The sequence below is a fragment of the Caballeronia grimmiae genome, assembly GCF_000698555.1.
Classification (GTDB): domain Bacteria; phylum Pseudomonadota; class Gammaproteobacteria; order Burkholderiales; family Burkholderiaceae; genus Caballeronia; species Caballeronia grimmiae.
In genome coordinates, this window is the sequence record NZ_JFHE01000001.1 from 341,475 (window position 1) to 399,145 (window position 57,671).

At 63.2% G+C, this 57,671-nt stretch carries 46 protein-coding genes, 1 other RNA gene and 1 pseudogene (1 of these 48 only partly in view); 29 read left to right on the forward strand and 19 right to left on the reverse strand.

What is annotated here, in order from left to right:
- The first annotated feature begins 434 nt into the window (after positions 1–434).
- The 5 genes from ompA (at position 435) to BG57_RS01675 (ending at position 6,180) form a co-directional block, all read left to right on the forward strand.
- The gene (gene ompA, locus BG57_RS01660) at positions 435–1,100 is read left to right on the forward strand and encodes an outer membrane protein OmpA (protein ID WP_035959690.1); all 666 of its coding nucleotides are present in this window, start codon (positions 435–437) and stop codon (positions 1,098–1,100) included.
- A 183-nt stretch (positions 1,101–1,283) separates the two neighbouring features.
- Positions 1,284–1,982, forward strand: coding sequence for a bifunctional 2-polyprenyl-6-hydroxyphenol methylase/3-demethylubiquinol 3-O-methyltransferase UbiG (gene ubiG / locus BG57_RS01665; protein ID WP_035959691.1), 699 nt, complete (start codon positions 1,284–1,286; stop codon positions 1,980–1,982).
- Between the two features lie 4 nt (positions 1,983–1,986).
- Positions 1,987–2,751 (forward strand): phosphoglycolate phosphatase, encoded by a 765-nt coding sequence (gene gph / locus BG57_RS01670; RefSeq protein WP_052005554.1) that lies wholly within the window; start codon positions 1,987–1,989, stop codon positions 2,749–2,751.
- A gap of 77 nt (positions 2,752–2,828) precedes the next feature.
- Positions 2,829–3,186: a transfer-messenger RNA gene (gene ssrA, locus BG57_RS31355) on the forward strand.
- Between the two features lie 651 nt (positions 3,187–3,837).
- The gene (locus BG57_RS01675) at positions 3,838–6,180 is read left to right on the forward strand and encodes an FG-GAP-like repeat-containing protein (protein ID WP_052005555.1); all 2,343 of its coding nucleotides are present in this window, start codon (positions 3,838–3,840) and stop codon (positions 6,178–6,180) included.
- 52 nt (positions 6,181–6,232) lie between these two features.
- On the opposite strand, the gene BG57_RS01680 is transcribed toward BG57_RS01675, so the two are convergent.
- The 3 genes from BG57_RS01680 to BG57_RS01690 all read right to left on the reverse strand — a co-directional run bounded on the left by BG57_RS01680 (position 6,233) and on the right by BG57_RS01690 (position 9,163).
- Positions 6,233–7,309, reverse strand: a complete 1,077-nt coding sequence (locus tag BG57_RS01680) for a glycosyltransferase family 4 protein (RefSeq protein WP_035959692.1) — start codon at positions 7,307–7,309, stop codon at positions 6,233–6,235.
- 387 nt (positions 7,310–7,696) lie between these two features.
- Positions 7,697–7,966: a hypothetical protein gene (locus BG57_RS01685; RefSeq protein WP_035959694.1), complete on the reverse strand. Its 270-nt coding sequence runs from the start codon at positions 7,964–7,966 to the stop codon at positions 7,697–7,699.
- A gap of 126 nt (positions 7,967–8,092) precedes the next feature.
- Positions 8,093–9,163, reverse strand: a complete 1,071-nt coding sequence (locus BG57_RS01690) for a substrate-binding domain-containing protein (RefSeq protein WP_035959695.1) — start codon at positions 9,161–9,163, stop codon at positions 8,093–8,095.
- 126 nt (positions 9,164–9,289) lie between these two features.
- On the opposite strand from BG57_RS01690, the gene BG57_RS01695 reads away from it, so the two are divergent.
- The 4 genes from BG57_RS01695 to BG57_RS01710 are packed head-to-tail and all read left to right on the forward strand — an operon-like array spanning position 9,290 to position 14,512.
- Positions 9,290–9,772 (forward strand): NAD(P)H-dependent oxidoreductase subunit E, encoded by a 483-nt coding sequence (locus BG57_RS01695; protein ID WP_035959696.1) that lies wholly within the window; start codon positions 9,290–9,292, stop codon positions 9,770–9,772.
- The gene (locus BG57_RS01700; RefSeq protein WP_035959697.1) at positions 9,769–11,325 is read left to right on the forward strand and encodes a formate dehydrogenase beta subunit; all 1,557 of its coding nucleotides are present in this window, start codon (positions 9,769–9,771) and stop codon (positions 11,323–11,325) included. Before BG57_RS01695 ends, BG57_RS01700 begins: the two co-directional genes overlap by 4 nt.
- A gap of 10 nt (positions 11,326–11,335) precedes the next feature.
- Positions 11,336–14,263 (forward strand): formate dehydrogenase subunit alpha, encoded by a 2,928-nt coding sequence (gene fdhF, locus BG57_RS01705; protein WP_035959698.1) that lies wholly within the window; start codon positions 11,336–11,338, stop codon positions 14,261–14,263.
- A 3-nt stretch (positions 14,264–14,266) separates the two neighbouring features.
- On the forward strand, positions 14,267–14,512 hold the full coding sequence (locus BG57_RS01710; protein WP_035959700.1) for a formate dehydrogenase subunit delta: 246 nt from the start codon (positions 14,267–14,269) through the stop codon (positions 14,510–14,512).
- Between the two features lie 11 nt (positions 14,513–14,523).
- Here BG57_RS01710 and BG57_RS01715 read toward each other — a convergent pair whose 3' ends face one another.
- The 3 genes from BG57_RS01715 to BG57_RS01725 all read right to left on the reverse strand — a co-directional run bounded on the left by BG57_RS01715 (position 14,524) and on the right by BG57_RS01725 (position 18,563).
- A complete protein-coding gene (locus BG57_RS01715; protein ID WP_052005556.1) occupies positions 14,524–16,257 on the reverse strand; it encodes an FAD-dependent monooxygenase in 1,734 nt (577 codons plus the stop codon).
- 926 nt (positions 16,258–17,183) lie between these two features.
- Positions 17,184–18,188: a cation diffusion facilitator family transporter gene (locus BG57_RS01720; protein ID WP_035959701.1), complete on the reverse strand. Its 1,005-nt coding sequence runs from the start codon at positions 18,186–18,188 to the stop codon at positions 17,184–17,186.
- Positions 18,189–18,203: 15 nt separating this feature from the next.
- Complete coding sequence (locus BG57_RS01725) at positions 18,204–18,563, reverse strand: ArsR/SmtB family transcription factor (RefSeq protein WP_229753904.1); 360 nt, start codon at positions 18,561–18,563, stop codon at positions 18,204–18,206.
- 116 nt (positions 18,564–18,679) lie between these two features.
- Between BG57_RS01725 and BG57_RS01730 the strand changes: the two genes are divergently transcribed.
- A complete protein-coding gene (locus tag BG57_RS01730) occupies positions 18,680–20,530 on the forward strand; it encodes a tetratricopeptide repeat protein (protein WP_035959703.1) in 1,851 nt (616 codons plus the stop codon).
- A gap of 91 nt (positions 20,531–20,621) precedes the next feature.
- On the opposite strand, the gene tcuC is transcribed toward BG57_RS01730, so the two are convergent.
- Positions 20,622–21,917, reverse strand: a complete 1,296-nt coding sequence (tcuC, locus tag BG57_RS01735; RefSeq protein ID WP_035959704.1) for an MFS transporter — start codon at positions 21,915–21,917, stop codon at positions 20,622–20,624.
- Positions 21,918–22,437: 520 nt separating this feature from the next.
- On the opposite strand from tcuC, the gene BG57_RS01740 reads away from it, so the two are divergent.
- Together BG57_RS01740 and BG57_RS01745 are read left to right on the forward strand one after the other, a co-directional pair.
- Positions 22,438–23,607, forward strand: coding sequence for a hypothetical protein (locus tag BG57_RS01740; RefSeq protein WP_035959705.1), 1,170 nt, complete (start codon positions 22,438–22,440; stop codon positions 23,605–23,607).
- 75 nt (positions 23,608–23,682) lie between these two features.
- Positions 23,683–24,375, forward strand: coding sequence for a DUF2968 domain-containing protein (locus BG57_RS01745; RefSeq protein ID WP_052005557.1), 693 nt, complete (start codon positions 23,683–23,685; stop codon positions 24,373–24,375).
- Positions 24,376–24,458: 83 nt separating this feature from the next.
- On the opposite strand, the gene BG57_RS01750 is transcribed toward BG57_RS01745, so the two are convergent.
- The 5 genes from BG57_RS01750 to BG57_RS01770 form a co-directional block, all read right to left on the reverse strand.
- Complete coding sequence (locus BG57_RS01750; RefSeq protein WP_035959870.1) at positions 24,459–25,904, reverse strand: gamma-glutamyl-gamma-aminobutyrate hydrolase family protein; 1,446 nt, start codon at positions 25,902–25,904, stop codon at positions 24,459–24,461.
- A gap of 117 nt (positions 25,905–26,021) precedes the next feature.
- On the reverse strand, positions 26,022–27,779 hold the full coding sequence (locus BG57_RS01755; protein WP_035959706.1) for a cation:proton antiporter: 1,758 nt from the start codon (positions 27,777–27,779) through the stop codon (positions 26,022–26,024).
- 180 nt (positions 27,780–27,959) lie between these two features.
- Positions 27,960–28,298, reverse strand: a complete 339-nt coding sequence (gene glnK / locus BG57_RS01760) for a P-II family nitrogen regulator (protein ID WP_008342452.1) — start codon at positions 28,296–28,298, stop codon at positions 27,960–27,962.
- A 117-nt stretch (positions 28,299–28,415) separates the two neighbouring features.
- Positions 28,416–30,470: an NAD(+) synthase gene (locus BG57_RS01765; protein WP_035959871.1), complete on the reverse strand. Its 2,055-nt coding sequence runs from the start codon at positions 30,468–30,470 to the stop codon at positions 28,416–28,418.
- Between the two features lie 69 nt (positions 30,471–30,539).
- Entirely contained in the window at positions 30,540–31,682 is a 1,143-nt protein-coding gene (locus tag BG57_RS01770; protein WP_035959872.1) for a GNAT family N-acetyltransferase, read from the reverse strand.
- 146 nt (positions 31,683–31,828) lie between these two features.
- On the opposite strand from BG57_RS01770, the gene BG57_RS01775 reads away from it, so the two are divergent.
- A complete protein-coding gene (locus tag BG57_RS01775) occupies positions 31,829–32,128 on the forward strand; it encodes a GIY-YIG nuclease family protein (protein WP_035959708.1) in 300 nt (99 codons plus the stop codon).
- A gap of 51 nt (positions 32,129–32,179) precedes the next feature.
- Here BG57_RS01775 and ppa read toward each other — a convergent pair whose 3' ends face one another.
- Complete coding sequence (gene ppa / locus BG57_RS01780) at positions 32,180–32,707, reverse strand: inorganic diphosphatase (protein WP_035959709.1); 528 nt, start codon at positions 32,705–32,707, stop codon at positions 32,180–32,182.
- Positions 32,708–33,119: 412 nt separating this feature from the next.
- Between ppa and BG57_RS01785 the strand changes: the two genes are divergently transcribed.
- The 16 genes from BG57_RS01785 (at position 33,120) to BG57_RS01860 (ending at position 51,019) form a co-directional block, all read left to right on the forward strand.
- Positions 33,120–34,559 carry an aldehyde dehydrogenase family protein gene (locus BG57_RS01785; protein ID WP_035959873.1) on the forward strand — a complete coding sequence of 480 codons (1,440 nt, stop codon included), beginning with the start codon at positions 33,120–33,122 and terminating at the stop codon, positions 34,557–34,559.
- 25 nt (positions 34,560–34,584) lie between these two features.
- Positions 34,585–35,361 (forward strand): SDR family oxidoreductase, encoded by a 777-nt coding sequence (locus tag BG57_RS01790; protein WP_035959710.1) that lies wholly within the window; start codon positions 34,585–34,587, stop codon positions 35,359–35,361.
- A gap of 138 nt (positions 35,362–35,499) precedes the next feature.
- Positions 35,500–36,816 carry an MFS transporter gene (locus BG57_RS01795; protein WP_035959712.1) on the forward strand — a complete coding sequence of 439 codons (1,317 nt, stop codon included), beginning with the start codon at positions 35,500–35,502 and terminating at the stop codon, positions 36,814–36,816.
- A gap of 1,253 nt (positions 36,817–38,069) precedes the next feature.
- A complete protein-coding gene (gene urtA / locus BG57_RS01800) occupies positions 38,070–39,380 on the forward strand; it encodes an urea ABC transporter substrate-binding protein (RefSeq protein WP_035959713.1) in 1,311 nt (436 codons plus the stop codon).
- 100 nt (positions 39,381–39,480) lie between these two features.
- Complete coding sequence (gene urtB, locus BG57_RS01805; RefSeq protein ID WP_035959874.1) at positions 39,481–41,097, forward strand: urea ABC transporter permease subunit UrtB; 1,617 nt, start codon at positions 39,481–39,483, stop codon at positions 41,095–41,097.
- A gap of 3 nt (positions 41,098–41,100) precedes the next feature.
- Positions 41,101–42,294: an urea ABC transporter permease subunit UrtC gene (gene urtC, locus BG57_RS01810; protein WP_035959715.1), complete on the forward strand. Its 1,194-nt coding sequence runs from the start codon at positions 41,101–41,103 to the stop codon at positions 42,292–42,294.
- Positions 42,291–43,160 carry an urea ABC transporter ATP-binding protein UrtD gene (urtD, locus tag BG57_RS01815; protein ID WP_035959719.1) on the forward strand — a complete coding sequence of 290 codons (870 nt, stop codon included), beginning with the start codon at positions 42,291–42,293 and terminating at the stop codon, positions 43,158–43,160. The genes urtC and urtD overlap by 4 nt, the downstream gene beginning before the upstream one ends.
- 625 nt (positions 43,161–43,785) lie before the next feature.
- The gene (gene urtE, locus BG57_RS01820) at positions 43,786–44,478 is read left to right on the forward strand and encodes an urea ABC transporter ATP-binding subunit UrtE (RefSeq protein WP_035959720.1); all 693 of its coding nucleotides are present in this window, start codon (positions 43,786–43,788) and stop codon (positions 44,476–44,478) included.
- Positions 44,479–44,508: 30 nt separating this feature from the next.
- A complete protein-coding gene (locus tag BG57_RS01825; RefSeq protein ID WP_035959721.1) occupies positions 44,509–45,369 on the forward strand; it encodes an urease accessory protein UreD in 861 nt (286 codons plus the stop codon).
- Positions 45,370–45,539: 170 nt separating this feature from the next.
- Positions 45,540–45,842, forward strand: a complete 303-nt coding sequence (locus tag BG57_RS01830) for an urease subunit gamma (RefSeq protein ID WP_008342482.1) — start codon at positions 45,540–45,542, stop codon at positions 45,840–45,842.
- Positions 45,843–45,850: 8 nt separating this feature from the next.
- A complete protein-coding gene (locus tag BG57_RS01835) occupies positions 45,851–46,156 on the forward strand; it encodes an urease subunit beta (RefSeq protein ID WP_035959722.1) in 306 nt (101 codons plus the stop codon).
- Between the two features lie 15 nt (positions 46,157–46,171).
- Positions 46,172–47,878 carry an urease subunit alpha gene (gene ureC / locus BG57_RS01840; protein ID WP_035959723.1) on the forward strand — a complete coding sequence of 569 codons (1,707 nt, stop codon included), beginning with the start codon at positions 46,172–46,174 and terminating at the stop codon, positions 47,876–47,878.
- 6 nt (positions 47,879–47,884) lie between these two features.
- Entirely contained in the window at positions 47,885–48,472 is a 588-nt protein-coding gene (gene ureE, locus BG57_RS01845) for an urease accessory protein UreE (protein WP_035959724.1), read from the forward strand.
- The gene (locus tag BG57_RS01850) at positions 48,459–49,139 is read left to right on the forward strand and encodes an urease accessory protein UreF (RefSeq protein ID WP_035959725.1); all 681 of its coding nucleotides are present in this window, start codon (positions 48,459–48,461) and stop codon (positions 49,137–49,139) included. The genes ureE and BG57_RS01850 overlap by 14 nt, the downstream gene beginning before the upstream one ends.
- A 28-nt stretch (positions 49,140–49,167) precedes the next feature.
- Positions 49,168–49,818: an urease accessory protein UreG gene (ureG, locus tag BG57_RS01855; RefSeq protein WP_035959726.1), complete on the forward strand. Its 651-nt coding sequence runs from the start codon at positions 49,168–49,170 to the stop codon at positions 49,816–49,818.
- A 175-nt stretch (positions 49,819–49,993) separates the two neighbouring features.
- The gene (locus BG57_RS01860; protein ID WP_152562476.1) at positions 49,994–51,019 is read left to right on the forward strand and encodes a class I SAM-dependent methyltransferase; all 1,026 of its coding nucleotides are present in this window, start codon (positions 49,994–49,996) and stop codon (positions 51,017–51,019) included.
- A gap of 41 nt (positions 51,020–51,060) precedes the next feature.
- Here BG57_RS01860 and BG57_RS01865 read toward each other — a convergent pair.
- From BG57_RS01865 to BG57_RS01890, 6 genes and pseudogenes are all read right to left on the reverse strand, one after another.
- Positions 51,061–51,431 (reverse strand): annotated as a pseudogene (locus BG57_RS01865) (cardiolipin synthase B); the annotation flags it as partial.
- Positions 51,432–51,516: 85 nt separating this feature from the next.
- Positions 51,517–52,830 carry a lipid IV(A) 3-deoxy-D-manno-octulosonic acid transferase gene (gene waaA / locus BG57_RS01870; protein WP_035959875.1) on the reverse strand — a complete coding sequence of 438 codons (1,314 nt, stop codon included), beginning with the start codon at positions 52,828–52,830 and terminating at the stop codon, positions 51,517–51,519.
- Between the two features lie 41 nt (positions 52,831–52,871).
- Positions 52,872–53,756 (reverse strand): Kdo hydroxylase KdoO, encoded by an 885-nt coding sequence (locus BG57_RS01875; RefSeq protein ID WP_035959731.1) that lies wholly within the window; start codon positions 53,754–53,756, stop codon positions 52,872–52,874.
- Between the two features lie 49 nt (positions 53,757–53,805).
- Positions 53,806–54,840: a lipopolysaccharide heptosyltransferase I gene (gene waaC / locus BG57_RS01880; protein ID WP_308743627.1), complete on the reverse strand. Its 1,035-nt coding sequence runs from the start codon at positions 54,838–54,840 to the stop codon at positions 53,806–53,808.
- Between the two features lie 249 nt (positions 54,841–55,089).
- The gene (locus BG57_RS01885) at positions 55,090–56,172 is read right to left on the reverse strand and encodes a fimbrial protein (protein WP_152562477.1); all 1,083 of its coding nucleotides are present in this window, start codon (positions 56,170–56,172) and stop codon (positions 55,090–55,092) included.
- A protein-coding gene (locus BG57_RS01890) for a fimbria/pilus outer membrane usher protein (RefSeq protein WP_052005558.1) crosses the window boundary here: on the reverse strand, positions 56,169–57,671 show its 3' portion. Its footprint extends 1,227 nt past the window's final position; only the last 1,503 of its 2,730 coding nucleotides appear in the window; its start codon lies beyond the right edge, outside the window; the stop codon is at positions 56,169–56,171. The genes BG57_RS01885 and BG57_RS01890 overlap by 4 nt, the downstream gene beginning before the upstream one ends.

Below are 57,671 nucleotides of genomic sequence, written 5' to 3' on the forward strand. Positions count from 1 at the left end.
AAAGGTGCGCCGCTTCGTACCAATTACTTACAAAAACCGCGGAACGTTTTCAGGCATTTCGTCACGCGCGCGGGCTATCATGCCGCCTCAACTGTTTCTGCCTGCAGAGTCAGCCGCAACGACGGGGATGGAAAACGCGTTTCGGGCACGCCGAATGCGCAACCGCAGCGCCTTGTCCGATGGCTGCAGCTTCCTGTCCCTTTCTTGTTGCGGAGGCACCACATAAGGTTGCGAGCGGGCTGGGTGCGGGGATATTTTTATCGTTGCAAGGGAACGATATGGCAAAATGCCAACGCACAAAGTTAGACACTGCTCGAAGTCTACACACAGCGTTTGGCTCCGCGGGGAATGTTATACTTCGAGCAATGTATGACTTGTCTTTGTCTACAGGCTCGCAGTAAACCTGCGGTAATCTCAATTTCGAGAGGAGAAATATGAATAAACTTTCAAAGCTCGCGTTCATTGCAGCTACCGCAGTTATGGCTGCATCGGCCTCGGCACAGTCGGTGCCGGCCTCGCGACAAGCCGTCAATGACAACTGGGTGAATGGCACGGGCGAGTATGTGTGGATGAACGGCACGAACGAGCTGTGCTGGCGCGATGCGTTCTGGACGCCGGCAACGGCTAACGCAAAGTGCGACGGTGCACTGGTCGCGCAAGCGCCGGCTCCGGCAGTCGCTCCGCCGGTCGCACCGGCTCCGCAAATCACGACGCAGAAGGTCACGTATCAGGCCGACGCTCTGTTCGACTTCGACAAGGCAGTTCTGAAGCCGGCTGGCAAGACCGCGCTGGACGATCTCGCATCGAAGATCGGCGCGCTGAACCTGGAAGTCGTGGTCGCTACCGGCTACACCGACCGCATCGGTTCGGACAAGTACAACGATCGTCTGTCGCTGCGCCGTGCGCAAGCTGTGAAGGCTTACCTGGTCAGCAAGGGCATCGAAGCCAACCGTATCTACACGGAAGGCAAGGGCAAGCGCGACCCGGTCACGAAGGGTTCGTGCAACCAGAAGAATCGCAAGCAACTCATCGCCTGCCTCGCACCGGATCGTCGCGTGGAAGTCGAAGTTGTTGGCACGACGCGTCAGCCGCAGCAGTAAGCTGTCGGATTGCCGCAGATCGAACCCCCGCCTCGGCGGGGGTTTTTTTATGCCTGAATCGCCCGGATCGACCGAATTTCGTGCCAAATGCCGGTCGCATCGCCCGTTGCGCCTTTTGCCCGCCTCAATGAGCGCCTATATACTCGGTCTAACTGATTCACGACTTAGCAAAGGTTTTCTCTCATGACCAATGTCGATCCCCACGAACTACAGAAATTCAGCGAGTTGGCGCATCGCTGGTGGGACCCGAACGCGGAGTTCAAACCGCTGCACGAACTCAACCCGGTGCGGCTCGCGTGGATCGACGATCACGCGCACCTCATGGGCAAGCGTGTCCTGGACATCGGTTGCGGGGGCGGCATCCTGTCGGAGTCGATGGCCACGCGCGGCGCGACGGTAAAGGGCATCGATCTGTCGTCGAACGCATTGGGCGTCGCGGATTTGCATAGTCTGGAGAGCGGCGTCGAAGTCGCCTACGAAGAGATTTCCGCCGAAGCGCTGGCGGCGCGCGAGCCGGCCTCGTATGACGTCGTGACCTGCACGGAAATGCTCGAGCACGTACCGAATCCGGCGGGCACCGTTGCCGCGTGCGCGGCGCTCGTGAAGCCGGGCGGCTGGGTGTTTTTCTCCACCCTCAACCGCAACGCGAAGGCGTATCTGTTCGCGGTAATCGGCGCGGAATACATCGCGCGGATGCTGCCGCGCGGCACGCACGATTACGCGCGCTTCATCAAGCCGTCCGAACTGGCGTCGTACGCGCGCATGGCTTCGCTCTTGCCCGTCGACATCAAGGGCATCACCTACCGGCCGATCTCGAGGCACTTTGGCCTGTCCAACGACACGAGCATCAACTACATGATGGCTTGCCGCCGGGAAGCGTGACACGATGAATCAAGAAGACCAGGACGAAACGGGCGTCGTGCAGACGAAGCCCTTGCCCGACGATCCGACTCCCCTGCCCCAGCGGGCCGCCGAAGGCAACTCGCTCGGTCTTTGCCAGGCGGTGCTGTTCGACCTCGACGGCACCATCGCCGATACCGCGCCCGACCTCGTGGCGGCGGTCAACAAGATGCGGCACGACCGCGGACTGGAAATGCGTCCGCTGGAAATGCTGCGGCCGTATGCGTCGGCGGGCGCGCGCGGGCTGCTTGGCGGCGCGTTTGATATCGGGCCGGAACATCACGAGTTTCCATCGATGCGCGAGGAGTTTCTCGCCAACTACGAAGCCGATCTGTGCATCGAAACGACGCTGTTTCCGGGCATCGCGGAATTGCTGGATCAGCTCGACGCGCGCGGGGTGCGCTGGGGCATCGTGACGAACAAGGTGACGCGGCTCGCGGCGCCGCTCGTCGCGCTGCTGGGTCTCGACACGCGGGCAGCCTGCCTCGTCTGCGGGGACACGACGCCCCATTCGAAGCCGCATCCCGCGCCGCTGCTGCATGCGGCCGAGCTGCTCGATGTCGCGCCGGAACGCATCGTCTATGTAGGCGATGACCTGCGCGACGTACAGGCGGGGTTCGCGGCGGGAATGATCACGGTGGCGGCCGCCTACGGCTATTGCGGCGACGATATCCCGCCGCGCCGGTGGCACGCGAACCATGTCGTCGATACCCCTGCGGAGTTGCAGCATCTGCTGCGCGACATCGCGTAACGCAGGCACGGCCGCCTCTTGAAAACGGGGCCGTTCGCCTCATATGGCTTTTCGTGGGATAATGAAAGTTCCGCTTTGGGGGCGACCTGGTTTCGACAGGGGTTGTGAAGCGGTCAGGGCATACCGAGGACCCGTCACCTCGTTAATCAATGGGAAAATCGTAACTGCAAACGACGATACGTTCGCACTGGCAGCCTAAGGGCCGCCGTCCTCTCACTAGTTCACTGACGGGCTAGGGTAGCAATACCGCGAGAGGTCATATACGTCAGTTAAGCTTTGGTGGCGTCACGACGCCAAAGTCGAAAATTTAGTGAATCGCCGTAACGCAGCGTGTTCGTCCGCGTCGTTGCGGCTAAATCAAAAGACAGAACTAAGTATGTAGAACTGGTCGTAGATCGCTTCTGGACGCGGGTTCGATTCCCGCCGCCTCCACCACCCCGTTTCAAAACCCGCGACAGCGCAAGCGTCGCGGGTTTTTTCTTTTTGTCGTCCTGCACTGCTGTGGGCCGGACGTTTGCAAGGCGCGAAAAAAAGCCCCGCACGGGGCGGGGCAAACATCCTTTAGAGACATAGTCACGGCAGAGACGACGTGAACTACGGCGAGAGAATAGAGGCTCCGGCGCGTCGCTCGAATCGGACCGATCCGATAATTGCCTTCCGCCAACTATCTGCTCTTGCGTTCGGTCAAGCGGACGCCAACATTTCTTTGTTGACCGCAGTCAACCATTTCTGGCTGGAAACCGGTTTCTCGGATGCGTCCTACATCCGCGCTCCGGCATCCCGCCTACCCTTCCCTCGCTGTTCGTCCGCTGAGCGGCTAACCCTTTGACCTTCTGCGGACGAAGAGTCATTCCAAGTACTTGGCCTCGCCTTCGGGCGAGGCTTTTTTTCGCCCGTCGCGCCCCCCGTCGATCGAGCCTCCCGCGCATCCTTCATACATGTTCGCTCGGGCACCGACCCGATCGGCCAACGCGCGGCAATCTTCTGCTTTATCGTTCGAATCAGCTTGCGCGGTCGCGCAAACACGGGGAAAGCATGCGCAGAGGCATCAGGACTACATGGTTAGAATCGGCGTGCTTGTTGTTGATGTGCGCCTTCTTCAGCCTCTTCGTTCCTGTGCAGGCCCACGCCGCAGCGGCATCGCCGGATTGCCACGCCGGCACGCTCATCACCGTGGTCGCGCATCTCGACGACGACCTCCTCTTCGTGGACCCCGGCATCAGCGACAAGCTCGACGCCGGCTGGTGCATCACGACGGTTCACATCGTCGGCGGCGCGAATGGCGCGAAGTTCGACTACGTGCTGCTGCGCGAGACCGGCACCAAACTGGCCTATGCGCGCATGGCCGGCGTTCCCGACGAATGGCGCGAATCGACGGTCACGTTTGCCGGCAAGCCCGTGCATCAACTCGTGCTTGCACAGCAACCGCGCGTCAAGCTGCTCGAATTGCGCCTGCCCGGCGGCGGCGTGCGCGGCGGCAAGGTGCCGCTCGGCCTGCTATGGGATCGCGGCCAGACGCTCACCACCTACCCGCTGAACGCGGACGGCACCGCCCCGACCAGCTACGATCGCGCATCGCTCATCGCGACGCTGCGCGCGATCCTCGCCGACGCCACGGAGATCTACACGCTGAATCCCGACACCGTCGCGTTCATGGAGCATCCGGACCACATCTACGCCGCGCGCATGACCCGCACGGCGGCACAGGGCCTCAAGCGCAGCCTGCCGATCGGCTACCACGTGACCTATCCGACCGGCGGCCTGCCGAAGAACCTCGACGCCGCCGACACGCTGCGCAAGCGCGATGTCGTCGGCAGCTATTTCGCGGTCGATGGCAACGACGCGGGCCACGTCTTCGGTGAATACATGTGGGACGGCAACTGGGTCGCGCGCCGCTACTGGAGCGCCGCCCGCACCAGCGACGCAGGCCCCGACTTCCAGTTGCGCCCGTTCCAGCTCGTCAACGAGTATTCCAGCCGATGCCTCGCGTCCGGCGGCGCGGGCAACGCGCCGCGCCTTGGCGCATGTTCGGGCGATGCATCGCAGAACTGGTTCTGGAAGCAATTGCCCGCGACGCCCGGCGAGAAGAACGATGCGCTGCTCGTCAACGCATCGACGCGAGCGTGCATCGCCGAGCGCGACTCGGGGCTTGTCGAAGAAGCATGCGACGCAAAAAGCGCAGCGCAACGATGGACGCCGTGGGACTTCGGCTTCGTCTACACGCCGCTCAACCATTGCCTTGGCGAGAAGAACGGCACGCTCACCGCGGGCCGATGCTCGCTCCTGACCGCCGAATACCGCTGGTCGCCGTCGCCGCAGACCGTGTGGACCGATACGCGCCAGGAAGGCGCGCTTTATGGCGACGTGCGCGGCGCGGGCCGCGACAGCACCGTCTACGTCCAGCGCCGCAAGGACGGCCCCGGCTTCAATGTTTGGGTCGCGGAGATGTCGCGCATCGATCAGGCCGCGCCCTGGTATCTGAATGCCGTGCCGTTCGATCCCAAAGCGACCGCGCCCACGTGCCAGGGCGATACGCTGTGCTTCGACAGCGCCCGCTTCCTGCTTGCCGATTTCGATGGCGACGGCCGCGCCGATCTGATGGTCGTCACGCCGCGCAATGGCGGCACCGCGTTCTGGCTCTTGCGAAGCGCGGGCACGCACTTCGAAGCGCCGCGCCTGTGGCGGCAGACGAGCGCCGCATGGACGCCCGACATCGCGCAGCAATACATCGCGGGCGATTTCAACGGCGACGGCCGCGCCGATGTCGTCATCGCGCAGAAGCGCAAGGACGCGGGCCTCGATCTCTGGATGCTCGATTCTGCCGCGCCGCCTGCGCTATGGCTCGAAGCCCGCGAACTCGATGCCGGCGCGCGCTTTCTTCCGGCGCGCGTGGCGGGCTCGCCGAAAGCGGGCCTCATCGCGATGGAGAACGTCGATGGCGCGCTCGCGCTCTCGCCGCTCGCGAGCACGGGAAGCGCGTTTACCGCCCGCTATCGCACGAATGTGTATCCGCAGTTGCGCGCGGCATCGGTGAAAGTCGCGGCGGGCGATATCGACGGCGACGGCGTCGACGATCTCGCCGTGCTCGAACCGCGCGGCGATGCCTCGGGTACGCGCGTCTTCACGATCAAGGGCGGTCGCGTTTTCGGCCCCGCGCAGAAAACGGCGACGCTGCGCGACACGTCCTACGCCGATTCGATGCCCGCGTTGATCCGCCGCAACGAGCACGACAATCACGCCACGCTGATGCTGTTCCGGCGTGCGAACGCGCTGCTCAAGGAGTTCTATTTCACGGGCGGCGCGCCGAGCCTGGCGGGCTACGACATCGACACGTCGTTCCGTCTCGGGCCGGTGCAAATCTGGGGCGACCTGCCGGGCTTGTTCTCGGAATCGCTCTGGACGAAGACGCTCGCTTACTGGAGCCGCTAAAGCAAAACGCCGCCCGATCAAGGCGGCGTTCAGGCTTTCCAGCTCTCGCCGTTTAGCTCAATCCCACTCGCATGTTCAGCACATCGCGGGCAATCGCGAGGTAACGGTCGGCGGTACTCTGCAACGTCAATCCTTGCAGCGGACGCTTGGCGCGCGGCTGCGTCAGCGCGTGGAGCAGCGCCCGGCCGTAAGCGTCCGCATCCTTCGTATCGAGCAGTTGCACGCCGGGGAAACCGCCCGCGAATGCGAACGACGCGATCTCGTTGCCCACCACCGGAATCCCGGACGCGAGCGCCTCCAGAAAGCCGATGCTGTGCGCCTCGAAGCTCGAAGGCATCGCGAAGACGGCCGATGCACGCAGAATCTGCGCGACGTTGGTCTGCGGCCCGTCGATCGTCACGCGATCGTTCAGTCCGAGTTGCGCGACGCGTTCGACGACCGCCTTGTGATAGTCGAGGTTTTCGATCACGCCGCACAGCAGGAGCCGCGCATCGGGATCGGCGCGCGCGACGCGGGCGAACGCTTCGACCGTCTGCAACTGGTTCTTCTCAGGAATGTAGCGGCCCACCTGCACAATCTGCTTGTACGCGACCGGCACGCGCGGACCGGCATCGTCGGCGAAGCGGGAGACGTCGACGCCGTTGGGCACGACGATCATCGACGGATGCAGGCCGATCTCCTTCACGTACTCGTCGATATTCTTCTGCGACACGCCGATCACCGCCTTCGCCCGATTCGACAGCAATCGCTCGGCACGCATCAGCGCGGCGTTGGCGAAGTCGTTCGCACCGGAGTGCATGACCCACACGATCGGCACGCGCGTCGGCAAGGCACGCACGTAGAGCGCGGGAATCGTCGCGTGCGCGAAGATGATGTCCGGCCGGAACGTGCGGATCGCCCGATGGAGAAACAGCAGGCGGCCGAGCTTGCCCGGCGTCTTGTCCGGGAAAATGCACGACACGCCGTGCGCGCGAAGCTCGGCGCTGATGTGCGCGAAGTCATCGTGCTCCGGCATCAGCGAGGCGATGGAGACATCGTGTCCGTCGCGCTGATGCCCGATCGCGACGCCCTTTGCAAGAACCTCCGCCCCCGACAGGCGGGGCGCAAGTATGACCTGCAGAATTCGCATGGTTGCAGTCCCTCGGATGGTCCGTAGTGCGCTCGAAGCCACGCGCCGTGCCCAAGGCATCGCGTCCCCCGTGCCTCGCCCGCGCGCGATATCCGCGTCTTCGGGCAGCCGGCGCACTCGTGTTTTTGTGATTTTTCGACGGCAAGAAAAACGACCGCGCGCACCGCCAAAAGCCGCAATGACACGCCCGGATTAAGGTACTGCCGAGGCCATGCCGCACATCCGCCATCTCGTAGTGCTTTTCGGTCCGCGCCTGAATCATTGCGCGCGCAATGAGGTGACGCGCACACGCTGCGTGCGGATGGCCATACGGAACGGAAGAAAGCGAGGGGAAAGAATGGAAGCCGATGACGGCGCGCATTGCACGCGCCGCGATTCATCCGGGCTTTAGTTCGTGCCGTCTTTCGGGCACTTCAGGTTGCAGCCGTTGGGGTCGCCGTTATCGGCGCGTCGACGCATCGCGGACGTGCCTTGCTGATACTTGTCCGACGGCGCGGACGCGGCAAACGGCATCTGCGGATGCTCGTTGAGGCGGAACTGTTCCTGCAGCACGCCGCCCGGCAGACCCGGCGAATTCTGGGCAAAAGCAACGGGCGCGAGACAGATGGCGCCGGCGACGAGCGACGCCGACAATGAAGCGAGCAACGAGAATTTCATGGCGGTATTCGCGCGGCAACGCGCGTCTCAACAAAGTGGAACTCGACAGCAAGCCGTTAGGTTAACCCAATTCGCCGCCGCAAGCCCGCTTTGCTGCCCGCGTTCCTCTTACGGATCGTTTCGCGTTCAGCCGCGCAAGCCTTCGTCGATATCGACGAGCGTGCCGCATTGCTCGGGATCGTAGCCTCCGAGATGCGCGACGCTGCGGTTGAACGCCTCGCTGCGCAACACGCCGAGCACGGTCGAGAGACGCGCTTCGTCGAGCCGCGCACGCTCGCATGCGAAGAAATAATCCTCGTCGATGATCGGAATGAAATCGAGCCCGAAGTGCTGCGCGGCCGGCTGCACGCCGAAGCCGAGATCCGCCATGCCGCTCGCGACGAACGCGGCGATCGCCGAGTGCGTGAGCTCGGTCGACGCATAGCCGTTGATCTGGTCCGGATCGACGCCGACGCCGCGCAGCGCCAGATCGAGCAGCATGCGCGTGCCAGAGCCCGGCTGACGGTTCACGAAGCGCACGTCGTCGCGCGCGAGATCGCGCAGGCCGGAGACGCGCTTCGGATTGCCCTTCGCGAGAAAGAGGCCCTGCGTGCGCCGGGTGAGGCGAATCAACTGATGCTTCCTGGTATCCAGATAGGGCCGATAGATATCCGCGCAGACCGAGCGGAATTCGCCGATCGGCAGATGGAAACCGGCCAGCTCGCACTCGCTGCGCGCGAGCGCCCTCACCGCCTCCGCGCTTTCCCGATACTTGATGTCCACCGGCACGCGCCGCTCGCCGAGCGCGCGCACGAGCGTCGCGACCGCATAGCCGTGCGACGCGTGAATGCGCACCTCCGATACCTCGCCCGCGAGCCGCCGGTTCAGTTCCTTGGCGACCTCGTTAGCGACCGCCTGCAATGGCGCTTCGAGCCGGTCGCCGCACATGCGCTGCGCGCGCAGCACCGATTCGCCCAGTTCCGACAGCACGGAACCGCGCCCGCGCGACTTCGTGATCAGCGCGCCGCCCAGCCGCGCCTCGATTTCGCGCAGCAGGCCCCACGCATGACGATAGGACAAACCCCTAGCGCTCGCCGCATTGGCAATGCTTCCTGTCTGCGCGACGAGCTGCAAAAGCGGCACAACCGCGCTGAGACTGGTTTCCCGGCCATCGACGTCCCGCAAGATGAGCTCGGCGCGGCATTCGATGTCGACCATATGCATTGCCCCTTCCTATTGCCAAGATATATCACGACGCCTATTGTTCTTTCACAGGCTCGGCGACCCTGATTATATGATCGAAATATGCATCAAGAAAACATATGCCGAGTGTGGAGGAGCCCCATGAGACAACCGCTATCCGCCGTCGCCGCAGAGGAACTCGTGCGTCGCCATGCCGTGCAAGGCGCGACCCTGATGTCCATCCTGCACGCCATCCAGGACGAAACCGGCTTCGTGCCGCCGGAGACTGTCGAGCCGCTCGCGCGCGCCTTGTCGCTGTCGCGCGCCGAAGTTCACGGCACGATCACGTACTACCACCACTTCCGTTCCGAGCCGCCCGCGCGCGTTACCGTGCAATTGTGCCGCGCCGAGGCGTGCCGCAGCATGGGCACCGAGGCGCTGAAGGATCACATCGAAGGCCATACGGGCTGCCGCTTCGATAGCGGTCACGCCGAAGACACCGAACTCGAATCGGTCTACTGCCTCGGTCAGTGCGCGCTGTCGCCGTCGATGACGATCAACGGCGAGATTCACGCCAGGATGACGCCGCAGAAATTCGATCGCTTGTTCAGCGCGGCCAAGGACAAGACCGAGGTGACGGCATGACGCGCATCTATGTCCCCTGCGATTCCGCCGCGCTCGCGCTCGGCGCCGATCGCATCGCGCAGGCAATCGCGAATGAAGCGCAGACACGCGGCATCGACGTGCAGATCGTGCGTAACGGATCGCGCGGGCTGTTCTATCTGGAGCCGCTCGTCGAAGTCGAAACGGAGCAGGGACGCGTCGGTTACGCGAACGTCGATGAAGACGAAATCGCCGCCCTCTTCGATGCACGCTTTTACGAAGGCGCGGCCCATGCGAAGAACGTCGGCATCGTCGACGAGATTCCGTATCTGAAAAACCAGCAGCGTCTGACGTTCGCGCGCATCGGCATCACGGACCCGCTTTCGATTGACGATTACACCGCGCTCGGCGGCCTGCAAGGCTTGCGCAACGTGCTCGACATGAACGGCGACGCCGTCTGCGAAGCGCTCGTCGACTCGGGGCTGCGCGGGCGCGGCGGCGCGGCGTTTCCGGCGGGCATCAAGTGGAAGACCGTGCGCGCGGCGCTGGCCGGTCAGAAGTACATCGTCTGCAACGCGGATGAAGGCGATTCCGGCACGTTCTCCGACCGCCTCGTGATGGAGAGCGATCCGTACATGCTGATCGAAGGCATGATCATCGCGGGCGTGGCGACGGGTGCGACCAAGGGTTATATCTACGTGCGCAGCGAGTATCCGCATTCGATCACGACGCTCAATCGCGCGATCGACAAGGCGCGCGAAGCGGGATGGCTCGGCGCGAGCGTCCTCGGCACGTCGCATGCGTTCGATCTCTACGTGGCGAAAGGCGCGGGCTCGTATGTATGCGGCGAGGAAACCGCGCTGCTCGAATCGCTCGAGGGCAAGCGCGGCATCGTGCGCGCGAAGCCGCCGGTGCCGGCGCTCGTCGGTTTGTACGGCAAGCCGACGGTCATCAACAACGTCATTACGCTCGCGACGGTTCCGATCATCTTCGCGAAGGGCGCGGCCTTCTATCGCGATTACGGCATGGGCCGTTCGCGCGGCACGCTGCCGTTCCAGCTCGCGGGCAACGTGAAGCAAGGCGGTCTCGTCGAACTCGCGTTCGGCGTGACGCTGCGCGAACTCATCTACGACTACGGCGGCGGCACGGCAAGCGGCCGTCCCGCGCGCGCGGTGCAGGTGGGCGGTCCGCTCGGCACGTACCTGCCGGAAAGCCAGTGGGACATTCCGCTCGACTACGAAGCCTACGCGAAGGTCGGCGCGGTGGTGGGCCACGGCGGTCTCGTGATTCACGACGACACCTCGAACCTCGCCGAACTCGCGCAATACGCGATGCACTTCTGCGCCATCGAATCGTGCGGCAAGTGCACGCCCTGCCGCATCGGTTCCACGCGCGGCGAGGAAGTCATCGCGAAGATTCGCGACGGCGATACATCGGTGAGACAGATCACGCTGCTGCGCGAACTCTGCGACACGATGGTCGCAGGCTCCCTCTGCGCGATGGGCGGCATGACCCCGTTCCCGGTGCTGTCCGCGCTCGATCATTTCCCCGAAGACTTTGGCCTGCCGCATACGCCGGCGCAAAAAGCTGCCTGAGGATAACGCTATGTCCAACACCATCAACGGCTGCGGCTCCGGCAATTGCGCCTGCAAGAGCGCGGCTTCCGTGCAGCGCCGCGATCCCTTCGACGAAACCGACTACGGCACGCCGCTGCGTCACGCCGATGTCGACGTCACGCTCGAAATCGACGGGCAAAACGTGACGGTGCCGGCGGGCACGTCGGTGATGCGCGCGGCGATCGAAGCCGGCGTCAACGTGCCGAAGCTCTGCGCCACCGATTTGCTCGAACCGTGGGGCTCGTGCCGTCTGTGCCTCGTCGAGATCGAAGGCAAGCGCGGCTATCCGGCATCGTGCACGACGCCCGTCGAAGCGGGCATGAAAGTACGCACGCAAAGCGACAAGCTGCAATCCCTGCGCCGCAACGTGATGGAGCTTTATATCTCCGATCACCCGCTCGACTGCCTCACCTGCCCCGCCAACGGCGACTGCGAATTGCAGGACATGGCGGGCGTCGTGGGCCTGCGCGAAGTACGTTACGGCTACGAAGGCGCGAACCATCTGAAGGACAAGAAGGACGAGTCGAATCCGTACTTCACCTACGATCCTTCGAAGTGCATCGTCTGCAATCGCTGCGTGCGCGCCTGCGAGGAAACGCAAGGCACGTTCGCGCTGACCATCACCGGGCGCGGCTTCGAATCGCGTGTGGCGGCGAGCGAAAGCGTGCCGTTCATGGAATCGGAGTGCGTGTCGTGCGGCGCGTGCGTCGCCGCGTGCCCGACCGCGACGCTGCAGGAAAAGAGCGTCATCATGCTCGGCCAGCCGGAGCATTCGGTCGTGACGACGTGCGCGTACTGCGGCGTCGGCTGCTCGCTGAAAGCCGAGATGAAGGGCAACACCGTCGTGCGCATGGTGCCGAACAAGAACGGCCAGGCGAACGAAGGCCATGCGTGCGTGAAGGGCCGCTTCGCATGGGGCTATGCGACGCACAAGGACCGCATCACCAAGCCGATGATCCGCGCGAAGATTACCGATCCGTGGCGCGAAGTGTCGTGGGACGAAGCGATCAACTATGCGGCGAGCGAATTCCGCCGCATTCAGGAGAAGTACGGACGCGATTCGATCGGCGGCATCACGTCGTCGCGCTGCACGAACGAGGAAACCTATCTCGTGCAGAAGCTCGTGCGCGCCGCGTTCGGCAACAACAACGTGGACACGTGCGCCCGCGTCTGCCATTCGCCGACCGGCTACGGCCTGAAGGCCACGCTCGGCGAATCGGCGGGCACGCAGACGTTCGCATCGGTCGAGCAGGCGGATGTCATCGTCGTGATCGGCGCGAATCCGACGGACGGCCACCCGGTCTTCGCATCGCGCCTGAAGCGCCGCGTGCGTGAAGGCGCGACGCTGATCGTGATCGATCCGCGCCGCATCGATATCGTCGATACGCCGCACGTGAAGGCGTCGCATCATCTGGCGCTGCGGCCCGGCACGAACGTCGCGATGATCAATGCGCTCGCGCATGTGATCGTGACCGAGGGGCTCGTCGACGAACAGTTCGTCGCCGACCGATGCGAGCCGCGAGCGTTCCAGCAATGGCGCGACTTCGTCTCGCAAGCGGACAACTCGCCGGAAGCGATGGAAGCGATCACCGGCGTGCCCGCGCACCTGGTCCGCGAAGCCGCGCGCATCTACGCGACGGGCGGCAACGCGGCGATCTACTACGGCCTCGGCGTGACCGAACACGCGCAGGGCTCGACGATGGTAATGGGCATCGCGAACCTCGCGATGGCGACGGCCAACGTCGGCCGCGAAGGCGTCGGCGTGAATCCGCTGCGCGGGCAGAACAACGTGCAGGGCTCGTGCGACATGGGCTCGTTCCCGCACGAGTTGCCGGGGTATCGCCATATCGGCGACGCCGCGACGCGCGCCCTCTTCGAAGAAGCGTGGGACGTGAAGCTGCAGCCGGAGCCGGGCCTGCGCATTCCGAACATGTTCGATGCCGCCACGCACGGCACCTTCATGGGCCTCTATTGCCAGGGCGAGGACATCGTTCAGTCGGACCCGAACACGCAGCATGTCGCGGGCGCGCTGTCGGCGATGGAATGCATCGTCGTGCAGGACATCTTCCTGAACGAGACGGCGAAGTACGCGCACGTGCTGCTGCCGGGCTCGACCTTCCTCGAGAAGGACGGCACGTTCACGAACGCCGAGCGCCGCATTTCGCGCGTGCGCAAGGTGATGCCGCCGCTTGCCGGCTACGCCGACTGGGAAGTGACGATCAAGCTTTCCCGTGCGCTCGGTTACGAGATGAACTATGCGCATCCGTCCGAAATCATGGACGAAATCGCGCGTCTCACGCCGACCTTCCACGGCGTCTCTTTCGAGAAGCTCGACGAACTCGGCAGCATCCAGTGGCCGTGCAACGAGAAGGCGCCCGACGGCACGCCGACGATGCACATCGACGAATTCGTGCGCGGCAAGGGACGCTTCGTCATCACGAAGTTCGTCGCGACGCCGGAAAAGGTCACGCGCAAGTATCCGCTCCTGCTGACGACGGGGCGCATCCTGTCGCAATACAACGTCGGCGCGCAGACACGGCGCACGGAGAACTCGCGCTGGCACGACGAGGACCGGCTGGAGATTCATCCGCATGACGCGGAAGAGCGCGGCATCCGGACGGGCGACTGGGTCGGCATCGAATCGCGTGCGGGGCAGACCGTGCTGCGCGCGAAGATCACCGAGCGCATGCAGCCAGGCGTCGTCTACACCACGTTCCATTTCCCGGAATCGGGCGCGAACGTGATCACGACGGACTCGTCCGACTGGGCCACCAATTGTCCGGAGTACAAGGTGACCGCCGTGCAGGTCATGCCGGTGGAACAACCGTCGCAATGGCAGAAGGATTATTCGCGCTTCAACACGCAGCAGCTCGAACTGCTCAACATGCGCGACGTTGCGACTACTTCGGGGAAGTGATCTATGGACGTCGATAACCTGATCGAGATGGCGAACCGCATCGGGCAATTTTTCGATTCGATGCCGGATCGCGCCGAAGCCGTCGATAGCATCGCCGATCACATCCGCCGCTTCTGGGAGCCGCGCATGCGGCTTGCGATTCTCGCGGCGCTCGATGACGAACGGGCGATCGCAACGATGGAGCCGATCCTGCGCGAGGCGCTGACGCTGCACCGGGCCGATCTGCAACCGAAAGTCGCCACGGCCTGAGCGGGGACGCCTCAGTCTTCGGGATACTCGCTCACGCTACGTTGCGGGCTGCTCGGGCGCTCCTGTCCGAACCAAATTTCGCAATGACGCAGCAGCGCGTTGACATCGGACGGCACGCGTCCGCGTGCGGCGATGTAGCCGTCCGGTCGCACCAGATAGAACGCGGGGCGCGTGCGGCCGTAGTTGTCGGTGAGCGAGTGCGCATCGTCGCCGCTCGTATCGGTGATGCGCCAGATGCGCACCGCGTTCGCCAGGATCGCTTCGATGGATTGCGCGAGACCGTCGAGATCGGGATCGCGCATCGCGTGGGCCGGAGTGAGCGTCGCGGGAACGAGCGCGATGTCGTCGTCACCGGTCGGATTCACGAGCAGGAACAGCGAGAAGCAGCCGGGATCGTGCAGATCGTAGAGGCAGCCGACGCCGGGCAAGCGGCCGAGCGGCCCGTCGACGACATGCACGCGCGCATCGGGCGCGCGCTCGCCGGCGCGCGGGCCGCCATCGAGCAGACGCTCCAGCGTGAGCGGGCTCTTGCGATAGTTGATCGACAGTTCGCTGACGGTGCGCCGCATCGCGTCGCGCAAGGGTCCGATTGCCGCGAGCGCGGGCATCACGTGGTCGCGCATCAGCTTCATCGGACCGTGCTCGGCTTCGGCCATCTGCGTCAGGATACTGGTCTGGCGCAGCACGTCGCGTTCGATCGGATGCCGTTCGGCGTGGTAGGTATCGAGCAAACGGTCCGACGCGCCGCCGGCCAGCGCGCGCGCGATTTTCCAGCCGAGGTTGAGCGCTTCCTGAATGCCCGTGTTCATGCCCTGCGCGCCTGCGGGGCTGTGGACATGCGCGGCATCGCCCGCGAGGAAGATGCGTTCGACGCGCAGGCGGTCGACCATGCGGCTGTTCACGTGAAATGTCGATGACCACGTGAGACTCGAGAGCATCACGCGATGATGCACGCGCCGCTCGACGAGCGCCCGGCATTCGTCGAGTGTCGGACCGGGCTTCAGCTCATCGGCTTTCGTTGCGACGCCGGCGGCGGGCAGGTCCGCGATCAGGCGTGCGCGGCCATCGCCCATCGGAAAGAGCGCGGCGAGGCCTTCGCCGGACGCGAAGATGTGGAACTCGTCGTCGGGCCAGTCGGAATCGGCTTGCAGGTCGGCGAGCAGAAAGGTTTGATCGAAGGTCTTGCCATCGAAGCCGACGTCGAGCCGGTGCCGCACGGAACTGTGCGCGCCGTCGGCTGCGATCATGTACGAGGGGCGCAGGGTTTCGTCGCGGCCGTTGGGATGCCGCAGCGTCGCTTGTATGCCGGCGGAGCCTTGCGTGAAGTCGGTCAGTTCGATGCCGCGTTCGATGTTCACGCCTGCTTCGTGCAGATGTTCGGCGAGGAGGCGTTCGGTTTCCGATTGCGCGAGAAAGAGCAGATAGGGATAGCGTGTCTGGAGCGGATCGAAGTCGAGCCGCGCGAGGCGCTGACCGTTGGAGTACAGATTGGCGACGCGGGCGCGGTGTCCGGCTTCGAGAAACCCATTGACGATGCGATGCTGTTCGAACAGTTCGAGCGTGCGGGCCTGGATGCCGATGGCGCGTGAATAGGGCGAAGGCTGACGCGCTTTGTCGATGATGCGAACGGGGATGTGCGCCCGTGTGAGGCTCATCGCGGCGGCGAGACCGGTCGGGCCCGCGCCGACGATCAGGACCGGCGCAACGTCGAGTTTGTCGTTGGGGTTCAGCTTGTACGCGTACATGCTGGTGGCTCCGCTTTCCCTGCGTTCGGGTTAGTGTACGCTGGTTGGTCTTTGTGGTTCGCACGGGGCGTTTCTTGTTGCGTGGAGCTTGTTTTCGTGTCGGTCTGTTAGTGCGCCCCTCCCCGGGGCGGGGGTCACTTTCTTGGCTGTCGACCAGAGTTGGCGCTTTAGCGCCTTACTAGTCCCATGCAAAGAAAGTAACCAAAGAAAGCAGCTTTTTTTCGAACCGCACGAAGCACTAACTTGCGTGGCCACTTCGTAGAACATCGGTGGCACTCAGCTTGAAAGAGCCCTGAATCACCTTCCGCGCCCGCTGACTACTAACGTCCTCCGAGCCCCTTGGCTCGTCAACACCAGTAGGGCAACCAGCGCCGCGCGCAATCAAAGCTGATCGAACGTTTGAACTTAGAACAGTAATAGGCACGGCGGCAGGGTCACGCAGCGAACACCGTCTAGAACGCGGGAATAGCCTTGTAAGAACTCGCAGGATCGAGCGCCGTTCGGCAGCGCAGTGCGCTTATCGCGAGCGTCGCGCGACTGAAGCGGTGCAATCAGCAACTGAGCGGAACTTGAACGGCAGAAGCCTAGTAAGCGGCTCTCGAAGGGATCGGGTCGGCCTTCAAGTTGTAGCGTGACGCTGTGCCTAGCGATGGTTTTGTCGAGCCAAGGGGCTCGGAGGACGTTAGTTGTCAGCGGGCGCGGAAGGTGATTCAAGGCTCTTTCAAGCTGAGTGCCACCGATGTTCTACGAAGTGACCACACAACTTAGTCCATCGTGCGGTTCGAAAAAAAGCTGCTTTCTTTGGTTACTTTCTTTGCAGCGGCAAAGAAAGTGACCCCCGCCCCGGGGAGGGGCGCACTAATAAACCGACACGAAAAACCGAAGAATAAAAAAACCGCCCGCCCGCGCAAGGGCAAAAAGACCGTTCACCGCCGATCCAGACTACACCCCGTAAAAGCATCCCCAAAATCGACCTGCAAAGTAGCGTGATGCATGGAATACTCGCGCCGAAGCGTCGCAACGACGCCTTGCAGGAACGCATCCCCCGGATGCCCTTGCGGCATGACCAAATGCACGGTAAGCGCATTTTCGGTAGTAGAAAGCGCCCAGACATGAAGATCATGCACCGCCCGCACCCCGGGCAACGCAGTTAGATAATCCTGAATAACCGCAGTATCGACCCCCGGCGGCACGGCGGCCATCGCGAGCCGCATCGCATCGCGCCCCAGCCCCCACGTGCCGTAAAGAATGACGCCCACCACGATGATGCTCATCGCCGGATCGATCCAGTACCATCCCGTGTAAAGAATGACGAGCCCGCTCACCGCGACGGCCGCGGAAATCGCCGCATCCGCGGCCATATGCAGGAACGCACCGCGAACGTTGAGGTCCTCCTTGCTCCCCCGCATGAAAAGCCATGCGGAAAATCCGTTGCCGACAAGGCCCAGCATCGCGACGATGAACACATCGAATCCCGCAACCGGCGCGGGATTCAAAAGACGCTGCACCGCTTCGAGCACGATCGCACCGCACGCAAAAAGCAGCAGCGCGGCATTGGCAAGCGACGCGAGTATCGACGAACTCCCGAGGCCGAACGTATAACGCGCACTCGGCCGCCGCGCGCCGAGCCACACCGCGCCCCACGCAAGCAGAAGACCGAGGACATCCGAAAGATTGTGGCCCGCATCCGCGAGCAAGGCAGTCGAATGCGCAATCACGCCATAAACGGCCTGCACGATCACGATCACCACATTGAGCCCGACGGCAATCGCGAAGGTGCGCCCCTGCCCCGCCTGCGGCGCATGATGATGATGATGGTGGTGATGCCCGCCGGCCTCATGACCATGGGCGTGCCCGGCATGATCCGCGTGGCCCGCATGATCGGCGTGATCGTGCGCGTGGGAATGATCGTGATGCGAATGCGTACTCATCGGCTTGCTCTTGTTTCAGTCGGTCGAGTCGATATCGGTGGCGTCGTGGTGCGGCTCGGCCACGTGCTCCAGCAGTTCTCCCAGCATCGAACTGATATGGCGGTCCGCCGCGACGTAGAAGACCTGCTTGCCCTGCCGCTCCGCCCGCACGATGCGCGCCGCGCGCAACAGGCGCAAGTGATGGCTCACGAGCGATCCCGACAAACCCAGCGATTCCGCAATCGCCCCGACCGCGCGCCTGCGCTCGACGCAGGCCAGCACGATGCGCAGCCGCGTCGGATCGCCAAGCAAACGGAACAGGTCCGCAAGCGGCACCACGCGATCATCGGAAGTCGCCGAATCGGAGACAGGAACAGAGGACGCCACGGATATCATTAACATATGAATAGGTGTTCACATGTTAAGTATCATCGGGACAACGTGTCAACCGTAGATTCGGAAGCCCTGCCTGCCGATGTGGGAAAATGCGTGGTTTGCAACATTCCTCCGTCATGGACACCGTATTTGCCCGCGGCTTCGCGGCCCATCGTGACGGCCGCCTGACCGATGCGGAACGCGACTATCAAGCCGCGCTCGCCGCCGAACCCGCCCACGTCGAAGCGCTGCACTACCTCGGCGTGCTGCGCCATCAACAGGGGCAGCACGAGGAAGCGGCTGCGCTCGTCGGCCGCGCCGTCGATCTGCGCCCCACCGATGCCGCCCTGCAACTGAACCTCGGTAACGCGCTGAAGGCGCTCGGCCGTATCGACGACGCCATCGAGCGTTTCCGCAACGCGCTCACGCTCGCGCCCGGCTTCGCGCTCGCGCAGTACAACCTCGGCAACGCCTACACGGCGATAGGCCGGCACGAAGACGCCGCCGACGCCTTCGAGAAAGCCCTTCGCGCCCAGCCGAACGATGCCGCCGCCTGGAACAACTTCGGCAACGCGCTCTCTTCGCTTTCCCGCTACGAGGACGCCGCCCGCGCCTTTCGCCGCGCGATCGCGCTGCGGCCGCGTCACGCGGGCGCGCACAACAACCTCGGCATGGCGCTGAACGCGCTCGGCGACCCGATGGGCGCGATCGCGCATTTTCGCGCCGCGATCGACGCGGAACCGGACTACGTCGCCGCGCACTTCAACCTCGGCAATCTGCTAGATGCCCGCGCGCAAGCGGAAGAAGCGCTGCCCCGCTTCCACAAGGTGATCAGCCTGCAGCCGCGTTTCGCGCCGGGGCACTTCGGCCTCGGCCATGCGCTCGCCAGGCTGAATCGCCATGAGGAAGCCGTGCTGTCGTATGAACGGGCAGTCGGGCTCGATCCGAAATACGGCGTCGCGTGGCTGTGTCTCGGCAATTCGCATCTCGCGCTCACCGCCCACGCCGCCGCCATCCGCGCATTCGACGAAGCGTTGCGTCTCGATCCGCAAATGCCCGCCGCGCATCTCAATCGCGGTCTTGCGCTGCTCGCGACGGGCGACTACGAGCGCGGCCTCCCCGCCTACGAATGGCGTTTGCAGACGCCCGGCAGCGAACCCGCGCCGCCGCTGCCGCGCTGGTCGGGCGAGCCGCTGCCGGGCCGAACGCTGCGCGTGCGCGCGGAACAGGGTTTCGGCGATACGCTGCAGTTCATGCGCTTCGCGGCTTTTGCGGCGAAGCGCGTCGGCAAGCTCGTGCTCGAAGTGCAGCCGGCGCTCGTGCCGCTGCTCGCGCCGGCGGCGCGCGCGGCTCGCATCGAACTGAAACGCCGGACCGACGAACCCGCGACCGGCGCCGATGCTTTCTGTCCGCTGCTGAGTCTGCCGCTTGCGCTCGGCATGACATCGCTGGAGACGATTCCGGCGCGCGCGCCGTATATCGTCGTGCCGGCCGACTATCGCCGAAAATGGCGCGGCTCGCTCGGCGGTCAGCAGAAGCGCAAGATCGGCATCGCGTGGTCCGGGCGGCTGCAGCCGGGCGAAACACGCTCCGCGCCGCTCGACGCGCTCGCGCAGCTGTTCGCGCTCGAGGGCATCGACTGGATCGTGCTGCAGCCCTTCCTCACCGACGACGAACGCTCTGCGCTCGTCGCGCATCCGCGTGCGCGCACCATTCATCGCCTCGAAGGGCGGCTCGAGAATTTCGCGGATACCGGCGCGATCGTCGATCGGCTGGATGCGGTCGTATCGGTCGATACCTCCGTCGCGCACCTGGCCGGCGCGCTCAACAAACCCGTCTGGGTGATGCTGCCCTTCGCGGCCGACTGGCGCTGGGGCGTCGATAGTCGACGAACGGCGTGGTATCCGAGCGCGCGCCTCGTGCGGCAGCGCGCGCCGGGCGACTGGGCGAGCGTCGTGGAAGAAGTCGCCGACGCCTTGCGCGCCTGAACGCCGATACTGAAAAGCCCCTCGCTCAGACTGACGCGAGGGGCTTTTTGCATTCGCATCCGCATGCAAATCCATGCGATGCGGTGTGAACTCAGGCGGTCTTGTACTGGTTCCGCGCTTCCGGTGAACGGTATAGCACGAGCGTGGCGATCAACCCGCAGATCGCCGCGAGGCCCATCCAGAGGCCGGGCGCGGCCTTGTTGCCGGTCCCGTGGATCAGCGCAGTCGAGATGGCGGGCGTGAAACCGCCGATGGTCGTCGCGAGGCTATAGGCCATCGAGAAACCGGTGGTGCGGACATCGACCGGCATGACTTCGGTCAGCGCCACGACCATCGCGCCGTTATAGCTGCCGTACAGGAACGACAGCCACAGTTCGACCATCAGCAGACGCCCGAACGACGGTTCCGCGACGAGCCACTGCACCGCCGGATACGACGTGAGAATCGTCAGGATGGTGAAAAACAGCAGCACCGGACGGCGGCCGATGCGATCCGACACCGCGCCCATCACCGGCAGCCAGACCAGATTCGAGAGGCCGACGCAGACCGTCACGACGAGCGCATCGATGGCGCTGAGCTTCAGCACTTCCTTGCCGAAGGTCGGCGTGTAGGCGGTAATCATGTAAAACGAGACGGTCGTCATGATGACCATCCCCATGCCCGCCAGCACGACGCCCCAGTTCTGAGCGATGGAGCGCGCGATCTCACCCATGCTCGGGCGATGCTTCCTGGCGAGGAACTCGTCCGTCTCGCGCAGCGAGCGGCGGACGATGAACAGGAACGGTACGATCAGGCAGCCGATCAGGAACGGCACGCGCCAGCCCCACGCGGTCATCTGCTCGGGCGGCAGCAGGCGGTTCATCATCACGCCGATGAGCGCCGCGAACACGACGGCCACCTGCTGGCTGCCCGACTGCCACGCGCAATAGAAGCCCTTGTTGCCGCGCGTCGCGATTTCGGAGAGATAGACCGATACTCCGCCCAGTTCGACACCCGCCGAAAAGCCCTGCAGCAGCCGCCCCGACAACACGATGATCGGTGCGAGCGCGCCGATGGTCGCGTAGCCCGGCACGAGCGCGACGAGCGCAGTGCCGACCGCCATCAGCGCGAGCGTGAGGATCAGCCCCTTGCGCCGGCCGTGATGATCGATGTACGCACCGAGCACGATCGCGCCGACTGGCCGCATCAGAAAGCCCGCGCCGAACACGGACAACGCGAGCATCAGCGAGGCGAAGTCGTTGTCGCTCGGGAAATAGGTCTTGGCGATCGCCGAAGCGTAGTAGCCGTAGACCATGAAGTCGTACATCTCAAGAAAGTTTCCGCTGACGACGCGAAATACGGTCTTGGCCTTGGATTCGTTGGCAGGTGCCAGGTGGGTCGTGGACATGAGACTTTCTCTAAGCGGGGCTCATGGCGTCCGTTGCGGTACGGGACAAAAGGACGCAAGAGCCGGCGCGGTTTTCCTAGGGTTTACCCTTTACATTTGTTCATGAATGTGGGCAATCGGAATATTACCGCCTGCCGGCGAAACATTGCACGCAACCTCGCTCAACTCCGCTCAATTAACATTAAATTACGCTTTCTTTATACTGTCCTTTCGCATACGTTGTACTTTCGGACTGTCAAACAGCGAAGCTAGCCGCCAGCCGGCCAAACGGCGAAAACCGCGCAAACGCCCGACCAGCATACGAGCGCGGTTTCGTCAATCAGTGATCCTATAAAAATCTTTCTTTCGGAGAAATCCGGTCGCGGGGCGTCCGGGCGTTCCGTATCATCGCGGCTCAACTTTGGCTTCTCGCTCGACGCCCCGTCACGCCGCCCATGCCGCGCACCGCGGCCCGCGACCCGTGACGGGGCTTTGGGCGCGGCTCCGGTCTCGCGCCTGGACCCATGCATCTGGAATCTTCATGACCGAACCTCTGATCGATATCGAAGGCAAGCTGCGCCTGCCGGCGCTTCGCGCACTCGCCGGTCCGTCACTGATGTTCGGTCGCGAATGGTCGCCCTGGCGGTCGCGCCCTATTCGCTCGGAGTCCGAATTCGCGATCGCGGCAGCGCTCTTTCGGACGGCTTACGTCGACGCGCTGGGCCTTCGCGATGGCAACGCGCCTTACCGCGCCGCCAACATCTGGGGCATGCTGACTGAAGGCCGCATTCGTCAAAAGATGCTGCATCTGATGCAGGCGGCGGACGCGCCGGCGAACCCCGCCGTTCAACAACCCGCAGAGCCGGTCCGCGTTCCGCTTGCCGTGAGCGCACCTGCGGCTGCGTCGGCTGTGCACGACCGTTACGCGTTCCTCGCGAAGCCGATGACGGGAGCCATTGCGCTCGCGTGCGCTGCGCTGATCGTGTGGCTGTTGTTCGGTCGCGGGCATCATCCGGTGAACGAGGAACCCGAAGGCACCATCGCGGCAGTCCGGGCGATCGATACGCCGAAGCCGATGGCGGCATCGCAAGTCACCGTGCCTGTAAGCGTCGCTGCAAGCTCGGACTCGTCGACATCGCACGCCGAAGCGAGCGCGATCCCGAGCCCGGCGCGAGTTGAGGCTGAGAGCGCGCCACAGCCGGCGGCAACCCCGGCGCAGGCTCGAACCGAGACGCATATCCGGACGACCCGCCAGGCCAAGGCTGCGAACCCCGAAGCGCAGGCCAGCGTCAGCAGCGTGACCGTCCATCGCGCCAAGCCGCCGAAGGCAGCATCGCCGGATCACGCCAGCACCAAGCCACGAAACGGCGCGAGCACTGTGCACGAAGCTCGCGCGCCGTCGTCGGCGGTTTCCACGCGGGCGCAGATGCACGCGCCAACGCGCGGCGCGGCGGCGAAACCGGAGAAACGCGCATCACACACGACCGTCGCCCGAGGCGCGCGCAGGAGCACCGTCGGCGAGGATTACGCCGTCGTCGCTAACCCGGCGCCGAAGGTCTCGGCAGCGCGGCGGGCCTATTCCGGACAAGTCGCACAGGAAAGCGCCCGTCCGCGCCCGCAGCCGCCCGTCGCGATGAACGTCGAAGCGCTCTACTCGCTCCTTCAGCACAACCCGACGCTCGACAGCAACGCCCCGGCACCCAGGCGGTAGGCGCACGACGCCCGCGCGAAACAAGCCGTGGCCCGCCTTCGACGCCCGTTCAACCTTATCGGCATGACGCCAACAATGAAGCACTCACGTCTTATCCTTATCGCGACGCTCGCCGTCGCTCTGTCATTCGTCGCGGCTTTCACGAATGCGTCCGCCGCGCCTGCCGCGAAGGCGGAACAGGCCGCGCCGTCGGCCCCGCCCGTGGAGGACTTGTCCGGCCTGCAGGCCGATGGATCGTCGAACGTCTCCGGCAATCTCGCGGAACTCCAGGACATGATCCAGGCCGGGCGCGTGAACGAACTGCGCGCGACCCGCAACGCGAGCTATGGCGCAAAGCTCTATTTCCTGCCGCAAGAGATGCTCTACTACGTCGCGCTTCAGCAGGAGACGCGCTTGTGGCGTGTAGTCAAGACACAGGACGAAACGCGCGCCGAATCGGTGTATTCGCAGTTCGCCCGCAAGACCTTCGAACTCGCGGACGGTGAGATTCGCCGCACGCGCTTGCAGGCGCAGACGGCGCTGCTGGAACGTGTGATCGCGGTATCGTCGAATCGGGCAAGCCGCCTGTCCGCCGATCTCGCGCTTGCGCAGCAGCAGGACAGCCAGGTCTCCGAGCGTCAACAGAAGCTGCAAGCCGAGTCGGCTTCGCTCCAGGGCGACAAGCTCGAAGCGGAACGCAAGCTGCACGCATTGCAGCAGCAGGTCGATCAGCTTCAGCGCGCAACGGAAGCCGGCATCACGCCGGTGACGGTGACGCCAGCGCGCTAAGGCCCGCGCAAAGCAGATCGCCGGAAAGCACAAGGCCCGCTCGAAGCGGGCCTTTTCGTTTGTGGCTCACCGCTCACGCGCGCCTAGAAACGCGTCTCCCGCGCGACACGCAGGAACGTATCGAGCAAGGGCGTGCAATCGAGCAACTCCTCGCCGCCCGCGCGATGAAACTCCGGATGCCACTGCACGCCGACGACGAACGGCGCCTTGCGATACCGCACCGCCTCGATGATCCCGTCCGACGACGACACCGCCTCGATGTTCAGATCGCGCCCGAGCGTTTTCACCGCCTGATGGTGGATCGAGTTGACGATCGCCTCACGCTGATGCGGGAACATGTTGACGAGCGACGAGCCATCCGGGAAGCGGATCGAATGGCGATGCTGGTCGTAGTGCTCGCTGACGTGCAGGCCGGCCGTGGGCACATCGGTGGCGATATCGCCGTAAAGCGTGCCGCCGAACGCCACGTTGATGAGCTGGCAGCCACGGCACACGCCGAGCACCGGCTTGCCCGACTCGACGAACTCGTGCAGCAGTTCCAGTTCGTACATGTCGCGCACGCGGTCGCCGGGCCATTCGGGACGGGTCGTCGCTTCCTCGTAGGACTGCGGCGACACGTCCGCGCCGCCTTGCAGCAGCAGCCCGTCCAGATGCTTCGCGTAATCGCGCAGACGGATGTTGCTCGGATGCAGCATCCCCTGATGACCGACCGTCGGGATCATGAACACGAGCACGTCGCGCGACATGACCCAGTGCGCGATCGATTCCTCCAGATACTGCAGCGTCTTGCCGCGCAAGCCCCGCGCGCCCGGCTCCGGATGAAAGATCCGCGCCGACACACCGATGCGCAAGGTCCGCTGCGTGATGCGCTGCCCCGCCCGGTCGAAGATCTGCCGCGCGCGCGCCGCGATGATCCGCCCGAACACGGACCACGCCGAATCGGAATTCTTGAGATAGGCCGGCGGCGCGGAAGGCGCGTCCGCCATGTGCTGCGGCGGATTGAGCTTGCTGAAATCGGGCGGCAGAACGTGGGCGTTGACCTGCGTGTCCACGTCCGCCGCAGCCGAGCCTTGAGCTTCGGTGGCAGCTTCCGCTTCGGCTTCGGCCTCGGCTTCGGTGGCGGCTTCGAGGTTCTGCGCGAGGCTTGCCTTCGCGTCGACCGGCTCGACGCGCGCCGGATGTCTGGCGCGGACGGCGGCCTCTTGGGAGGCGGTCGCGCTTGCCGCATTGGAGCGGGCTTCGCGAGCGGACTGCTGCGCGTCGTCGCGGCGCGCGGCGGCGGTATCGACGGGTTCGACGGCCGATGCGCTCGCAGGCGAATCCGTCGATGCGCGCTGCGTCGCGCTGACCGGAGGCGATGTCGAAGCCGCGGGCGATGCGCTGTCGCGCGAGCCGCCGGCGGCGGAAGCATCCGCGCCGCCGCGCCGGGCTTCGGCGGCGCGACTGGCGGCGTCCCCGGCGGCATTGCCTGCGCGGGTCTCGTTATTGGCGGTGTTGCCTGAGTCGTTGGACGTTTTGTTTTCGCTCATCCCGATTTCAGGCGCGCGCGGCGCCACGAAAGAAAAAGAGAAGTCGATTATCCGCCCATCGAACCGCACGACGCAAACCAGCACACATTTGCTCACATCTGCATCAATGCGCGCGCCTCAATGATCGCGCGTTTCCTCCATCGTCTCGCGCAACGCGATCTGCATCGTCGCGTGGATTTTCACGCACCAGCGCCATAACACCGTCAGCAGCAGCGCCGCGCACAGCAGCACGCCGATCATCAGGCCGAACGGCGGAAGGATGCCGCCCGACAGCGCCGCGACGAGCAGGAAGACGCCGAACATCGCGACGATCGGAATCAGGCCGGAAATCGCCGTGCGGATCGCCCTTGTGAAGCGCCCTGCTTTCGCGGGCTGCACGCTGACTTCCGCGAGCAACAGCGCGAGCGACTCGAGCTTGCGATACACCGCCACCAGAAACGGCAGCGCGACGACAAGCGCGGCGCTCCACAGCACGACGCGTTGCGCATTGTCGGTGTCGAGCCAGCGCGACAGATACTGCGATGCGAACGGCGCCGAATACGACGCTCCGAGGAAGATCGCGGCGACGAGCGCGAGATTGACGGCGATCTGCAGCACGATGCGCCGCGTCATCGAGAAGAGCGTCGCGCCGCCCGTGGCCGGCGTCAGGCTCGCGAGCCATTGCGAATAGAGCCCGAACGTGTTCGCGAGCGGCGCGGGCATGGCGCGGGCGAGGCGCAGCGTCAGCGGATCGGCGGCGCGCATCAGATACGGCGTGAACAGCGTGGTCAGCGCGGAGACGGCGACCGCGATCGGATAGAGAAAGCCGCTCGTCACTTTCAGCGACAAGCCGAGCGACGCGATGATGAACGAGAACTCGCCGATCTGCGCGACGCTCATGCCGACGCGCATCGACGTGCGTCCATCCTTGCCCGCGAGGAAGGTGCCGAGCCCGCACGACACGATCTTGCCGAGCACCACCGCGACCGTGATGACCGCGATCGGCCATGCGTAATCGACGAGGACCGTCGGATTGAGCAGCAGCCCGATCGTTACGAAGAAGATCGCGGAGAACATGTCGCGCAACGGCGCGATCAGATGTTCGATGCGCGCAAGATGCTTCGATTCCGCCATGATCGCACCGATCAGGAACGCCCCGAGCGCGATCGAATAATCGAGCTTCACGACGAGCAGGCAGAAGCCGAAGCAAAAGCCGAGCACCGTGACGAGCAGCATCTCGTCGCTCTTTGCGCGCGCGACGTAATTGAGCGCGCGCGGCACGGTCAGAATGCCGACGACGAGCGATACCGTCATGAAGAGCAGCAGCTTGCCGAGCGTCACGACGGCGATGCCCGCGCTCACCGAGCCCGTCTGCGCGATGCCCGACAGCAGCACGAGCATCGCGATGGCGAGAATATCTTCGACGATCAGCATGCCGAACACGAGTTGCGCGAAGCTCTCGCGCTTCATGCCGAGCTCGGACAGCGCCTTCACGATGATCGTCGTCGACGAGATGGCGAGCATCGCGCCGAGAAAGAGCGAGTCCATCGCGTTCCAGCCGAACCATCGGCCGATCTCGAAGCCGATCCAGATCATCAGCACGATTTCGGAGAGCGCCGCGACCAGCGCCGTCGCGCCGACGCGAAACAGCTTGCGCAGACTGAATTCGAGCCCGAGCGAGAACATCAAGAAGACGACGCCTATTTCGCCGAGCGTCTGGATGGTCGCTTCGTCGTTGATGAGTTGAAACGGCGGCGTGTACGGCCCGATGATGACGCCCGCCACGATATAGCCCAGCACGACCGGCTGCCGCAAGCGATGAAACAGCACCGTCACGACGCCCGCGATGGCCATGATGACGGCGAGATCCTGAATGAAGCCTATCGCGTGGTGCATCGACAGTTTCCTTACAAAAATATTATTCGAGCCGATGTTACAGCACGATGATCCGTTGCGGCCTGGAGGAATACGGAACGGCGAGACGCGCATCGAACCGGTGCATGCGATGCGGAAGCGGAAAGAACAAGCCCGCTCGGGCGAGCGGGCTGCGATGCGGCGAAGGTCGACGCGCGGCGATCAGACCGCTGCTTCGTTTTCCTCGCCGGTGCGAATGCGGATGACGCGCTCCACGTCCGCGACGAAAATCTTGCCGTCGCCGATCTTGCCGGTGCGCGCCGCGCCGATGATCGCGTCGATGACCTGATCGGTCTGATCGTTCGCGACGACCACTTCGATCTTCACCTTCGGCAGGAAGTCCACCACATATTCTGCACCACGATAGAGTTCGGTATGCCCTTTCTGGCGGCCGAAGCCCTTCACTTCCGTGACCGTGAGCCCCGTCAGACCGACTTCGGCGAGCGCTTCGCGAACTTCGTCGAGCTTGAACGGTTTGATGATGGCGGTGATGCGTTTCATGGCGTGCCTCGCTTCGGAGTCAGGAGTTCAGAGAAGGGGCGTCACTCTCGTGACGGATGCTTTCGATTCTAGTCGCGTTTGATGGTGCCGGCGGTTCGGTAAACCGCGAGATGAACGTCACTCCGTCTCGGGAATCCGTTCCAGATCCTTGAGCCACACGGTGGCTTGCGAATCGCTCGGGGCGCGCCAGTCGCCACGCGGCGACAGTGAGCCGCCCGATCCCACCTTCGGTGCATTCGGGATGCAGGAACGCTTGAACTGACTCGTGCGGAAAAACCGGTCCAGAAAGATGCGCAGGTTCTTGCGGATATCCACGAGCCCGTATTGATTGCGCGCGACGTTCGGGTCTTCCGGCCAGTCGCCGGCATCGCGGTCGCGCCAGGCCGCATGCGCAAGGAACGCAACCTTCGACGGCGCGAAGCCGAAGCGGATCGTGTAGTACAGGTTGAAGTCCTGAAGCTCGTACGGCCCGATGACGCTTTCCGTCTTCTGTTCCAGCGCCCCGCTCGCCTTGCCGGGGATGAGCTCCGGGCTGATATCGGTGCTCAGGATATGTTCGAGCACGTCGGTACCGGCATCGCCGATTGCGCCCGACTCCGCGACCCAGCGCACCAGATGCGTGATGAGCGTCTTCGGCACGCTGGCGTTCACGTTGTAGTGCGACATGTGATCGCCGACGCCATACGTGCACCATCCGAGCGCAAGTTCGCTCAGATCGCCGGTGCCGATGACAATCGCGTTATGAAGATTGGCCAGCCTGAAGAGATGACTCGTGCGCTCGCCAGCCTGCACGTTCTCATACGTGATGTCGTATTGCTCGTTGTCTTCGCTGTGCGGATGGCCGATGTCCGCGAGCATCTGCGTGCAGCTCGGCCGAATGTCGATTTCCTCCGCGGTGCAGCCGATCACCTGCATCAGTTCGCGCGCCTGTCGAAGCGTGCGGTCGCTGGTGGCGAAGCCGGGCATCGTATAGGCGAGGATGTTGGCGCGCGGCAAGCCGAGCCGGTCCATCGCCTTGGCGCACACAAGAAGTGCATGCGTCGAATCGAGCCCGCCCGATACGCCAATCACGACCTTCGATATCCCCGACGACCGCAGCCGCTGCAACAGCGCCTGGACCTGAATGTTGTAGACCTCGTTGCATCGTGCGTCGCGGCGCGTGCGATCGGCCGGAACGTACGGGAAGCGCGCGACGCGACGCTCCAGCGGCAAAGCGCCTTCGACCGGCGCCGCCAGCGAAAACTCGACGACGGTGAACTTCGCGACTTCATCGGCATGGCGCGCGGTGGATCGCCCGAAGGTGGTCTGCTTCATGCGCTCGCGCGAGAGGCGTTCGAGATCGACATCGGCATAGATCACATGCGATTCGCCCGCGAACCGCTCGGACTCCGCGAGCATCTCGCCGTTCTCGTAGATGAGGCCCTGCCCGTCCCATGCGAGATCGGTGGTCGACTCACCCTCGCCCGCCGACGTGTAGAGATACGCGGCCACGCAACGCGCGGACTGCTGCCCGACGAGCTGATGCCGATACGCCGACTTCCCCACGACGATATTCGACGCCGACAGATTCACGAGCACTGTCGCACCCGCGAGCGCCGCGAACGACGAAGGCGGGATCGGCACCCACACGTCCTCGCATATTTCGACATGGAACCGGAAGAGCGGCAGGTCCTTGAACTGGAACAGCAGCGATGCGCCGAACGGCACTTGCTGGCCGCAGAGCGCGAGCGTGTTCGTGGTGGCCGCATCGGCGGGGCTGAATTGACGCGCTTCGTAGAACTCGCCGTAGTTCGGCAGATAGCTCTTCGGCACGACGCCGCGAATCACGCCATCGGCCACCACCACCGCGCAATTGAAGAGCTTGTGCTCCGCGCGCACCGGCAGGCCGACGATCATCGCGATCTTCAATCCCTTCGACGCCTCGACGATGCTGCCGAGCGCATCCTCGCAGGCATCGAGCAAGGCTCTCTGATGGAAGAGATCGTCGCACGTATAGGCGGACAGGCCGAGCTCAGGAAACGCGACGAGCACCGCACCGCGGGCGGCTGCCTGCCTTGCGAGCTTGATGGTCTCTTCGGCGTTGAACGCGGGATCGGCCACCTTGCAGTTCGGAATGGCGACAGCGACGCGCGCGAAATCATGACTGTATAAATTGAAGAAGTTCTTGCTCATGTTCATCGTTGCCTGCGCGGGGTGTGTCGGACGAAAAGCGAAGCGTCGAAACGATTATCGCATGTGACCCTAAGCCTTTTTTCTGAACGGCGTATGCGCTTCCAGTTCTTCGATATGCTCGTTCATCGCGGTGGTTTCGGCATCCAGAAACTCGCTGATTGCGTGCGCGAAGCGTTGATCCGCGATCCAGTGCGCGGACCATGTCGGCGTTGGCAGAAGACCGCGCGACATCTTGTGCACGCCCTGCGCGCCGCCTTCGAAACGTGCGAGCTTGTGTTCGATGCAATACGCGATGCCCTGCATGTAGCACGTCTCGAAGTGCAGCCCCGAGATGAACTCGCGCGTGCCCCAGTAGCGGCCATACATCGTGTCGCCGCCGATCATGTTGAGCGCGCACGCGAGCCGCTCGCCGTCCGCTTCGGCGATCACGAGCAGCATGCTGTCGGGGGCATCGGCGTGAATCTGGCCGAAGAACTCGCGCGACAGATACGGCGCATTCCAGTGCTCGCGATACGTGTTGTCGTAGCAGTTGTAGAAGAAGTCGAGCGCGCTCTGGTCTATGTCCGCGCCACGCAGCCACGTGTAGCTCACGCCCGCTTCCATCACGCGACGCCGGTCCTGCTTTACCTTCTTGCGCTTGTCGTGGCTCATCGTTGCGAGGAAGGCGTCGAAGTTCGCGTAGCCGTCGCCGGGCAGGTTCTCCCAGTGGAACTGCACGCCTTCGCGCAGCATGTAGCCGGCGTCCGTCAGCGCATCGATGTCCTGGGCGTGCGGAAACAGCACGTGCAGCGAGGAGATATCGAGCCGGCGCGTCAGTTCGATCGCCCCCCGCGCGAGCAGCACGCGATCCTCATGCTCCGCCGCAATGAGGCGCGGTCCCGTCACCGGCGAAAACGGCACTGCGGACACGGCCTTCGGGTAATAGCGCAAGCCATGGCGCTCGAAGGCGTCGGCCCAGGCGTGATCGAAGACGTATTCCCCGCGCGAATGCGACTTGAGATAGAGCGGCATCGCGCCCGCAAAATCGCCGCCGCGCCGCAGAACGAGATGATGCGCGCGCCAGCCTGTGCGCTTGACCGCGCAATGCGTGTCCTGCAACGCCCGAAGAAAGCCGTGCCGCACGAAAGGATTGTCGCCGGCGAGGCGATTCCAGTCGTCCGCCGGGATATCGTCGAGCGTATCGACCACGTGAATTTCGACTTCGCGATTCAACAGGCTACCTCGCTGTGTGACCGATGAGCGCGTCATGCGCGAAGCGGCTATTCTCGCGCAAGTCGATAAAAGGCGTCGGCATGGGCCGACGGCGCGGTCATCGGCGATAATGCGCGGCAATTCCTTGCCCTTGCCGATACGACGCGATGCCGTGGTTTCTCTATCTGATCGAATGTGCCGACGGAAGTCTGTACACCGGCATCGCCACCGATGTCGATGCGCGTTTCGCCGCGCACGCAAGCGGCAAGGGCGCGCGTTATACGCGCACGAGAAAGCCGGTCAGAGTGATGGCGTCGTTCGAAGTGTCCGGGCGCTCCGAGGCGTCGCGCGCCGAGTATTGGGTCAAGCGCCTGCCGGTACAGCAAAAGCGCGCGTTGATTGCGGGCGAACGAACGCTTGCATCCGTGCTGCCCCGGACAGAAGCCGAAGCAAGCGAAGAAAAATAAAACGCCGCCGCGTCGAAGCACGCGGCGGCGTCTCTTAACGATGAAGCGCGCTTACTTCTTGTAGTTTGCGACGCCTTCGGTGATTTCCTTGTGCGCGGCGTCGATGCCCGCCCAGCCTTCCACCTTCACCCACTTGCCCTTTTCGAGCGCCTTGTATTGCTCGAAGAAGTGCTTGATCTGATCCTTCAGGTATTCGGGCACGTCGTCGATCGACTTGATGTTCGCCGTCATCGGGCAGATTTTGTCGTGCGGCACGGCGATCAGCTTAGCGTCGACGCCGGATTCATCGGTCATCTGCAGCATGCCGAGCGCACGTGCGCGCACGACCGAGCCTGCGAGCAGCGGGAACGGCGTGATGACGAGCACGTCGACAGGATCGCCGTCGCCCGACAGCGTCTGCGGGATGAAGCCGTAGTTCGCCGGATAGCGCATGCCGGTGCCGATGAAGCGATCGACGACGAGCAGGCCCATGTCCTTGTCCGCTTCGTATTTGACCGGATCGCTCTGTGCGGGAATTTCGATAATGACGTTGAAATCCTGCGGAAGGTCCTTACCGGGAGGTACGTTGTTGAAGCTCATGAGCGCTCTCTGGAGAAGTTGGTACGGGAAGCAGGCGACGCGTGAAACGCCGGCGCAGCGAGGTGAAACACTTCAGGCATTATAGCCAAAGGAGCCTGCCGGACCGGGGCTGCGTGGCGCGCCGTGCTGGACGATGGCGGACGATCGCAAGGGCCGTTTGCATGACCGATCGGCCCCGCAGCGTCCGGAACGCGGCGCGCCGTTTGGCCTTCCCCGAACAACGGCGCGCGGCGCGGCGATGCGGCGCGTTTCAGGCGTTCGCCGGAATGCAATTATAGTCAGGGGCTGCTGCGCAAAGACCGCTGGCCGCGTCATGCGCCTTGCAGACACGTCGACGTCGCATTCCGTGCGACCGGCCCCTTACGCGGCATCGCATGGCTGTTTTATGTTCGAACAGACCCAGGAGACACGCATGGAAGAAGGCAAGCATTTCATCGGCAACCGGTGGACCGCGCCGTCGAGCGGAGAAACGATTCCGGTCGTCGATCCATCGGATGGGCAGGTGTTCTCGCAGATCGCACGCGGCACGAGCGCCGATATCGACCGCGCCGTGAGCGCCGCCCGCGCCGCTTATGACGGCGCATGGGGCGCGACGAGCGCCGCCGACCGCGGGCGCATCCTCGCGCGGCTTTCGATGCTGATCGCCGCGTGTCACGAGGACATCGCGCAGATCGAGGCGCGCGACACCGGCAAGCCGCTCACGCAGGCGCGCGCCGACGCGGCGGGCATCGCACGATACTTCGAGTTCTATGCGGGCGCCGCCGACAAGCTGCACGGCGAGACGCTGCCGTACCAGTCCGGCTTCACCGTGCTCACGATCCGCGAGCCGCATGGCGTGACCGGGCATATCGTGCCGTGGAACTATCCGCTGCAAATCTTCGGGCGCAGCGTCGGCGCGGCGCTGGCCGCGGGCAACGCGTGCGTCGTCAAGCCGGCGGAGGACGCGTGCCTTTCGCTGCTGCGCATCGCGGAACTGGCCGCCGAGGCGGGATTGCCGGAAGGCGCGCTAAACATCGTCACCGGCTACGGATACGAAGCGGGCGCGGCGCTCGCGCGTCATCCTGGCATCGATCACATTTCGTTCACCGGCTCACCGATGACGGGCGCCGCCGTCACGAAGATGGCCGCCGACAATCACGTGCCCGTCACGCTCGAACTGGGCGGCAAGTCCCCGCAAATCGTGTTCGCCGATGCCGACTTCGACGCCGCGCTGCCCGTGCTCGTCGCGGCGATCGTGCAGAACGCGGGGCAGACGTGTTCGGCGGGCAGCCGCGTGCTGATCGAGCGTGCGGCTTACGAGCCGCTCATCGAGCGGCTGTCGGAGGCGTTCGCGGCGCTGAAGGTCGGCCCGAGCAGACTCGATCTGGACTGCGGCCCGCTCATCAGCGCGAAGCAGCAGCAGCGCGTGTGGGACTTTCTCTCCGATGCGCAGCACGACGGCATCGCGATGGCCGCGCATGGCGAAGTCGTCACCGAAGCGCCGGAAGCGGGCTTCTATCAGGCGCCGACGCTCTTGCGCGACGTGCCGCGCACGCATCGGCTCGCGCGCGAGGAAGTGTTCGGCCCGGTGCTCGCCGTGATGCCCTTCGACGATGAAGCCGACGCATTGAAGCTCGCCAACGACACCAACTACGGCCTCGTCGCGGGCATCTGGACGCGCGACGGCGCGCGGCAGATGCGGCTTGCGCGGCGCGTGCGTTCGGGCCAGGTGTTCATCAACAACTATGGCGCGGGCGGCGGCGTCGAATTGCCGTTCGGCGGCGTCAAGCATTCGGGACACGGACGCGAGAAGGGCTTCGAGGCGCTTTATGGCTTCACGACGCTCAAGACCATTGCAATCAAGCACGGCTGACGCATAGCCATCAACAGGAGACAACATGCGACTGCAAGGCAAAACGGTAATCGTGACGGGCGCGGGCTCGGGTTTCGGCGAAGGCATCGCCAAGACGTTCGCACGCGAAGGCGCGAACGTCGTCGTCAACGATCTGAACGGCGCGGCGGCCGAGCGCGTCGCCAGTGAAATTGCGCTGGCTTCGTCGCCGGAAACGAAGCACGGACGCGCGATCGCCGTTCAGGGCGATGTCACCAAACGGGAAGACTGGCAGCGTCTCTTCGATGCGACCATCGACGACTTCGGCAGCGTGCAGGTGGTCGTCAACAACGCGGGAACGACACACCGTAACAAGCCCGTGCTCGATGTAACCGAGGCCGAGTTCGATCGCGTCTATGCGGTGAACGTCAAGAGCATTTACTGGAGCGTCGAGCAGTTCGTGCCGTATTTTCGTCAGCAAGGCGGCGGCGCGTTCATCAACATTGCATCGACGGCGGGCGTGCGGCCGCGCCCTGGCCTCGTCTGGTACAACGGCAGCAAGGCGGCGGTGATCGTCGCGAGCAAGGCGCTGGCCGTGGAGCTGGGCCCGGATCGCATCCGCGTGAACTGCATCAATCCGGTGATGGGCGAAACGGGCTTGCTCTCCGAGTTCATGGGCATGGAGGACACGCCCGCGAACCGTCAGAAGTTCCTCGCGACGATTCCGCTCGGCCGCCTGTCGACGCCGCAGGACATCGCGAATGCGGCGCTCTATCTCGCTTCCGACGATGCCGAGTTCATCACGGGCGTGGCGCTCGAAGTGGACGGCGGACGCTGCGTCTGACGCGGGGCCGACGCGCGCCCGCGTCGGCTTTATCGGTGTTTTCCCCATCTAAAACAGCCGCTTGGCGTGCAGCCGAGCGGCTAGAATCCTTACGCGAATATAACGATGCTCGCGTTTGCACGAGCGTAAGGAGACGAGATGTCGAGCACTGCCAATCCCATGCAGCGCCCGGGCGCGGGCGCGCCTTCGAGCTTTGAGGAAGCGACGTATCGCAAGGTCGCGTGGCGGCTCTCGCCGCTGCTGCTGATCTGTTACGTGGTGGCGTATCTGGACCGCGTGAACGTCGGCTTTGCCAAGCTGCAGATGTCCACCGATCTCGGTTTGTCGGATGCCGTGTATGGCTTCGGCGCGGGCATTTTCTTCTTCGGCTATTTCATCTTCGAGATCCCGAGCAACGTCATTCTGCATAGAGTCGGTGCGCGCGTGTGGATCGCGCGGATCATGATTTCGTGGGGCATCATTTCCGCGCTCACGATGTTCGTCACCACGCCCACGATGTTCTACGTGATGCGCTTTTTGCTCGGCGTCGCGGAGGCGGGCTTCTTTCCCGGCATCATTCTTTATCTGACGTACTGGTATCCGGCGCATCGGCGCGGGCGGATGACCACGCTGTTCATGACGGCGATTGCGCTGTCGGGATTGATCGGCGGGCCGGTGTCGGGCTGGATCATGAAGACCTTCGACGGCGCGAACAACTGGCACGGCTGGCAATGGCTGTTGCTGCTGGAGGGCATTCCGTCGGTGATCGTGGGCATCGTCGTGTTGTTGATGATGGACGATCGCATTTCGAAGGCGAAGTGGCTCACGCAGGAAGAGCGCGATTTGCTGGAGCGGAACATCGCGGCGGATAACGTCGAGAAGGAGGATCTGCCGATCAGCCGTATCTTGTCGAGCCCGAAGGTGTGGCTGATGAGCCTGATCTACTTCTCGTTCGTGATGGGACTTTATGGCGTGAGTTTCTGGCTGCCGACGATCATCAAGGCGACAGGCGTCACCGATGCTTTGACCATCGGGCTGCTGTCGGCGATTCCTTATGGCGCGGCGGTGGTTGGCATGCTGCTCGTGGCGCGCAGTGCAGACAAGCGCGGTGAGCGTCGGTGGCATATTGCCGTGCCGGCGTTCGTTGGAGCTATCGGGCTTGTGCTGTCGGTTATCTGGGCCGGGAATACGCCGCTCGCGATGCTCGGACTCACGCTTGGCACGATGGGCATTCTCACTACGCTGCCGTTGTTCTGGAGTTTGCCTACGGCGTTTCTTGCCGGCACTGGGGCGGCGGCCGGAATCGCGATGATCAACTCTCTTGGCAACCTTGCCGGGTTTCTTAGTCCTTATCTGGTTGGCTGGCTTAAGCAGGTCACCGGGGCTAATTCCAGTGGGATGTATATGCTTGCCGGGTTTCTCGTGGTTGGGGCTCTGCTTGTGCTCAGTGTTCCTGCGCGGATGGTCAATCGGTGATTTGGTTTGCCCTTGGGCGGGCGTTGCTTTTTTTATGTCGGCGTGGCCGCTTGCCCCTTCCCGGGGCCGGGATCGATGAAGGATTCTTACTCTTGTGCGGGTAGGTTATTTTTTCTTCGGTTATTCGTGTCGGTCTATTAGCTCGCCCCTCCCCGGGGCGGGGGTCACTTTCTTTGCCGCTGCAAAGAAAGTAACCAAAGGAAGCAGCTTTTTCTCGAACCGCCCAATCCAATAACTTGCGTGGCCACTCCGTAGAACATCAGTGGAACTCAGCTTGATAGAGCCTTGAATCACCTTCCGCGCCCGCTGACTACTAACGTCCTCCGAGCCCCTTGGCTCGTTAACACCATCGGGACGCCTGCCGCCTCGCTACAACAAGGCATTTCATAAGCACCTTCCGCTTTCAACAAGTGCCTTAGTGCATCATCGACTTCGCTCGCAGAACACTACTTCCGGCCATCACTCGCCGTCAAAGTCGGTGAGCCGGTCGTGGTCCGTAGTCACGGTCCGTCCGTGGTCGTGGTCCGTCCGTGCTTATGCTTGTAGTCGCTTGCGGAGTGGCGGGCTGCGCGCTGCGGCCACGGCTCGCTACTCGCGACTCGCGACTCGCGACTCGCGACTTGCGACTTGCGACTTGCGACTTGCGACTTAACGCTCGCGGCTTGCGGCGAGGGTTTCAAGGCTTATTTCCCGTTCGAAATGTTCGTGCGTGGTGTGATGTGTCCGGATTGGTTTTGTCGAGCCAAGGGGCTCGTATGGGGTCGCGCTCAGGGAGCGTGGGAGGTGGTTCAAGGCTGCTAATTAATTCGAGTGCCACCGATGTTCTACGGAGTGGCAACGCAAGTCTGTGCTTCGGGCCAGAAAAGCTGCTTTCTTTGGTTTCTCTCTTTGCATGGGACCAGAGTAAGGCGCTAAAGAGCCAACTCTGGTCGACAGCCAAGAAAGTGACCCCCGCCCCGGGGAGGGGCGCACTAATAGACCGACACTAATAAACCCAACCACCGAAAACAAACACGCAAACCGAACGACCCGCACCGCAACGATGCAAGCTCACCGTCTGGTGCACCAAAACAATTCGAGCAACAGCAAGGCCGCAAGCGAAGAACGAAGCACAAACCCCCAGCAAACCCAAGCCAGCCGTGCGAACGGCCCTAATTGGCATACCCCTTGCAAAAGAACCCACAACGCCAAATTTCGGCAGCTTTCCAAAAGCAGCGAAACCAAAGCCACATCCGCCAAGGGGGAAACCAAAAATGAAACGACGCAGTCTGCTGAAACTCGGCTCCATGTCGGGCGCGCTGGCCCTCGCCGGCCAACTGCCCATGTCAAGGGCGCACGCCGCCGACACGACCGGTCCGATCAAGGTCGGCATTCTGCATTCGCTGTCCGGCACCATGGCGATCTCCGAAACATCGCTCAAGGACACCGCCCTCATGACCATCGCCGATATCAACAAGAGCGGCGGCGTCATGGGGCGGCAGCTTCAACCCGTCGTCGTCGATCCCGCTTCCAATTGGCCGCTCTTCGCCGAAAAAGCCCGCCAGCTGCTCACGCAAGACAAGGTCGCGTGCGTGTTCGGGTGCTGGACATCGGTATCGCGCAAATCAGTGCTGCCCGTGTTCGAAGAACTCAACGGCCTGCTCTTCTATCCCGTCCAATACGAAGGCGAAGAGATGTCCCGCAACGTCTTCTATACCGGCGCCGCGCCGAATCAGCAGGCCATCCCCGCCGTCGAATACCTGATGGGACCGGAAGGCGGCAGCGCCAAACGCTTCTTCCTGCTCGGCACCGACTATGTGTACCCGCGCACGACCAACAAGATCCTGCGCGCCTTCCTCCACTCGAAAGGAGTCAAGGATGCGGATATTCAGGAGGTCTACACACCGTTCGGACATAGCGACTATCAAACCATCGTCGCGAACATCAAGACCTTTGCGCAAGGGGGAAAGACCACGGTCATCTCGACGATCAACGGCGACTCGAACGTTCCGTTCTACAAGGAACTCGGCAACCAGGGGCTGAAAGCCACCGACGTGCCCGTCGTCGCGTTCTCGGTCGGCGAAGAAGAGCTGCGCGGCATCGATACCAAGCCGCTCGTCGGCCATCTCGCCGCGTGGAACTACTTCATGTCGGTGAAGAACCCCGCCAACAAGAAGTTCGAAGCCCAATTCGCCGAATGGGTCAAGACGCAGAATCTGCCCGGCGGAAACAAGCGCGTGACGAACGATCCGATGGAAGCGACCTTCGTCGGCATTCACATGTGGAAGCAGGCCGTCGAGAAAGCGAAGAGCACCGATGTCGACAAGGTGCGCGTCGCGATGATCGGACAGAGTGTCGCCGCACCCTCGGGCTTCACGCTCACGATGGACGGCAATCACCATCTGCACAAGCCGGTGATGATCGGCGAGATTCGCGGCGACGGCCAGTTCAACGTCGTCTGGAAAACGAAGACCGCCGTGCGCGCGCAACCGTGGAGTCCGTTCATCGCGGGCAACGAAGGGAAGCCGGATGTCGTGAGTTCAATTCCGTCATTCCTGCGCCGCTCGCGCGTGCGCACGGCATAAGTCCGTTGCATTGATGGCTTGATGCAAGGCCGCGCGTTCGTGCATGACGTCACGGCGTCATCGCACGCGCGGCCGTTTCAGTTCGATCAGAAAGGCCACCATGACCGGCTCGCTCGCCTCCCCTTTCCTGCGCGTAGTGCTCGCGTGCTTCCTGGCGCTCGCGCCATTCGCGGCTCATGCACTCACCGCCGATGAGCTCGCCCCGCTCGCCGGCGACGATTTCCAGGCGAAGTCCGCCGCCATCGACAAACTGATCGCCAACGCCGATGCCCCTTCCGTCGCGGTGCTGCACGCGCTCGCTGACGGCTCGCTCGTCGCGACCGACGACGGCCACGTCATGATGCAAACCGACGATGGCAACAAGGACCCGATCACCAGCAAGATCGTCGATGCCCCCGACGCGCAAGCGATCACGCTGAACAATTCGCTGCGAACGAAGGTCGCGGGCGCGTTATCGGGCCTGCAACTCGCCTCGCCCGATGTCGCAAAGCGCCGCGAAGCCGTCGCTGCGTTGCTGAAGAACCCGGATGCATCGATGAAGCCGCTGATCGATCGCGCCCGCGCCGCCGAAACCGACTCCGAATTGAAGAAGCGCCTCGACACCCTCTGGGCGATGACCGCGCTGCACGATCCCGACGCGAGCAAGCGTCTCGCAGCAGCGCAACTCGTCGCGGCTCGCCATGACCTCGACATGTATGAGTTGCTGCGCCCCATCGTCGTCAAGAAAGGCGACGGCAGCTATAACGAATCCGATGAACGCGTGCGCGCCGCTGCGCAAGCGGGCATCGAGGAACTCGATTCGATCCAGCGCCGCAGCGAGATCGCCGGGACGATCTTCGCGGGTCTGTCGCTCGGCAGCGTGCTGCTGCTTGCGGCGCTCGGGCTCGCGATCACTTATGGCCTGATCGGCGTCATCAACATGGCGCATGGCGAGTTCCTGATGATCGGCGCGTACGCCACTTACGTCGTTCAAAACTTCGTGCAGCACTACGCGCCCGCCGCTTTCAACTGGTATCCGCTGCTTGCGGTGCCTGCGTCGTTCATGGCGGCGGCGCTCGTCGGCATCGTGCTCGAAAGGCTCGTTTTGAAGCATCTTTATGGACGTCCGCTCGAAACGCTGCTGACCACGTTTGGCATCAGCCTGATCTTGATTCAGGCCACGCGCACGACCTTCGGCGCGCAGAACGTGCAAGTGACGAACCCTTCGTGGATGAGCGGCGGCGTCGCGGTCATGCAGAACCTGATCCTGCCGTACAACCGCCTGACGATCCTCGCTTTCTCGATTGCCGTCGTCTTCATCGCGTGGGCCGTGTTGACGCGCACGCGGCTAGGCTTGTTCGTACGCGCTGTCACGCAGAATCGGCGCATGGCCGCGTGTGTCGGCGTGAAGACCGCGCGTGTCGATTCCTATGCGTTCGCGTTCGGCGCGGGCATTGCAGGGCTTGGCGGATGTGCGCTATCGCAGATCGGCAACGTCGGCCCCGATCTCGGGCAGAGCTACATCATCGATTCGTTCATGGCGGTCGTGCTCGGCGGCGTCGGTCAACTGGCGGGCACGGTGATCGGCGGCTTCGGGCTGGGACTCGTCAGCAAGACCATCGAGCCGTTCTGGGGCGCGGTGCTCGCGAAGATCGCGGTGCTCGTGCTCATCGTCCTCTTCATTCAGAAGCGTCCGCAGGGCATGTTCGCCCTCAAGGGCCGCAGCGCGGAGGCTTGACCCATGACCGCCTCGACGAATATCGGCGCGAATCTCGACGTCGCGCCGCAACCCGATCCGAGCGCCGCACGCGCAGGCTTCGCGCTCGGCTTGCCGCCGCGCGCCGCGCTATTGCCACGCAACGGATGGATCGCGCTGATCGCGCTCGTCATCGCGATGGGCGTCTGCGTGCCGCTCTCCGCGCTCGCACTGCCGGAAACGAGCACGTTTCATCTGTCCGCTTATGCGATGACGCTCGTCGGCAAGCTCATGTGCTATGCAATCGGCGCACTCGCGCTCGATCTCGTGTGGGGTTACTGCGGCATTCTGAGCCTCGGGCATGCGCTTTTCTTCGCGCTGGGCGGCTATGCGATCGGCATGTATCTGATGCGGTCGATCGGTCGCGAAGGCACGTATCAAAGCGATCTGCCCGACTTCATGGTGTTTCTCGACTGGCGCGAGTTGCCGTGGTACTGGCAAGGCACGGAGCATCTCTGGTATGCGCTGCTGCTCGTCGTGCTGGTGCCGGGCGTGCTTGCGTGGGTCTTCGGCTTCTTTACGTTTCGTTCGCGCGTGAAGGGCGTGTATCTGTCGATCATCACGCAGGCGATGACGTTTGCGGCGATGCTGCTCTTCTATCGCAACGAAACGGGCTTTGGTGGAAACAACGGCTTCACCGATTTCAAGCGCATCGCGGGCTTCTCCGTCACGCATCCCGGCACGCGCACTGCCCTCTTTCTCATCACGTTCGCCGTGCTCGTGCTGGCGTTCCTGGCAGCGCGCTGGATCGTGACATCGAAGCTGGGCCGCGTCGTCACTGGCGTGCGCGATGGCGAAGCGCGCCTGATGTTCCTCGGCTATAGCCCGCTCGCCTACAAGCTCTTCGTATGGACGGTGTCGGCGGTGCTGTGCGGCATTGCGGGTGCGCTGTATGTGCCGCAGGTCGGCATTATCAATCCGAGCGAGATGTCGCCTGCCAATTCGATTGAAATGGCGATCTGGGTCGCGGTCGGCGGACGCGGCACGCTGATCGGGCCGATCATCGGCGCATTCGCGGTCAATGGCGCGAAGAGCTTCTTCACCGCCTATTTCGCCGAGTATTGGCTCTTTTTTCTTGGCCTGATCTTCACGCTCGTGCCCTTGCTATTGCCTAACGGAATCATGGGACTCATCGACCTTGCGCGTCGCAAGAAGACTGCGGGAGACACTGCGGAATGACCGCTCACAACGCATTGATTGTCGACTTGCCGCCGATTACGCCTGTCTACGACGACTCGAACCTCAACGGCGTGGCCGGCCTCGGGCATGTGCCTGCGCCCGGTGAGATCGACGTATCGCACGGCACGATTCTTTATCTCGAAGACGTGACGGTGAGCTTCGATGGCTTTCGCGCGCTCAACAAGCTTACGCTGTCGATCGACGTGGGCGAATTGCGGTGTGTGATCGGCCCGAACGGTGCGGGCAAGACGACGATGATGGACGTGATCACCGGCAAGACGCGGCCTGATGACGGCAAGGTCTTTCTGGGCCAGACGTTCGATCTCACGCGCATGTCGGAGCCTGTGATTGCGCGCACGGGCATCGGCCGCAAGTTTCAGAAGCCGACTGTGTTCGAGAATCATCCTGTGTGGGAGAACCTCGAACTCGCGATGAAGACGGACAAGCGGTGGTTCGCATCGTTGCGGGCGCGGCTGGATCGGGCGGCGCAGGCGCGCATCGAGGAGACGCTCGAACTGATTCGCTTGCAGCATCATGCGACGCGGCTGGCGGGCGAGTTATCGCATGGACAGAAGCAGCGGCTTGAGATCGGCATGTTGCTGATGCAGCAACCGGCGCTGCTTTTGCTCGATGAGCCCGCTGCTGGCATGACCGATCACGAGACGATGGAGCTTGCTGAGTTGCTCAATACGCTCCGCGGTTCTTGCTCGATGATGGTCGTCGAGCATGATATGGAGTTTGTTGCTGCACTCAGCGGTGATAGTGGGAAGGTTACTGTCATGGCCGAGGGCAGTGTTCTTGCAGAAGGCACGCTTGATTCCGTCAAGCGGGATGACGCTGTTGTTGAGTCTTATCTTGGACGGTAGGGGTCTTTCTTTTGATTTTTCGTTGAGCTTGTATTCGTGTCGGTTTATTGGTGCGCCCCTCCCCGGGGCGGGGGTCACTAAAGAAAGCAGCTTCGTTTAGGCCCGAAGCACAGTACGCGGGGTTACTTCGTAGAACATCGGTGGCACTCAGCTTGAAAGAGCCTTGAATCACTTTCCGCGCCCACTGAGCGCTCACCCCATGCGAGCCCCTTGGCTCGTTAACACCGATCGGGCACTTAGGTCCGTGAGGAGAAAACAGTCACGGGTTGCTTCAATGCACTGCAAACGCCAATGAACAAGAAGTTGGCAACCCTGCTTTGGTTTAGTGCTGTCTAAAACTTACTCGCGTGACGGTTGTTCACCGATGGTTTTGTCGAGCCAAGGGGCTCGGAGGACGTGGCGCTCAGCGGGCGTGGAAGGTGATTCAAGGCTGTTTCAAGCTGAGTGCCACTGACCTTCTACGGAGTGGCCACACCAATCTGTGCTTCGGGCTAGAAAAGCTGCTTTCTTTGGTTACTTTCTTTGCAGCAGCAAAGAAAGTGACCCCCGCCCCGGGGAGGGGCGCACTAATAGACCGACACGAATAACCGAAGTCACCCGTATAAAAAATCGAGAGACAACGTCCATGCTAGAAGTAGAAAACCTGAACCAATACTACGGCGGCAGCCACATCCTAAGAAATGTGCGACTGACGGCCCCCGACGGCAAGCTAACCGTGCTGCTAGGCCGCAACGGCGTAGGCAAAACGACGCTCCTCCGCTGCCTGATGGGCGTCGTACCGACCAAAAGCGGCACCATCACCTGGCGCGGCGCCAAGATCTCATCGATGCCAACGCATACGCGCGTCTCGAACGGCCTCGCCTATGTCCCGCAAGGCCGCGACATCTTCGGCCGTTTGACCGTCGAAGAGAACCTGCTCGTCGGCGCCGCAAGCCGCAACGCCCCTTCGAAAATCCCCGATCGCATCTACGAACTCTTTCCCGTTCTGCGCGACATGAAGCATCGTCGCGGCGGCGATCTGTCGGGAGGCCAACAACAGCAACTCGCGATAGGCCGCGCATTGATGAGCGAACCGCAACTGCTGATCCTCGATGAACCGACAGAAGGCATCCAGCCTTCGATCATTCGCGACATCGGCCGCACGCTGCGTCAGCTCGTCGATGAAATGGGCATGACCGTGCTGCTCGTCGAGCAGTACTACGACTTCGCACGCGAACTCGCGGATCAATACTGGGTCATGAGCCGAGGCGAAATCGTCGCGGGCGGCGAGGGATCGCAAATGGATGCGCATGGAGTGCGCGAGCTGATCGCCGTATGATGACGCATCATTCCCGATAGCATCGTCTCCATGCATCACGAATCCCACGCGGCGCTCGCCGATCCCGACATCTGGCGCGGCTCGCTCGAACTCGGCTTCGCACGTCAGCACGACCGCACCGTTTGCACGCATCGCAAGCATGAAGGGCCGCTGCGCCTGCAACGGCCGCTCTATCCCGAAGGCGATATCTGCCATGCGGTGATCGTGCATCCGCCCGGCGGCGTCGCAGGCGGCGATCGTCTGAACATCGACGTCAAGCTCGGCGACGGCTCGCACGCCGTCATCACGACACCCGGCGCGACGAAGTGGTACAAGGCCAACGGCAAGCTCGCGACGCAGCACATCGCTATCGACGTCGCGGCGCACGCGAAGCTCGACTGGCTTCCGCAGAACAACATCGTGTTCGAATCGTCGAACATCGAGCTGGACTTCCGGCTCACGATCGACGAAGGCGCAACGGCCATCGGCTGGGATGCAATGCTGCTAGGCCGCGCCGCCGCCGGCGAACGATGGACGAAAGGACATATCAAGGCGGTTTCGCGCATCATGCATCGCGATGGACGCACGCTCTGGTTCGAACGCAGTCTGATCGAAGCAGGCGACCCATTGCGCGATGCCTTGCAAGGACTCGCAGGTCATCCCGCTTACGGCACGTTATGGGCGATAGGCCCGGCATGCGACGACGCGCTCGCCGAAGCCATCACCGCACAGTTGCCCTTCGACGACGTTCTACGCGCAGGGGCATCGTGCGTTGCGCCCGGCGTGCTGATCGTGCGTGCAGTAAGCCAGTCGATGGAGCCGCTGCAACGCGCGCTCACCGAATGCTGGCTGCGGCTTCGCCCGCTCGTGCATGGCGTCGAAGCGCGGCCGCTCAGGCTTTGGACCACCTGATTGCGCACCACGATGGCGCACAGCGACGCTCCATTCGTGTGCAAGCCGTTTGCATCAGACGCGCGAACGCACATGGCACAAGGCCAGTGCATCGATGGCACGGCTCTCGCTTGAAGCGTCGGTTCTAAAGAAACATAATGAAGAAGCCCAACGCTCATTAGAACAAGTCCATGAAACTCACGCCTCGCGAAAAGGACAAGCTCCTGATCTTTACGGCGGCGCTGCTCGCGGAACGCCGTCGCGCACGCGGTCTCAAGCTGAATCATCCCGAAGCCGTCGCTTTCATTTCGGCTGCATTGATGGAGGCCGCCCGCGATGGCAAGACCGTCGCTGAAGTCATGCATTACGGCACCACACTCCTCACGCGTGACGACGTGATGGAAGGCGTGCCGGAAATGATCCCCGACATTCAGATCGAAGCCACCTTCCCGGACGGCACGAAGCTCGTCACCGTCCACCATCCCATCCCTTGAGACGCGCGATGATTCCCGGCGAATATCTGATCGATGTCGGCGAGCACGAGCTCAACGCCGGACGCGAGACCGTATCGGTCGTCGTGGCCAACAGCGGCGACCGGCCCGTGCAAGTCGGCTCGCACTATCACTTTTATGAGGTCAACACGGCGCTCGTATTCGATCGCGAGAAGGCGCGCGGCTTCCGGCTCAACATCGCGGCCGGCACCGCGGTGCGCTTTGAGCCGGGACAGGAGCGCACGGTCGAGCTCGTCGCGCTGGCAGGCGATCGTCACGTGTACGGCTTCAACGGCCTCATCATGGGCCCACTCTGATCAGGACATAACGACATGACGCTACGCATCGGCCGCCGCGCTTATGCAGAGATGTTCGGCCCGACCACCGGCGACCGCGTGCGCCTCGCCGACACCGATCTCATCATCGAAGTCGAACGCGACTTCACCACCTACGGCGAAGAAGTGAAGTTCGGCGGCGGCAAAGTGATACGCGACGGCATGGGCCAGTCGCAACGCACCGCCGCCGATGTGGTCGATACCGTGGTGACCAACGCGCTGATTCTCGATCACTGGGGCATCGTGAAGGCGGATATCGGCATCAAGGGCGGCCGAATTTTCGCCATCGGCAAGGCGGGCAATCCCGACATTCAGCCGAACGTGACCATTGCGATCGGCGCGGCCACCGAAGTCATCGCGGGCGAAGGGATGATCGTGACGGCGGGCGGCGTCGATACGCATATCCACTTCATCAGCCCGCAGCAGATCGACGAGGCGCTTGCAAGCGGCGTCACGACGATGCTCGGCGGCGGCACCGGCCCGGCGACCGGCACCAACGCGACGACATGCACGCCCGGTCCGTGGCATATGGAACGCATGCTGCAAGCCGCCGATGGCTGGCCGGTCAATCTCGGATTTCTCGGCAAGGGCAACGCGAGCTTGCCGGAGCCGCTCGTCGAGCAGATCAAGGCGGGCGCGATCGGCCTGAAGCTGCACGAGGACTGGGGCACGACGCCGGCCGCCATCGACAACTGTCTCTCCGTCGCCGACGATACGGACACGCAAGTCGCCATTCACACGGACACGCTCAACGAAGCGGGCTTCGTCGAAGCGACGATCGCCGCGTTCAAGGGCCGCACGATTCACACGTATCACACGGAAGGCGCGGGCGGCGGCCACGCGCCCGACATCATCAAGGTGGCGGGCGAATCCAACGTGCTGCCCTCTTCCACGAATCCGACGCGACCGTACACGGTCAACACGCTCGACGAACATTTAGACATGCTGATGGTCTGCCATCACCTGGACCCGTCGATTGCGGAAGACATTGCATTCGCGGAATCGCGCATCCGCCGGGAGACCATCGCGGCGGAAGACATCCTGCATGACCTCGGCGCGCTGTCTATGCTCTCTTCCGATTCGCAGGCGATGGGCCGTGTCGGCGAAGTCATCATCCGTACATGGCAGACGGCGCACAAGATGAAGGTGCAACGCGGCGCGCTCGCAGAAGACAACGCCCGCAATGACAACTTCCGCGCGAAACGGTACGTCGCGAAGTACACGATCAATCCCGCGATCACGCATGGCATCGCGCATGAAGTGGGATCGATCGAACCGGGAAAATGGGCCGATCTCGTGTTCTGGGAGCCGGCGTTCTTTGGCGTGAAGCCCGCGATGATCGTCAAGGGCGGCATGATCGCCGTGGCGCAAATGGGCGATCCGAACGCATCCATACCGACGCCGCAGCCCGTGCACTACCGCGAGATGTTCGCGACGCGCGGCGGCGCGCTCGGCAAGACATCGCTGACATTCGTGTCCCAACTGGCGCTGGAGTCGCGCATCACGGAACGGTATGGCTTGAAAAAGCAGGTGGTGGCGGTGAAGAACTGCCGCAATGTGACGAAGGCCGACATGATTCACAATGCATGGCAGCCGTCCATCAGCGTCGATCCGCAGACCTATCAGGTGATCGCCGATGGTCAATTGCTCACCTGCGATCCCGCCACCGTGCTGCCGATGGCGCAACGCTATTTTTTGTTCTAAAGCCTTATGCGCACTATCGACAAACGTCTTACAGCGAAGCTCGCCCCGGTTCTCGTCAAACGCGCGCCAACGATAACCCTCGCATTCGATGCGCGCTGCAAGAGCCGCCTTGCGGTCACGCTCGATAACGGCGAGGAAGCCGCGCTCGTGATGCCCCGCGGGACCGTGCTCGCCGATGGCGACATGCTCGTCGCCGACGATGGCGGCTTCGTGCGCGTGGTCGCCGCAGCCGAAGACGTGCTCGTCGTGCGTGCGGTGAATCCGCTCGTGCTGATGCGCGCGGCCTACCATCTCGGCAATCGGCATACGCCCGTCGAGATTCACGCGGATCATCTCAAGCTCGAAGCCGACTCCGTTCTCGAAGACATGCTCAAGCGTCTCGGCACGACCGTCACGCGCGAATCGCAGCCGTTTCAGCCGGAAACGGGCGCATATGGCGGCGGGCACAAGCATGGCCATGACGAGACGTTCAGTGAGGACTACGCGCTCGCGCAGAAGGTCTATCACGAGCATCACGGGCACGATCATTCGCAGTGCGGGCACAACCATTCGCACGAGCATCATCACCATCATCACGGTCATGCGCACGACTGAACTCACGGCGCTGCTGCATCTCGCGTCGCCTGCGCTGCCTATCGGCGCGTTCAGCTATTCGCAAGGGCTCGAAGCGGCGATCGAACACGGCTTCATACACGATGCCGATAGCACGCGCGAGTGGATTGCAAACGGCCTCTCGCATGTGCTCGCGCGTGGGGAGTTGCCGTTCATCGCGCATCAGATGGAGCGCTGGCGGACGCATGACAGTGCTGCGCTTGCCGATGCAAACGACGAATACATCGCGAGCCGCGAGTCCGCTGAATTGCGCCGTGAGACCGAGCAGATGGGGTGGTCGCTCGCGCAACTGTGCGCATCGCTCGAATGGGGCGACGAAGCGCGTCGCGCGACGCTCGCTGCGATGAAGCCCATCGCGCAACCGACGGCCTTCGCGTTCGCGGCGTATGCCCACGATGCTTCAACCGATGCGGCGCTCGCCGCTTATGCGTTCAGTTGGGTCGAGAATCAGGCCGCCGCCGCGCTCAAAGCTGTGCCTCTGGGTCAGCTTGCGGGGCAGCGGATCATCGTGGCATTGCGCGCGCCGATCGACAATGCCGTGAGTCGTGCGCTCGCTACATCGCCCGATCAGGTCAATACCTTCGCGCCGCAGCTTGGCATCTTGTCGGCGCGGCATGAGTCGCAATACTCGCGGCTCTTCCGTTCTTAACTTGCTTCAAACATCGAATCGATATCGCATGAACGCTCCTGCTTATTCCGCCGCCGCTCGTCGAACGAAGAAACTGCCGCCGTTGCGCGTGGGCGTCGGCGGGCCTGTTGGTTCCGGTAAAACGACGCTGCTCGAAATGCTCTGCAAGGCGATGCGCGACAAGTACGATCTCGTCGCCATCACCAACGATATCTATACGAAAGAGGATCAACGTCTGTTGACCGTGGCGGGCGCGTTGCCGGCCGAGCGCATCATGGGCGTGGAAACGGGCGGCTGTCCGCATACGGCGATCCGCGAGGATGCATCGATCAATCTCGAAGCGGTGGACAGGATGGTGTCGCGCTTTCCGGACGTCGATATCGTTTTCATCGAGTCAGGTGGCGATAATCTGGCGGCTACGTTCAGCCCCGAGCTTTCCGATCTGACCATCTATGTGATCGATGTCGCCAGTGGCGAGAAAATTCCGCGTAAAGGCGGGCCCGGGATTACCAAGTCAGATTTGCTTGTGATCAACAAGACGGACCTTGCGCCTTATGTCGGCGCAAATCTGGATGTGATGGCGAGCGACGCTACGAAAATGCGTGGGGAAAGGCCGTTCGTGATGTGCAATCTCAAGGAACTAGACGGGTTGGATGCAGTGGTGTCGTTCATCGAGAAGAAAGGGTTGCTGGCGGTGTAAGGGGGACGATTGATCGCGTGCGGCTGCTGGAGGTGGCCCGCTCGACATTCAAAGATCGAAGCGATTCCCGGGCGCATTCGTCTATCGTCTGCGCCGTTTTTATGTAGCTATTCTAATAAAACATAGGCGTCATTTACCAGCTATAGCTCTTTCGCATCCCTCTGGCATTTCCGGAGTGACGTACGGGCCGCTGGACGACAGAATCACGTCAATGCAAGACGGAAATAAATTCGCATGTGTTAGCCGCATCACGCATCCGTCGATAGCAAGGTGTTTAGAATCGTTCTTCCGGTGCCGCATCTTCACCCCCCGCCCAACGAGCTTCGCTTTATTCAGCATAACGAATGGTCGTTCGCTTCCTTTTACAGCGGAGAGATTCATGAATACGAGCGCAACCTTGAAGGCGGAAATTAAGCGGCGGGTGAAATGGTCTCTGATCGGCGCAGTCGCCAGACTTCCGGATTCCGTACAAACCTTGCTTTTCGTTTCAAGCGTCCGCAAGTACGGCAAACGCGTGCCCATCCTGCGGGTCGTCTACAGCGGCTGTTACAGGACTCATCCGATCGACCGCACGCTCGGCACCGATACCGGCGGCATCTATCCGCCCGAATCCGTGACAGGCACTAATGGTCCGGAAAACGGCAACCTTCCCTATATGGGCTGCCAGCCGAGCATTGTCCGGCATGCGCTGAGTCAGCTCGGCGACGTAAGCGGACGCACGTTCATCGACATAGGCTGCGGCAAGGGCCGCCCGATGATCGTCGCGACGGAATTTCCCTTCGATGCCGTGCTGGGCTACGACATTGCGGCGCCGCTCGTCGATATCGCGAACCGCAACGCAGAGATTGTCGCGCGCCGCTTTCCCGGGCGAACGGCCATGCGCGCGTTCGTCGACGATGCGACCCGAATGCCCCTTCCCTCCAAAGACATCGTCGCATTTTTCTTCAACCCGTTCGGCGCGGAACTCATGGCCATCATGCGGCAGAAGTTCGAAGCTGCCCTCGCCGATCACACGATCGAACGCCTCACTATCGTCTACATTTATCCGACGTGCGCTCATGTGTACGACCAGTCGCCGATGCTCGCGCGGCAAGCCTCGTTCAACACGCCGTACGCGCCCAGTGAAATCGGCTATGGGCCTGACTTGCAGCAGGAAGTGATCATCTGGAACGATGCGCGACACGCGCCAGCGTGTCATTGACCTTTACAACGGACGAATCCAGCAACGCGACGCACGATCTTTTCGCGCAGCATGCGCAAATAGCGCTTGTCCATCTTCGATGTCCGGCAGCGCACTCGCGATCTGCTCGCCAGTTCCGCCGATCCCGGTAAATGAAGTTTCGAGACTGATGGTACGACGCGCGGAGCGGATGCCTTCCGATATCGATGAAAAGATCTGCTCTCCGTTAATTAGCATGTCGAAGCGATTTCCGCCGACGATGGGCGGCCCGAGCGGCAGTCCCATCGAACGGAGAAATTGCGGATCGTCGCGCGGATAGAGCCGTTCGATCTTGTGCTCGGTATTCTTCTCGCCGCTCGACAGGTTCGCGATGACCAGCACGACGACGAGCGTGACCCCGATTGGTCGCGACAATCAGGGCGATCGTCTGCATGCACGGCCTCGCTTGGCGGACGGACGTCTCGAAAGGGGGATGCATGGGGCGATCCTCCGGGGTGCAATCCGGTCAGATCGCGGCCTTACGCCTCGCGATCCTCCAGCAACGCGCCTAGCACTTTAACCGTCCGTTCCGTCGCCCCGCGATGCCTCGCCGCGAACGCCGCCGCAGCCTCGCTCATCGCGATTCGGCGCGGCTTGTCTGCGAACAATTCGCGCAACGCATCCGCGAGGCCGTGCGGGTCCTCGATACGCAACGCCGCGCCCGCCGCGATGGCATCGTTGGTCGCCTGCGTAAAATTGAACGTGTGCGGCCCGATCAGCACGGGCACGCCCGCCGCACACGCCTCGATCAAATTCTGCCCGCCAAGCGGCAACAGGCTCCCGCCGATGAACGCCAGATCCGCCGCCGCGTAATACGCGCCCAGCTCGCCCATCGAATCGCCGAGCAACACCTGCACGTTCGACGGCAATCGCGCCGGCACATCCGCGCCCGATCCCACCGCGACGGGCTTCGGCGCCCACACCGATCGCCGCGCGCCCGTCATCCCGGCAGCCGCGATCAACGCCGACACTTCATCGAAGCGCTGCGGATGACGCGGCACCAGAATCAGCAGCGCATCCGGCACGTTCAGCGCAGCAAACGCCCGCAGCACCAATGTCTCCTCGCCTTCGCGCGTGCTCGCCGCGACCCACACGGGCCGATCGCCGATGGCCGCGCGCCACGCCTGTCCACGCGCGATCAACTCGGGAGGCGCGCTCATGTCGAACTTGAGGTTGCCGAGCACCGCGATGTTGCGCGCGCCGAGCGCGGTCAGACGTTCCGCATCGGAAGGCGTCTGCGCAAGCACGCGCGAGAACCCGCCGAACACTTCTCGCACCGCTCGCCCGAAGCGCGCCGCGCGCCGGAACGACCGCTCCGACATGCGCGCGTTCGTCAACACGAGCGGCACGTCCGCGCGCTTGCATTCGTCGATCAGCGTCGGCCAGACTTCCGTCTCCATCACGATGCCGATCGACGGCCGCCACGCGCGCAGAAAACGCCGCACGAGATGCGGCAGATCGTAGGGAAGATAGCTGCGCAAGACGCGATCGCCGAACAGGTCGATGCCCGTCGCGCGGCCGCTCGGCGTCATGTGCGTGATGAGCAAGCGCGCTTCGGGGTGCGCCTTCATCAGCGCTTCGATCAGCGGCTGCGCAGCGCGCGTCTCGCCGACCGATACCGCATGCACCCAGATCAGCGGCGCGAAATCGTCGGAGCGGCGTGCGGGGCCGCGTCCGAATCGCTCGCCGATATGCTCGCGATAACCCCGCTCCTTGCGCGAACGAATCAGAAGACGCAGCACGGCGAGCGGCGCCACGATCCACCACATCGCGCGATAGATCGCCCTAAGCACAGTCGCCGATAACGGCGCCGCCGGCGCGGATGCAGCGCCGCTCAAACGAGCGCCCTGCCCTTCAGGCGCTCGAGAATGCCAAGCGGCGCATGATCGGGCCGCGCCATTGCCTTGACGGGGAGGAAGAACGTCTGCTCCATCATGAACTGGCCGGACATCACCGCATGCGACGTCTGATCCGAAAAGCAGACCCACACCGATCCGGGCGGAAACGGCATCGTCTCCTGCGGCGAGGATTTCTGGTAAGCGAGGTCGGCCTTCATCGCGTCATGCAAATGCAGCATCAGATGGTCATACTCGCTGCGCTTGCTCTTCGTGATGTGCAGCAGATTCATCAGCCATGCGGAACCCGGCGCCTGCGGCTTGATGCCGGGCAGAAACCGCTTCGCCATGTCTTCGAACGGCTCGCCCACCCGCCACACGCGCGGCGCGCCTGCCGGATTGACGTTGGTGAAGACGCGCAAAATGCGCTCGCCGTAATTCGGACGCGACGGGAATGCATCGACGTGCAGGCGGCTATCGTCCTTGCGCCACGATGTCTCGCGCGTCTCGACCTGATGCAGCCGCAGACTCGTCGGTGCGACGCGCAGCTTGCCGTCGTATTCGGGGAAGAGCCCGTCGACGAGCGTGCGCGCGTTCGTCTGATACCGGGCGATGAGCGAGCGCACCGCCGACTGCATCACGTTGTCTCCGACGACGCCGTTGAGCGCGCCGCCGTTCGGCGCGAGGCTGATGTTCTTGCGCTTCGGGTCCGCGATTTCCGGGTCGAGCAGCGCCTGTTCGCCGCCTTCGATCGCAAAACGCAGGTTGGGAAAGTAGAGGACCTTGCCGTCTTCCACGCCGGCCAGCAACGCCTCGCGCGGTACGGACAGGTTCTTGCCCTGCCAGTCGCAGGATGCGACTTCGATGATCTGAGATTCCGTCATGTGCCTTCCAACTTGATTAAGCTCGCGCACGGCGCTGCGTCTTACGGCATCACAGCAGGCCGAAACCCGCGAGCGCGGCCTTCACTTCGGAGAGCGTCGGATGCCGGCTCGCGTCGCCGAGATTGATCACGTTGGGCGACCAGTAGCCGCCGGTGCGCCATGCGGTCGAGAAATTGTACAACTCGACGGTAGGCCGCTTCAGCGCTGCGGCAATATGAACGAGTCCGGTATCGACGCCGACCGTCGCCGCGGCGCCATCGACCAGACCGACGACCGCCGGCAGCGACAGCTTCGGCGGCACGATCGCGGCCGCGCCGAATTCCTTCGCGAGCTTCTCGCTCGTCGCGCGTTCGGCGTCGCTTCCCCACGGCAGCACGATGGATGCCCCGCGCGTCACGAGCGCCTGCCCCAGTTCGATCCACGCGGCTTCGGGCCATTGCTTGTCGGCGCGGGACGTCGCATGAACGAACACCACATACGGCACCGGCAGATTCAGCCCGAGCGCGGACAGCGCGAGCGTCGCGCGGCGCGTGTCGATGCCGAAGTCAATGTCATCGGTCATCTGCGGGCGAGGCAGATCGAGCGCGGCCGCCACGAGTTGACGCGTGCGCTCGACGACGTGCGTGCGCGGCTCGATGGGCACGCGCCGGTCATAGAAGAAGCGCACAGGCCATTCATAGCCCGCGCCGTCCGTGCGATTGCCGAGTCCGACCAGCGGCCCGCGCGCCCAGCTCGCGACCCACGCGGTCTTGATAAGCCCCTGACAATCGATGACGAGATCGTATTTCTCGGCGGCAAGCTCACGCCTGAACTTGCCGATCTCGCGCCAGTTCGCCGCCGATGCGAAGCCCTTGCGCCAGCGGCGCAGCGAAAACGGGATCGCGCGGCGTACGCCATCGACCAGTTCGACGAGGCTCGCAAAGCTCTCTTCGACGAGCCAGTCGATCTGCGCATCGGGATAACGGCGGCGAATGTCGGCGATGGCCGGCATGTTATGCACGACGTCGCCAAGCGACGACACGCGGACGATCAGGATCTTTTGCACGCTGTGAAGGAAGGCGCGGCTCGCGCGATGGAGATGGATGCGAAGGGAGGATTTTAGCGCGAGCGGCACGCGCGGCGCGAAAGGATCGCGTCAGTCGAGCGATATGACGAAGGGACGATTCCGCCTGGCGAGGCGGAATTCAGGGGACATGCGGGGGATTCGATGCGCCGACGTGGCCGGCGATCCAGCAAGGAAGGCCAGCGGCCGCGCGCACTTGCACTCGGGGCGATGAGTGAAGTTCGCGCAACCGCGGAGCGCACTTGCAGCAATCAGGCGACGGCCGCGCTCCTACATATAAGTCAGCGTGATGGCCAGCGCACCCGAGAATGGCCCGACCGTTCCGTTGGTGAGCAGACGCTTCAACTGCACCGTGTACGAGTGGCTGCGGCTGACCACCGACATCAGATCGACGAAATCGGTCGACGTGCCGTCCAGCAGCAAGACTGCGTTCGACTGCTGATCCACTATGTTCACGCCCATGCCGTTGCCGAGGTCCCACGTGCGCGTATCGGCGAGCGTCGCGGGCGAGGATGGCACGAATGCGATTCCCAATTTATAGGGACTGGTACATGCACGAGACCCGGTCAACGCGACGGATCTCGAACCGGCAACTGCCCCGACATTGCCTGTCGCCGGCAAAGAGCCGAAATCGACCGTCGAACTCGGCGAGAACGTCAGATCAGCGAAGCAGCCGATGAAGCGCACCGTTCCCGTGAGGTCGAAGTTCAGGTTGGCATTCGGATTGATGTTGAGCCCCCCGCTGCCGTCCAGCTGGAATACGCGGAAATTGGAAAACGACGAACTACCCGACGCAGGCGAAGCACCGCTTTTGATCAGCACGACCGAAAACGTCAGCGAAAACGTAAGCGACTGCACCCCGTTCGGCAGCGCCTGATTGACCGAAACCGACCCCGAGGACTGCTGGTACAGCGTTCCGTTCCATTTCACGCCGATGATGGCTCCGGCCGCCGGCTGCTGGTTGGCGGGATTGATGTACATCCGGACTTCGTCATAGACGTCTGCGCCAAAGTCCTTGTAGCAATAGATCGTGATGGAGTACTGCGGCGACTCCCAGATGATCGTGCCGTTGGCCGCATCGGCTGGCACGGCGATATTGCTTGGAATCTGTTGATTGATGACTGGATTGGACGTGCCGGACTGCAAGCAAGACAGCGCGAAGGACGTCTGCGACGTCATCAACAAAAGCAGGCCCGCTGCGGCTGCAAGCCACCTGCTCTTCAATCTTCTTTGCCCGAGCAGGCCGATAGAGGCAAGCAGGCCGAGACTGACCCGCTTGAGCCAGGAATGGCGTGAATGGAGGACTGTCAATGCTTTCATTTGTTGATCGCCATGTAATTCGTGGGTACTCACCGGCAGACCGCGTCGACGAAGGTGGTCGCTGCCGACGTGCCCTTCTCGACAGCAGGCAGCGCATAACGCGCTTTGCAGCTCTGTTGGGCGCTTTCACCCCATTTCACCGAGAGTTCACCGCTGGCCGCGCGCGCGTAAAACATGGCGCGGCTGCCCTGACTGACCGTACCGACGCTGTTGCCCTTTTCGTCCTGCACGTCCGCGCCGAATGGCGCCGCTTCGCCGGTAGGGCGACGCACGCGCATCAACACGGCACGTCCGCGATCCTCGGTCTCGAACTTCACGCGCACCAACGCGCCTGCCGTCGGCGCGAATTGCTGCTCGGTGCTTTTGAGCTGAATGCCCAGCGGCAAACCGGCCGTGTCGATTTCGACCCTGTTCTGCGAGTACGGCTGCACGCCCGCGACAAGCGCAAGCCCATGCGGATCGATGTGGACGCCCGGCGCGCTCGCCACGCGTGCACCGACGGCGTCCTTCGCCTCGATGACGGCGAGGGTGTCGCCGGTCTGCGGCGAGAACACCATGCCGCCCTGATAGGCCACCACCGAACCGGTAAGACCGCCGCCCACCTGCGTGTAACCGTTCGCATGGCTCGCGTTGACGCGCACCTGCGTGACGGGCGAAAGGTAGCCGGCGTTCGCGTTGATGCTCGTGTGGTTGGCCGAGCCGTTGGTGTAGCCGGCAGTGACGCCGTAGTTGAACTGGTTGTCCGTGCCCGCCGTACCCGTGAAGGTTTCCTGAATCTGATTCGTGTGGTCACGCGAATCGTGGAGCCAGCTCGTCGTGCTGTTGGCGATCCTGGCGCCGAGATCGAGCGGAACGTTCACGCTCAGCATCAGGCGGTTGTCCCACCGCGACGATGCCACGTCGTATTGACGCGCGGCCGAAACACCCACGCCTACACGGCGGAAGTTGGTGTTGTAGCCGATCTGGAAGGTCGTATCGCGCCCGGACCTGTTCCAGTAGTTCTGCGTATAGCCGGAAAGATAGACGGAACCGCCCCCTTTCAGACTCTGGTTGATCGTCAGCTGGAGCCGGCCCTTCTGAATGCCGATGTTCGAATTCGCGATGCCCCGCTTGGCCAGATCGCCGATCAGCATCGCGTCCTGTACGTTCAGGAAGCCGCTGGTCGAATAGCGATACGCCGCCAGCGTCAGGCTGGTTTCCGTGGGCGAGAAGATGCGCGAATAGGAGATACGCAAGCTTTGCCCGCTGCGGCTCCCTTGATTTGCGAGCGTGGTGTTCGCTTGCGTCACGTCCGCAGCGAATGCACCGATGGGCGTGTTGAGCGACGCACCGACGGCGCCCGACATGTAGTCCTCCGCCAGCACGGCGCCGCCGTACAGCGTGATGAAGTTCTTGATGCCGTGCTGCACGCTCGCTTCGAACACGAACGGCTGCTTGTGCATGAACGTATTGCGATACTGCCCAGCGGCGACCTCATAGCGCCACCGGCCCTCGCGCAAGGCGTTCACCGGCGACGCGTAAGGGACGAGATA

What these genes read in the sequence shown, in the direction of transcription:
- ompA (WP_035959690.1), top strand. Translation starts at nt 435, where the DNA reads ATGAATAAACTTTCAAAGCTCGCGTTCATTGCAGCTACCGCAGTTATG.
- ubiG (WP_035959691.1), top strand. Translation starts at nt 1,284, where the DNA reads ATGACCAATGTCGATCCCCACGAACTACAGAAATTCAGCGAGTTGGCG.
- gph (WP_052005554.1), top strand. Translation starts at nt 1,987, where the DNA reads ATGAATCAAGAAGACCAGGACGAAACGGGCGTCGTGCAGACGAAGCCC.
- BG57_RS01675 (WP_052005555.1), top strand. Translation starts at nt 3,838, where the DNA reads ATGTGCGCCTTCTTCAGCCTCTTCGTTCCTGTGCAGGCCCACGCCGCA.
- BG57_RS01680 (WP_035959692.1), bottom strand. Translation starts at nt 7,309, where the DNA reads ATGCGAATTCTGCAGGTCATACTTGCGCCCCGCCTGTCGGGGGCGGAG.
- BG57_RS01685 (WP_035959694.1), bottom strand. Translation starts at nt 7,966, where the DNA reads ATGAAATTCTCGTTGCTCGCTTCATTGTCGGCGTCGCTCGTCGCCGGC.
- BG57_RS01690 (WP_035959695.1), bottom strand. Translation starts at nt 9,163, where the DNA reads ATGGTCGACATCGAATGCCGCGCCGAGCTCATCTTGCGGGACGTCGAT.
- BG57_RS01695 (WP_035959696.1), top strand. Translation starts at nt 9,290, where the DNA reads ATGAGACAACCGCTATCCGCCGTCGCCGCAGAGGAACTCGTGCGTCGC.
- BG57_RS01700 (WP_035959697.1), top strand. Translation starts at nt 9,769, where the DNA reads ATGACGCGCATCTATGTCCCCTGCGATTCCGCCGCGCTCGCGCTCGGC.
- fdhF (WP_035959698.1), top strand. Translation starts at nt 11,336, where the DNA reads ATGTCCAACACCATCAACGGCTGCGGCTCCGGCAATTGCGCCTGCAAG.
- BG57_RS01710 (WP_035959700.1), top strand. Translation starts at nt 14,267, where the DNA reads ATGGACGTCGATAACCTGATCGAGATGGCGAACCGCATCGGGCAATTT.
- BG57_RS01715 (WP_052005556.1), bottom strand. Translation starts at nt 16,257, where the DNA reads ATGTACGCGTACAAGCTGAACCCCAACGACAAACTCGACGTTGCGCCG.
- BG57_RS01720 (WP_035959701.1), bottom strand. Translation starts at nt 18,188, where the DNA reads ATGAGTACGCATTCGCATCACGATCATTCCCACGCGCACGATCACGCC.
- BG57_RS01725 (WP_229753904.1), bottom strand. Translation starts at nt 18,563, where the DNA reads ATGATATCCGTGGCGTCCTCTGTTCCTGTCTCCGATTCGGCGACTTCC.
- BG57_RS01730 (WP_035959703.1), top strand. Translation starts at nt 18,680, where the DNA reads ATGGACACCGTATTTGCCCGCGGCTTCGCGGCCCATCGTGACGGCCGC.
- tcuC (WP_035959704.1), bottom strand. Translation starts at nt 21,917, where the DNA reads ATGTCCACGACCCACCTGGCACCTGCCAACGAATCCAAGGCCAAGACC.
- BG57_RS01740 (WP_035959705.1), top strand. Translation starts at nt 22,438, where the DNA reads ATGACCGAACCTCTGATCGATATCGAAGGCAAGCTGCGCCTGCCGGCG.
- BG57_RS01745 (WP_052005557.1), top strand. Translation starts at nt 23,683, where the DNA reads ATGAAGCACTCACGTCTTATCCTTATCGCGACGCTCGCCGTCGCTCTG.
- BG57_RS01750 (WP_035959870.1), bottom strand. Translation starts at nt 25,904, where the DNA reads ATGAGCGAAAACAAAACGTCCAACGACTCAGGCAACACCGCCAATAAC.
- BG57_RS01755 (WP_035959706.1), bottom strand. Translation starts at nt 27,779, where the DNA reads ATGCACCACGCGATAGGCTTCATTCAGGATCTCGCCGTCATCATGGCC.
- glnK (WP_008342452.1), bottom strand. Translation starts at nt 28,298, where the DNA reads ATGAAACGCATCACCGCCATCATCAAACCGTTCAAGCTCGACGAAGTT.
- BG57_RS01765 (WP_035959871.1), bottom strand. Translation starts at nt 30,470, where the DNA reads ATGAGCAAGAACTTCTTCAATTTATACAGTCATGATTTCGCGCGCGTC.
- BG57_RS01775 (WP_035959708.1), top strand. Translation starts at nt 31,829, where the DNA reads ATGCCGTGGTTTCTCTATCTGATCGAATGTGCCGACGGAAGTCTGTAC.
- ppa (WP_035959709.1), bottom strand. Translation starts at nt 32,707, where the DNA reads ATGAGCTTCAACAACGTACCTCCCGGTAAGGACCTTCCGCAGGATTTC.
- BG57_RS01785 (WP_035959873.1), top strand. Translation starts at nt 33,120, where the DNA reads ATGGAAGAAGGCAAGCATTTCATCGGCAACCGGTGGACCGCGCCGTCG.
- BG57_RS01790 (WP_035959710.1), top strand. Translation starts at nt 34,585, where the DNA reads ATGCGACTGCAAGGCAAAACGGTAATCGTGACGGGCGCGGGCTCGGGT.
- BG57_RS01795 (WP_035959712.1), top strand. Translation starts at nt 35,500, where the DNA reads ATGTCGAGCACTGCCAATCCCATGCAGCGCCCGGGCGCGGGCGCGCCT.
- urtA (WP_035959713.1), top strand. Translation starts at nt 38,070, where the DNA reads ATGAAACGACGCAGTCTGCTGAAACTCGGCTCCATGTCGGGCGCGCTG.
- urtB (WP_035959874.1), top strand. Translation starts at nt 39,481, where the DNA reads ATGACCGGCTCGCTCGCCTCCCCTTTCCTGCGCGTAGTGCTCGCGTGC.
- urtC (WP_035959715.1), top strand. Translation starts at nt 41,101, where the DNA reads ATGACCGCCTCGACGAATATCGGCGCGAATCTCGACGTCGCGCCGCAA.
- urtD (WP_035959719.1), top strand. Translation starts at nt 42,291, where the DNA reads ATGACCGCTCACAACGCATTGATTGTCGACTTGCCGCCGATTACGCCT.
- urtE (WP_035959720.1), top strand. Translation starts at nt 43,786, where the DNA reads ATGCTAGAAGTAGAAAACCTGAACCAATACTACGGCGGCAGCCACATC.
- BG57_RS01825 (WP_035959721.1), top strand. Translation starts at nt 44,509, where the DNA reads ATGCATCACGAATCCCACGCGGCGCTCGCCGATCCCGACATCTGGCGC.
- BG57_RS01830 (WP_008342482.1), top strand. Translation starts at nt 45,540, where the DNA reads ATGAAACTCACGCCTCGCGAAAAGGACAAGCTCCTGATCTTTACGGCG.
- BG57_RS01835 (WP_035959722.1), top strand. Translation starts at nt 45,851, where the DNA reads ATGATTCCCGGCGAATATCTGATCGATGTCGGCGAGCACGAGCTCAAC.
- ureC (WP_035959723.1), top strand. Translation starts at nt 46,172, where the DNA reads ATGACGCTACGCATCGGCCGCCGCGCTTATGCAGAGATGTTCGGCCCG.
- ureE (WP_035959724.1), top strand. Translation starts at nt 47,885, where the DNA reads ATGCGCACTATCGACAAACGTCTTACAGCGAAGCTCGCCCCGGTTCTC.
- BG57_RS01850 (WP_035959725.1), top strand. Translation starts at nt 48,459, where the DNA reads ATGCGCACGACTGAACTCACGGCGCTGCTGCATCTCGCGTCGCCTGCG.
- ureG (WP_035959726.1), top strand. Translation starts at nt 49,168, where the DNA reads ATGAACGCTCCTGCTTATTCCGCCGCCGCTCGTCGAACGAAGAAACTG.
- BG57_RS01875 (WP_035959731.1), bottom strand. Translation starts at nt 53,756, where the DNA reads ATGACGGAATCTCAGATCATCGAAGTCGCATCCTGCGACTGGCAGGGC.